This is a genomic window from Stutzerimonas sp. FeSN7, assembly GCF_030263795.1.
Classification (GTDB): Bacteria; Pseudomonadota; Gammaproteobacteria; order Pseudomonadales; family Pseudomonadaceae; genus Stutzerimonas; species Stutzerimonas stutzeri.
In genome coordinates this window covers 2818462-2872723 of the sequence record NZ_JARPMN010000001.1, presented here as the reverse complement: position 1 = coordinate 2872723, position 54262 = coordinate 2818462, and the positions used below count along the sequence as shown (strand labels likewise).

Genomic DNA, 54262 nt, shown 5'->3' with positions numbered 1-54262 from the left:
ACTGGATCTCCGTGGCGGGCGACGTCGAGGACGGCGGCCCCGGAACCGATTTCCATGCGGTGATGCAGGGCTACGTGTCGATCACCCCGTTGCAGCTGGATCGAACCTTCCGCGAGGCCTTCGACGGCCTCGAGAGCTGGCTGGAGAACGTGCTGTGAGACATCGCGGACAAGACAGCCTGCTCCACGGCTCGGGTATGACCTCGCAACGCACACGTGACCGCTTGATTCAGCGACTCTACGAAGAAGGCCTGTCCAACGCCCATGTGCTCGAGGTGATCCGCCGTACCCCTCGTCATCTGTTCGTCGACGAGGCACTGGCGCATCGCGCCTACGAGGACACGGCGCTGCCCATCGGCCACAACCAGACCATTTCGCAGCCGTTCATGGTTGCGCGCATGAGCGAGCTGCTGCTGGCCGACGGCCCGCTGGACAAGGTGCTAGAGATCGGGACCGGCTCGGGCTATCAGACCGCCGTGCTGGCGCAGCTGGTCGAGCGGGTGTTCTCCGTCGAGCGCATCCAGGCGCTGCAGGATCGTGCCAAGGAGCGCCTGGTCGAACTCAAGCTGCGCAATGTGGTCTTTCGCTGGGGCGATGGTTGGGAGGGCTGGCCTGCACTGGCGCCTTACAACGGCATCATCGTCACCGCGGCGGCAGCCGATGTGCCGCAGGCCTTGCTCGATCAGCTGGCGCCCGGTGGGCGCCTGGTGATTCCGGTGGGGGCCGGCGAGGTCCAGCAACTCATGCTGATCATTCGAGAGGAAAACGGCTTTTCCCGCCATCTTCTGGATACCGTACGTTTCGTGCCGCTGCTCAATGGACCCGTGATTTGATCATTCAGCGGAAGGAAGCATGAAAGACGCTTTTTTGTTGTACGCCAAAGGCATGGCGATGGGTGCTGCGGATGTGGTGCCCGGTGTCTCCGGCGGTACCGTGGCGTTCATCACCGGTATCTACGATGAGCTGCTGCGCTCCATCAGCGCAGTGCCCTACGCGGTCGGCCCGTTGCTGCGGGGGCGCTTCGCCGAGGCCTGGAAAACCGCCAACGCAAGCTTCCTGCTGGTGCTGTTCGCGGGCATTCTGACCAGCATCCTAAGCCTCGCCAGGCTGATCACCTATCTTCTGGAAGCGCATCCGATTCCCGTCTGGTCCTTCTTCTTCGGGCTGATCCTGGTTTCGGTCCATCTGGTGGGCAAGGAAATCCAGCGCCGCAACCTGTCGCGCCTGGTGAGCTTCTGCCTGGGCATCGGTTTCGCCTACTGGATCACCGTGGCTGCGCCGGTGCAATGGGGCAGCAGCAGCCTGAGCCTGTTCTTCGCCGGCGCCATCGCCATCTGCGCGATGATCCTGCCGGGCATTTCCGGCAGTTTCATCCTGGTGCTGCTGGGCTTGTACCCGGTGGTTCTGGGGGCGGTGAAGAGTTTCGATCTTGGCGTGATGGCGATCTTCGCCGCCGGGTGTCTGGTAGGCTTGCTCAGCTTCGCCAAGTTCCTCAGCTGGCTGCTCAAGCGCTGGCGGGACCTGACCCTGGCGTTTCTTACCGGCTTGATGCTCGGCTCGCTGAACAAGGTCTGGCCGTGGAAGGAAACGCTGACCTGGCGCACCAACTCCAGTGGCGAGAACGTTCCGGTCCTGCAGCAGAACCTGCTGCCCGGCGCCTATGGCGATCTGACCGACCAGGACCCGCAGCTGCTGCTGGCGGTGCTGCTGGCGGTGGCAGGTATCGTGCTGGTCCTGGGGCTTGAGTGGTTTGCCGGCCGGCGTCAGCCGATGACCGAAGGCGTCTGACGCACTTGTCTATGAAAGGGAGCGGGCATTGAGGCTCACAGCAGTACCGCGGTGGATGCGCGACCCCATGGTCCGTTCGATGCTCGGCGTTCTGGTGATAGCCGGAACGCTGGTCGGTTGTGCGTCATCGCCTCAGGGTGGCGGCGTACAGGTCGTCGACCGCAACCAGCGTGACAAGGTCACCAGCGGCCAGTACATCGTGCGGCGCGGCGATACACTCTGGTCCATCGCGTTCCGTTTCGGCTGGGACTGGCGCGAGCTGGCGCGGGTGAACGGCATTCAGCCGCCGCACGTCATCTACCCTGGGCAGAAGATCCGCTTCGACGGCGGCGCTTCGCGTGTCGCCTCCGCCGCGCCGCGACCGGCGCCTCAGCCAGCCCCAGCACCTGCGCCAACCAGCCCGGTGGTAGTGGCCACGCCGGTGCCGCGTCAGCCTGCCATTACCACACCCGCCAGCCCGCCGCCTGCCGCTCCGCCGGCAAGCACTCCGGTTACGCCGGTTGCCCGCTCGGCAAGCGGTTGGGCATGGCCGGCGAACGGCACGATAATCGGTCGTTTTTCCTCAAACGGTAGTTTGAATAAAGGAATTGATATCGCTGGGGAATTAGGACAGCCTGTTCTGGCTGCTTCTGATGGGACTGTTGTGTACGCCGGCAGTGGATTACGGGGTTACGGCGAACTTGTGATCATCAAGCACAGCGATACCTATGTAAGCGCCTACGGACACAACCGCAGGCTGCTGGTGCGGGAGGGCCAACAAGTCAAGGCTGGGCAAAGTATTGCCGAGATGGGATCGACGGGAACCGACCGGGTGAAGCTGCATTTCGAAATTCGTCGCCAGGGTAAACCCGTAGACCCGCTGCAATATCTGCCAAGACGTTGACCTGTCGCCTGCCTGTTCCAGCACTAGGTTAGGCTTGAGCGTAGCCAGGGACCCGCGTCGCTTGGGCCTGTTGTCGAACTCGGAACAGGACAAGAATAATGGCACTTAAAGACCAAGCGCTGGAGTTTGACGTCGACGATGCGGTTCTGCTCATGGAAACGCCCATCCACTTCGACCAGAAAGACAAAGTGACCAAGGCTGCCTCTGCAGGCAGACCCAAGGCCGCATCCAGCACCAGACAGCACAAGTTCATCGACTACAACCGGGCCCTGGATGCAACCCAGTTGTACCTCAACGAAATCGGTTTCTCCCCCCTCCTGACCCCCGAAGAGGAAGTGCACTTCGCGCGCCTTGCGCAGAAAGGCGATCCGGCGGGGCGCAAGCGCATGATCGAAAGCAACCTGCGACTGGTGGTGAAAATCGCCAGGCGCTATGTCAACCGCGGCCTGTCCCTGCTGGATCTGGTCGAGGAGGGCAACCTGGGGCTGATCCGCGCAGTGGAGAAATTCGACCCGGAACGTGGTTTCCGCTTCTCTACCTATGCGACCTGGTGGATCCGGCAAACCATCGAGCGGGCCATCATGAACCAGACCCGCACGATTCGCCTGCCTATCCATGTGGTGAAGGAGCTGAATGTCTATCTGCGGGCGGCTCGCGAGCTGACCCAGAAGCTCGATCACGAACCCAGCCCTGAGGAAATCGCCAACCTGCTCGAGAAGCCGGTCGGCGAAGTCAAGCGCATGCTGGGCCTGAATGAGCGGGTCACCTCGGTGGATGTCTCGCTTGGCCCGGATACCGACAAAACCCTGCTCGACACGCTGACGGACGACCGGCCCACTGATCCATGCGAGCTGTTGCTGGATGATGATCTGTCCAACAGCATCGACCAGTGGCTGTCAGACCTTTCGGAAAAGCAGCGCGAGGTGGTTATCCGCCGCTTCGGCCTGCGGGGCCACGAAGCTTCGACACTCGAGGAGGTGGGCCAGGAAATCGGTCTGACCCGTGAGCGGGTGCGCCAGATCCAGGTCGAAGCGCTGCGGCGTCTGCGCGAAATACTGGAGCGAAACGGCTTGTCGAGCGACGCGCTGTTCCAGTGACACCAACGGTACGCCGGGGCCTGGTTTCCGGGCCCCGGCGTTACCCTGTGCCTCCTCTGATCCCGCCGCTCTTATCCGGCTCCGTCCTCGAATGGCATCACTCCATAGGGTTAATCCATTCTCGGGGCGATTTCCTGAATCTCTCATTCGTGTGTAAGCATTTGCTTACACGCTCTGTAAGCAAAGCCCAAGAGTGCGTGCTGACAAACGACGATTCCGTTGTTGATAGTTTTTTAACTCATTGATTTGGATGAGTTTGTTTTCGTTGGTCGTGTATCGTCCGCGGCCCTGCGCGAGTGTGTCGCAGCTTGCTGCGCAAAAGGCTTCCATTAATATCGCTCCCGCGCTCAGGGATTAGCGCGGCCCTCAGGACGAGGGTCAGGACCATCGCAGGACGCGATGTCATCCAGGACGATGAGAAGGGATACAGGGAACAGGGAAGGAGGCGGGCGGGGTCAACCCCGCCCCTTTTTTTGGGTTCATCGCGCTTTCCCGGGGAAGGCGGCCTTGATTTTCAGGAAGAAGTACTCCGAGTCCCGGAATCCATAGGCCATGCGCTTGATTACCTTGATGCGGTTGTTAACACCCTCAAGGACGCTGGTATGCATGTGGAAGTGAGCACTGGCAAGGATGCCTCGCGCGTATTTGCGCAGGTTGCGAGCGAAGCGTTGCAGCGGCGCGAGGTCGCTCTCGCGAGCATGTCGCAGCCAGGTTCGCCAGCGTCGCCAACCCTCTCGTACGCTGGGGGCGTACCAAACATCCTTCAGCGCATCCTTGAGCACATAGACCGTAGCCAACGGCTGGTTGGCAGCAAGCAGCTCCTGTAACTGCACGGCCTGTCCGTCCTTCAGGTTGTCGCGGTTGCGCAGCAGCAGCCAACGACTCTGCTTGACCGCCTTTCGTGCCGGCTTGTCTTCGCGCAGAAGGTTGGCCTGGTCGACCCGGATTCGGTCGATCACATCCCGACCGTAGCGCGCGACGACGTGAAACAGGTCGTACACCACTTCGGCCTGCGGGCAATGCTTCTTCACCTCCAGGTCGAAAGCCGTGTTCATGTCCATGGCCACCGCCTCAATCTGCTGGCAGTGCTCGCCGAGCAATTCAAAGAACGGGCGGATCGCCTCACGGCTGTTGCCGTGGCCGACCCACAGCACCCGTGTTCGCTCGGCGTCCATGATGACCGTGGCATAGCGATGCCCCTTGTGCAGGGCGAACTCGTCCATCACCAGGCGGCGGACACCGCTTGAATAGAAGGTACCTACCTCGGCTTGCAGGCGGCGCTTGTCGAGCGTCTTGAGGGTGTGCCAGTGCAGGCCGGTGAGCTGGCTGACGTGGCTGATCGGCAGCAGCCGCAGCAAGCTTTCGAGCCAGACCTGTAACCGCCGGGTCAGGCGAGATGCAGGCTCCAGCCAGTCGATCCGCTCGGTCACCCGACCACAGTTCAGGCAATCGACTCGGCGCACGGGTAGTTGAAGCAAGACGCGCTGATCGAACAGATCACGATCGCGCACCAGACGAATTCGGCGCTCGTGAATCAACGGACTGAGCTGACCACAACGCCCGCACTTGGGCACTGAACCGGCTTGAGGCTCGAGCTCAATCAGAAGGGAGTTGTTGGCGGATGAACGGCAGGCAACGGCGTCATAGCCTGGCCAGAACGAGGCAAGATCAATAGGATGCACGGCGACAGCAGGGACAGGTGAAGGGTGTGTTTGGCGACTGCCAATTTACCTGCTTCCCTGACTGTCAACTCGCTCTTCCCCCAGAGTCCGCGAAGAACCTTTTTTTGCCCGCCGGAAACTCCAGCTGAACCCAGTGGCAGTGGCACGGCCTAAGGTGAACAGCCCATCAGCGGAGGAACCTATGAACGGCGAACAGCACAACGATCAGCCAACCAAAGAGCGGGACGACGTGGTTCGTCGGCCGGATGAAGCGGACGAGGATCAGCTCGATGAGGCGATCGAGGAAACCTTTCCCGCCAGCGATCCGATCTCGCCCTGATTTCCTACCTGGCCCGCGTCGCGGATTGGCTCTCGGCTTGCGCCGCGCGGGCCAGCAGCGCGGGCATGATGTGCCTGCGTAGCAGCGGCGCGATGTCCTCGCGCTCGCATGGCGCAAGCGCCAACCATCCCAGTTCTTCCAGTTCGGCCTGCACGGTGACGGCACGAGGCAGCCGCGCCATGAACACGTCTGCCTCGACCTGATGGCCCGGCTCGTTGGCGGCCGGCGCCTGGAAGTGCCCGAGCGGCTGGAAATCGGCTTCTGCGAGTTGTAGGTCGAGCTCTTCGTGCAGCTCGCGTCTCAACGTGTCCAGCGGACGCTCGCCTCTTTCCGCCTTGCCACCGGGCAGCATGAAAAAGCGGGTCCCTCGTTTGCGTACCACCAGCACCCGGCCTTGTTCATCGAACAGGCAGGCAACGGCGATTGTCAGGGTCGCGACGGGCATAGGCTCTATCCTTCGGTCATTGAGTAGCGCAATCAGCGTCTTGGTGCGTCGATAGCGGGCGAGACGCTCGGCCAGCGTATCCGGTAGCTGGTCCGCGACACCAAAGCCCAGACGCGTATAGAAAGGCAACAGTTCGGGCTTGCAGAACAGCCAGACCGGCCCCGCGCTGGCGGCCAGTGCCTCGCGCACCAGTCGTGCACCGATTCCGCGATTGCGTTCCGGCGGGGTTACCAGCAGCCCGGTCAGGAAATGCCCGTGGGCGACGGGCGTCAGGCATAGACCCGCCAGGATGCCGCCCCGCCTGGCGACCCAGCAGACCGCTTCGGCGCGCACCCGGTTACGGCTGTTATGCGCTCGATAGAATCTCACCAGCAGCGGTTGCAGGGCTTGTGGAAGCGGCGAAAAGTCGAGAGCGGGCATGGCCAACCGGGCTGTTTGCGGAGCCCGCTAGTCTAGCGTCTGGGCCGCCGGCGCCAAACTTTCTTCGCCGGTGTGTGCCGTTTGTCCGTTCGCTGCATCTTTTCCGTCGTCGAGGTGTTCTCACCCTTAGCACCTCCAACGACAGGAATAACAACATGTTGGACCTACTGATTGTGCTCGCCTTCGTCTTCTACGGGCTGTCTGCGGGGATGCGAGCGCGCAGCAAAGCCTCTCAGAGTCTGCACGAATACTTCCTTGCCGGACGAACTATCAAGGGTTGGCGGGCCGGCGTATCCATGTCCGCCACCCAATTTGCGGCCGACACGCCGCTGCTGGTCAGTGGACTCGTCGCCACTGCCGGGGTTTTTGCGTTATGGCGGTTGTGGATCTACGGCCTGGCCTTTCTCCTGCTCGCGTGGGTATTCGCGTCTGGCTGGCGGCGCGCCGGCGTGCTTACCGATGCCGAACTCACCCGGGTGCGTTACAGCGGCCCTTCCGTCGTGCCGCTACGGCTGTTCAAGGCGATCTATTACGGCACGGTGATCAACTGTGTCGTCCTGGCGATGGTGCTGGTCGCGGCGATCCGGATCGCCGAGGTGTTCCTGCCCTGGCACGACTGGTTGCCGGGCGGGCTGTACGAAATGATCAAGGGCGTGGTCGAAGCCAGCGGGATACGCCTGGGCGACAGCATCACCGGGCTCGATCAACTGACGACCAGCACCAACAACCTCATTTCGATCGTGCTGATTCTGGTCTTCACCGCCATGTACTCCATCACCGGCGGCTTGCGCGCGGTCGTTCAGACCGACGTCATGCAGTTCAGTGTGGCCATGCTGGGCACGCTGGCTTATGCCTGGTTCGTGGTCGATGCGGCCGGTGGACTCGGGGGGCTGACCGACCGGATCGTCGAGATCTATGGCAGCGAGCAGGCGGCCAAGATGCTTTCATTCTCGCCGCCCAGCAACGCGGGTGAGGCGCTGATGCCATTCCTGGTGATCGTCGGGCTGCAGTGGCTGTTTCAGATGAACTCGGACGGCACCGGCTACCTGGCGCAGCGCAGCATGGCCTGTCCGACCGATCGCGAAGCACGTATCGCCGGTTTGGTGTTCACCTGGCTGCAGATCTTCCTGCGCAGCCTGTTCTGGCTGGCGATCGCCATTGGCCTGCTGGTGCTCTATCCGTTCAGCCCCGAGGAGATGAATGGTGACGGCTTTACGGCCGCCCGCGAGGCGCTGTTCGTCACCGGCATCGACGAGCTGCTGCCGCCGGGCTTCCGCGGCCTGATGCTGGTAGGGCTGCTGGCAGCCCTGGCCTCGACGGTGGATACGCATCTGAACTGGGGCGCCTCGTACTGGAGCAACGACGTCTACGGTGGTGTGGTGGCGCCGAAGCTGCTCAAGCGCAAGCCGAAGGACAAGGAGCTGGTACTGGTGGCGCGACTGTCCAACGTGCTGATTCTGCTGATCGCCATGGTCATCATGGCCAATCTGGGCTCGATCCAGACCGCCTGGTTCATCTCGCTGCTGTTCGGGGCCGGCATGGGGTCGGTGCTGGTGCTGCGCTGGTTGTGGGAGCGGATCAACCTGTATTCCGAACTGACGGCCATGGTGGTGTCGCTGATCACGGCGCCGCTGCTGCTGTATTTCCTTGGGACTGACCCTGAGCGCGAGTGGATACGCCTGGGCATCATGTCATTGGTGACCTGCAGCGCGGCAATTCTGGTGAGCTTCGTCACCCCTGCGACCGATACGCAGACGCTGGATCGCTTCTACCGCAAGGTGCGCCCGTTCGGGTTCTGGGGGCGGACCGCGTCGCGTTGTGGCGTTACCCGCCGTGAATCGCTCAAGGCGCTGGGTGCTCGGTTGTTCGCCGTGGCGGTAACGGCTCTGTCGGTGTACACGCTGTTGATCGGTGTAGGTCGCCTGCTCTTCCCGCAGCCCGACGGCAGCCCGATGTTGGCCTGGATATGTGTGGTGATCGGCCTGGTCTTGATGCCGGTCTGGATGTATCTCGCTTTCAGCCGTTATTTCGATGATCAGCATGAAGAAGAGGCACCCGAACTTCAGGCCGAGCGGCCTGACATGGCAGGTTAAATAGCGGGGCGTTTCGTTACATATATAACGCCCCGTTTTTGAGTTGTGTCATTTTAATAGCACTTGGCGGTAGCGGGTACTGGCGAAACAATATCGTATGTATACATAAAATGATAAGAATCATCGTATTAACGCATTTTTCTCTAGTTTTTGATGAAAAGTAGGTCATTCGTCGATTCTTTGGGCAACCATTGGAATTAGCTGCTTGTCTCACCACTACGCAGTGCTTATTGCGTATTTCAAACAAGCATAAACAGAGGTGCCGTCATGAATCGACTTTTCAAAACTTCCTAAATGGTTGCCGCAATGCTCCCGGCTATTGCCGGTGCGGCGCCGATGGCCGGTGACAAGGAAATCACACTCGGTGGCGCAGGAAGCAGCGACAAGGACTTTGACGATACTGTGTTTTCCGTACAGGGAAGTTGGGGGCAGTATTTGAGCGAATCGTCCTTGTGGGGCGTCCGGCAGACTGTCAATGCGCGGGATACCGAGGGTGAGAGCGTCAAGTTCGATGGCTCGACTCGCGTGTTCTACGACTACCACTTCGGTAACGGCAAGGCGCGGCCTTTCATCGGTGCCAGCATCGGCGGTGTCTACGGTGATCGCGTCGATGAAACCTTCATGGCCGGCCCGGAGATCGGTTTCAAATACTGGGTTCAAGACAAGACGTTCATTACTGCAATGGCGGAATATCAATTCCTGTTCAAGAGCGGCAGTGATGCGCAGGACCGATATGATGACGGCGTATTCCTCTACAGCATCGGTATTGGCTTCAATTACTGATCGAAGCATGCGCGGCGCCTCGTTGGCGTCGCGCAACTTTTTTACTTCCTGTCGCGTATTTTTCTATCAGGCTTCCACCAGTTGCTGCAGGAAATTCCTGAGTGCAATGCCAGGTTCATCATCCTCGGATGCAATCATGCGAATTCCCCATTGGCGCAACACCTCCTCTTGAACCGGATTCGGCTTGTGCGAGAACACATATGAAATAGGGCGCACGCCCAGTGTTTCGTGTTCATTCCATATCTTCGACAGCTTGTGGAAAAGCAATCGGATATTGGTGTCCGACAGGCTGTAGCCGATAAACAGGACGGCCTTGCTCAACGTGTCGGCGCGTAATTTGATATCCAATGGCGTCTCGAATTGCAGCCGTTGGTAATAGCTGGTCTCGTCGAGCACGATCGAGGCGTCGTCATCGAAATCGCCATGAAACTTGACGATCTGCCGGACGCCATCACGCGCCTTGGTGAGGTCGCTGGCATTGGCGATCTTGATGTAGTCCACCGCGTAGGCATCATGGGCATATTCCAGCCAGCGGTCGTAGTTGGTGGTGTAGATCGCCGGAAAACGGCCATGAACGATGAGCCGGTGTATCTCGGAGTCGCGGATTTCGATGTTGCGGTGCCACTCGCGGTCCATCCAGCTGCGTAGTGGACCGATGCTGCCTTTCTTGATCCGGTAGTACTCAGCCAGGGCGAGGAAATTGCCGTAGGTGTTGAAGACCTCCGGGTCATAGTCCAGCTGCACGGCGATCTCGTCGATCAGCTCTTTCCAAGGCGGCAGGCCGATGTTGGCCGACACCCCGGAGCCAACGAAGAGGATCAGTCGATTGTTGCGGTAGGCGTCGCGCAGCTGGTCCATGATGCGTCAGGACTCCCGCAGAAAGGTGACGAAGGCATCCAGCGCGCGACGGCGCATGGACAGGCCGTTCTTCTGCGTGCCCAGCTGCGCGAACGTCTGGTTCTGGCCTTCGGGAATGAACACGTCGTCCCACTCGAAGCCGCCATGGCCGGCCGGCGACGGTGAGATGCGACCCGGCACCACGCCTTCGAAGAAATGTCGCTTGCGCCCATCGCAGTAGCCGATCAGGGTTCGCGCTTCGGCTGCAGGGTCGTCGAGCCTTCCGATCAGCTCGGAAAAGCGCTCGGCCTGCAGGCGGTCCCAGAATATCTGGGTCAGACCGCCGGGAAAGCCGTTGAGGCTGTTGATGAACAGCCCGGTATGCTCGACGAACACCGGCTTGCCGATCATCTTGAACGCCACCAGCAGCTTGTCGCTGACCAGCTGGTAAAGGTCCTCGGTACGCAGTTCTTCGATGCGGATCGGAAAGGGCTTCACCTCGATTCCACTGGGCTCGAGGATCTCGCGAACCTCGCGGATCTTCTGCTGATTGATGGACGCGAAGCGGATTTTCATCGAACGAGCCAGCTCCGGTTGCGCAGCGAATGGATGTCGCGTCGGTATAGCCATGCTTGTATGACGCAAGGGGAAGGGCTCGGTTCTCCTGCGTGGCGGATTTCGCCGCGCAGGCGCGACGCGATCATCGATGCGAACGGCGGTCGAAACGCAAGCCAGGATGATCAGGCGAGGCGCTGGCCGTCCTGTGCAAGGGCATGCCTTCGGTTGTTTGCGTCGGGCCGACCGCCTCGGCCACTGCGTTCAGTTCTGACCTGGGCGGGCAGGGCAGGCGGCCTGCACTTGGCGGATACGCTCGGCCGGCACGCGCAGCTGGCGTAGCAGGTACTCGGAAAAGTCCGGGCTGTAGGGTTGCCTGGCGATCGCCTGCTCCATACAGAACAGCCAGGCATCGCGTTCGGCTTCGCCGACCGGCCAGCGGGTGTGAAATTGCGGGATGCTGATGGCGCCATATTTCTCGGCGTAGCGTTTCGGCCCACCCAACCAGCCGCACAGAAAGCTGGCCAGTCGATCGGCGGCTTCGCTGACGTCCGCTGGGTACATCGCGCGGACGTTCGCGGCCTCGGGCGCTTCGTCCATCACCCGATAGAAATCGGCCACCAGCCGCTGCAGGCCGGCTTCGCCACCGGCTGCCTGGAACGAGGCGTCACCGACGCCGAAAACGGGACGTTGATCGGGATTCATAGTGCGCCTCTGGCTTGGAAACGGGGCGCGGGATGATGCGCGCTTGTGCCAGATCAAGACAAGTGCAAGCAGTGGCCACAACGCCGCGGCAGCTGGTCTAAGCTGAAGACCTACCCAACAGCGGAGACAGGAAATGCGCAGGCTTCTGGTTGCATACGATGGTTCGGACAACTCCAAGCGCGCCCTGCAGTATGTCGTCGATCTGGCCCGGGACACCGGGATGGCGCTGCAGGTCCACGTGGTCAATGTTCAACACGAGCCGATCATCTATGGCGAGTACGTCACCTCGGCCATGATCGACGAGCTCAACAACAGCCTGATGGCCAAATCCCGCAGCGTGCTCGACGAGGCGGCGGCGATGCTCCAGGCCGGTGGGCTGACCTGCGAGACCCACACCCAGCTGGGCAACGTGGCCGAACAGATCAACGATGCGGTCAAGCGGCTGGGCTGTGACACGGTCGTGATGGGCACTCGCGGCCTGGGCAGCTTCACCGGGCTGGTGCTGGGCTCGGTGGCGAGCCGGGTGATCCACGAGGTGTCGGTTCCGGTTCTGCTGGTCAAATAGAAGGAGGCATCCGGCCTGGCCGATCAGCCCTGCTTGCCCTTGAGCAGGTCGGCCAGGTTGGCGAAGGCCTTGAAGGTTTCCTTCGGGCCCAGGTCACTACCGGGCCGGGCTTCGGCCTGGTACTGGTTGTCGGTATAGCGGGAATGCTCGTTGTCGTGACAATAGAGGCACAGCAGCTCCCAGTTGGAGCCGTCTTCGGGATTGTTGTCGTGATTGTGGTCCTTGTGATGGACCGTCAGCTCGCTCAGGCGCTTGCCGGAAAACTCCCGAGCGCACCGCCCGCAGACCCAGGGATACATCTTCAGTGCCTTTTCCCGATAGCCCTGCTCGCGCTGGCTGTAGGGCGTGGTGGGTTTGTTGCTGCTCATGATGAGTACTCGCCGGCTGCTTGGGTTGGTCGGTGACATCCGGTCACGGCGTGGCCGCGAACCGAACGCCAACAGGGCCTAGTAAAGACGATGGGCCATCAGCCCGCCAAGCCGACATAGACGTTCTGCACGTCGTCATGGGCGTCGATGGCCTCGAGGAAGGCTTCGACCTCTTCCAGCTCGGCACCGGACAGACTGACCGGATTCTTGGGTCGATAGCCCAGCTGCGCCGATTGCACGGTGAAGCCGAATTCCGGCAAGGCCTTGCACACGGCATCGAGGTCGGTCGGCTCGGTAATGAACAGCGTGGCGCCATCGTCGGCAGCCTCGAAATCCTGAGCACCAGCCTCGATGGCGGCCATTTCCGGGTCGGCGTCGCCTGCAGGTGCGGCTTCGATCATGCCGACATGGTCGAAATCCCAGCTCACCGACCCGGAAGAGCCCAGCTGGCCCTTGCGAAACAGCACGCGGATCTCGGCAACGGTGCGGTTCACGTTGTCGGTCAGGCATTCGACGATCAGCGGCACCTGATGCGGAGCGAAGCCTTCGTAGAGGGTGCGCTCGTAGTTCACCACCTCGCCGGTCAGGCCGGCGCCTTTCTTGATGGCGCGCTCCAGGGTGTCCTTGGGCATAGAAGCCTTCTTGGCCTGCTCGACCACCAGACGCAGGCGTGGGTTCATGTCCGGGTCGGCACCGCTGCGGGCCGCGATCATGATTTCCTTCGACAGCTTGCCGAAGATCCTGCCCTTGGCGTTCGCCGCCGCTTCCTTATGCTTCGCTTTCCACTGTGCGCCCATGCTCGTACTCGTCTGATGTGAGGGAACCAGGCGCGAATTCTATAGCGTCACCGCGGGTTTCGTCGCCGGTGCTGGGCGAGGATGAGCTTGGACCGATCGACGGCCAAGCCGGACTGTGCCGGCCAATTCGCTGCTCACTGTATGGAGCGGTACAGCCATCGCGCCGCTCTAATGGATGTTTTCGTAACAGGGTGCGTCGTCATGTCGCCTCGGGACCTGCTGCTCGCACTGGTAGTCATCATCGTCTGGGGAATGAACTTCGTGGTCATCATGGTCGGCCTGCACGACGTGCCGCCCATGTTGCTCGGTGCCCTGCGATTCATGCTGGCGGCGGTACCGGCGGTATTCTTCATCAGACGGCCACAGGTGCCGCTGCGCTGGATGCTGGCCTACGGGCTGACCATCTCGCTGGGCCAGTTCGCCTTTCTCTTCACCGCCATGAAGCACGGCATGCCCGCAGGCCTGGCGTCGCTGGTGCTGCAGTCCCAGGCGTTCTTCACGCTGTTCTTCGCTGCGCTGTTTCTCGGCGAGCGCTTGCGCGCGGCCAACCTGCTGGGCCTGTTGATCGCGGCCTGCGGCCTCGCACTGATCGGCGCGCAGAGTGGGCTGGGCATGACCCTTGGCGGATTTCTCCTGACGATCTGTGCCGCCTCGATGTGGGCGCTGGGCAATATCGTCACGCGCAAGGTCGGCAAGGTGAATCTGGTCGGGCTGGTGGTGTGGGGCAGCCTGGTGCCGCCGTTGCCGTTTCTCGGGCTGTCGTTATGGCTGGAAGGCCCGGGCGTGATCGAAGCGGCGCTGCGTGGTATCGGCTGGCAGACGATTCTGGTCCTGGTGTACCTGGCCTTCGGCGCGACCATTCTCGGTTATGGCCTGTGGAGTCGGCTGCTGTCGCGCTATCCGGCCAGCCAGGTGGCGCCGTTTTCGCTCTTGGTGCCGGTGGTGGGGCTGACCTCGGCCAGTATCTTGCTGGGCGAGCGGTTGGCCCTGTTGCAGCTGGCCGGTGCGCTGCTGGTGATGATCGGGCTGGCAGTCAATGTCTGGGGAGGCTGGCTGTTCGGCCGGCTGCGCCTGGCGCGCGTCTGAAAACGCCCGGCATCAGCCGGGCGTTGTGGCGATCAGGCTCAATGGGTGGCGGCGTGGGTGCCGAGCAGTGTGGTGGAACCGCTCTTCTTGTCGCGCTTGGCCATACGTTTTTCCTGTGCCGTTTTCATCGGCTTCTTCTTGCTGTTCTTCTTTGCGTCCATTCCCTTGCTCATGGTGTTCACCTCTGATTGCTGGCTGGACATGTCCTGATGGGCGAAGGCCTGACTGTCGCTGCAGGAGCGATGCCTGTTTCCGGCCTGCCGTCTTCCGTGACTGCTGCAGTATGGCATTGCTGGGCCGCAATGCACGCGTTGCGTTGCTTAGGACTGTTCCCGTTTCGTTGCAAGGCGCGTCGCTGCGCCAAACGGCTCCCGCGCGGCCGCGTACGAAAGGGGAACAGACCCTAGGTATCAGTCGAACAGGCTTCGCTGGTCCCGCTGGCCGCGGAGCACGTCGTAACGCTGGCGAAAGATCGTCCGATAGTGCATGGCCAGAGGCTGCAGCTCGGCAAGTTGCAGCAGGCTGTCTCGCGCCTGGTTCGGATCGAGAAAGCAGCGCCACAGGTAGGCGACGCTTATGTCCGGGTGCGGGCGCTCCAGCAGTTGCAGCGTGTCGCCAGGGCGCACGTGGCCTGGCTCCAGGGTCCGATAAAGCCAGCCGGTGCGGCCACTCGCTGACAGCTCTCGCGCCAGACCGCGCATGCCGTGTCGGGTGTCCAGGCGCACGCAGGGCGAGCGCGGCTGACTCACCTCGATCAGCGCATCGCCCCAGCGCAGGCGATCACCGATGCACAGCTGCGCTTCGTTCAGCCCTTCGCTACCCAGATTCTCGCCGAAGGCGCCGAGCCCCAGCTGCGTGCGCAGCGGCGCAAAGCGCTGCGCCCAATAGAGGTAATGTTGCGTCGGGTAATGGCACAGGGCACGGTCCGGCCCGCCATGAAAACGCCGCTCGGCGACCCGGTCGCCCTGCAGGCCATCCCGGCCCAGCCAGAGCGGGCCGTCTGCCGGTTGCTTGTCCATCGCGGTCGCCTTGCGGCTGCCCGGCAGTGGGGTGAACGCATGGCACAGCAGTGGACCGCTAACGGTCCAGGACGCAGCCATTTTATCGCTCAAGGTTGGGCCAGACGTTCGAGTTCACGACGGACCATCGAGGCGTATTCCGGCGGGCTCAGGCGATACAGCTCGCCGGCGACCCAATCCAGCCAGCGAGCGCCCAGAATGGCGCGCTGTTCGATCAAACGTTGGGCTTCGGCACTGGCTCGTTCGGCGTTGCGGTGGTGGAAGTCGGCACGACTCACGGCTGGTCTCCGTCGCGATGTTCTGGCTGGCAGGTGGGGGGCGATGGTAAACCCGGAACGCTCGCGTTAGGCTCCGGGGCTGTTTGTCGCGCCATGAGAACGATGCATGTCCGAGCCCGTGAACTTCAAGCACAAGATTTCCCGTCAACGTCCTTACGGCAAGGCCGAGCCCGGCCTGCGTGCCAGCGAGGGCAATCTGGGCGCGGTCATCGACCAGTTGGAAAGCGATCGCGGGCGCATCATCAATTCCGCGGCGGTGCGCCGCCTGCAGCAGAAGACGCAGGTCTTCCCGCTGGAGCGCAATGCCGCAGTGCGCAGCCGCCTGACCCATTCGCTGGAGGTGCAGCAGACCGGCCGCTTCATCGTCCGTACGCTCTACAAGCAGCTTGGCAGCCGTGCCGCGGCGTTCGGCTTGGATGGGCTGGAGACGGCACTGGAGAGCCTGGTAGAGATGACCTGCCTGATGCATGACATCGGCAATCCGCCATTCGGCCATTTCGGTGAATACGCCATCGGCGAATGGTTCGAGCGCCACCTGGATGAACTGTTCGCCGCTGCCGTGCCGCCAGGGCAGGGCGACACCGGGCTACGCCAGCGCATGCTCGATGACCTCAACCACTTCGAGGGCAACGCTCAGGCGATTCGTCTGGTGGTCTCGCTGCAGCGCCTGAACCTGACCTACACCCAGACCGCCGGCCTGCTCAAATACGTCCGCCCGGCCTACATGCCGCGACCGGACAAAGGCACGCCGGGCGCCTATCTGCAGAAAAAGCCCGGCTTCTACCTCTCCGAAGAACCCTTCGTGCGGGCCTTGCAGGCGGCCCTCCAGATGCAGCCCTGCACGCGCCACCCGCTGGCCTACGTGATGGAGGCGGCGGACGACATTGCCTACTGCCTGGCTGACATCGAGGATTCGGTGGAGAAGGGCATCTTCAGCATCGAGCAGCTGGCACAGCTGCTGCTGGACAAGTTCGCCCTGCATGGCGACGTCGATGCGCCCGTGCCCGGTCCGGAGCGCAGTTTCCGCAGCATGGTCAGCTACGCCCTGGAGCGGGCCCAGAAGGAGCCGATCAACAAGGCCGGCGAGTTCTTCATCTGGCTGCGGGTGAACATGATCCATCCGCTGGTGCAGCACGCAGCCCGTCAGTTCATCGACAATATCGAAGCGGTGTACCACGGCACGCTGGACCGCGCCCTGCTCGAGGACGACAGCCTGCCCAACGCCATCGTGCAGACCTTCAAGGATGTGGCGATGGACCAGGTGTTCTGTCACCGCGAGGTGGAAACGCTGCAGCTGCAGGGCTATCGCATCCTCCAGGGACTGCTGGACTTCTATGCGCCGTTGCTGCGCGTGCCGGCGCCGGTGTTCGACGCGCTAACCCTGGGCGGCTGTCGCAGCGAGCCGCATCTGCAGATGCTGGCGCGGCGGCTGCCCAATCAGCTGGTCAAGGCCTATCACGAGGCGCTCAAGCCCCATGCCGAGACGTCGGACGATCGCCCGCTGTGGGAGTTCTACTACCGCAACCGCATGCTGCAGGACTTCATCAGCGGCATGACCGACCAGCTTGCCCAGGACGAATATCGCGCGCTGTCGGCGCTCTGAGCCCAGGTCAATCGATGAGGCTGAAGCCGGTCTCGGCAGCGCTCAGCGCTGCGCTTGGTACAGGCATTGCTATGGCTTGGTGCAGCAGTCGTCGTGCAAGCCCCGCAATGGCGCACGATGAAATCCCGGCAGTTCCCATAACCCGTTGAAAACAAAGGTTTCATGGTGCCTCGGCAATTTTACCGAGGTAGGCTCCGGCTGCAGGTGGCGGTAGTCGTCGCGGGCGCGGTGATGCATCTCGGTGCATTCGCACTCTGGCGATTACCGTTTTGGTGCGTATTCCCGCTGAGGCTGTAGTAACCCATGGAAAACCTCAACAGCGCCGTGGAAACCCTGGTCCATGGCTCCAATACCCTGTTCCTCCTGATGGGCGCGGTGATGGTGCTGGCCATGCATGCCGGCTTCGCCTTCCTCGAAGTCGGAACCGTGCGGCTGAAGAACCAGGTCAATGCCCTGTCGAAGATCATCACCGACTTCGCCGTATCGACCCTGGCGTACTTCTTCATCGGCTACTGGATCGCCTATGGCGTGACGTTCATGCAGCCGGCCGATCAGCTGGTGGCCGACCACGGCTATGCCCTGGTGAAGTTCTTCTTCCTGCTGACCTTTGCTGCGGCGATTCCGGCAATCATCTCCGGCGGCATCGCCGAGCGTGCGCGCTTCGGTCCGCAGCTGTGCGCGACGATGTTGATCGTGGCGTTCGTCTATCCGTTCTTCGAAGGGCTGATCTGGAACGGCAATTTCGGTTTCCAGGCCTGGCTGGAGCACCAGTTCGGTGCACCGTTCCATGACTTCGCCGGCTCCGTGGTGGTGCACGCCATGGGCGGATGGCTGGCGTTTGGTGCGGTCATCCTGCTCGGACGTCGCAACGGCCGCTACCGCGACGGCCGGCTGGTGGCCTTTGCCCCGTCGAATATCCCGTTCCTGGCGCTGGGCTCGTGGATTCTCATCGTCGGCTGGTTCGGCTTCAACGTCATGAGTGCGCAGTCCATCGAGGGCATCAGTGGCCTGGTGGCAGTGAACTCGCTGATGGCGATGGTGGGCGGCACCGCCGCGGCCTGGCTGGCCGGCCGCAACGACCCGGGCTTCCTGCACAACGGCCCGCTGGCCGGGCTGGTGGCGGTTTGCGCCGGCTCAGATCTGATGCATCCGGTCGGTGCGCTGGCCACCGGCGCGATTGCCGGGGCGCTGTTCGTCTGGGCGTTCACCGCCACGCAGAACCGCTGGAAAATCGACGACGTGCTGGGTGTATGGCCGCTGCACGGTCTGTGCGGGATCTGGGGCGGCATCGCCTGCGGCATCTTCGGCCAGGCAGCGTTGGGCGGGCTCGGCGGCGTCAGCCTGATCAGCCAGGTGATCGGCAGCGGTCTGGGCATGCTGGTGGCACTGGTTGGTGGCTTCGGCGTCTACGGCCTGCTCAAGCACTCCATGGGCATTCGCCTCAGCCAGGAGGAAGAATTCAACGGGGCGGACCTCTCGATCCATCGCATCGGCGCGCTCAGCCACGACTGAGGCGCTGCGCTGGCGCAAGCCGCGGCTCAATAACCGCGCTTGCGCTGCACCAGATGGCTGATCGGCCGGCCGTCGCGCAGGGCCTGCAGGTTCTGCGCGACGATCAACGCGGCGCTGCGCATGTCCGTCGCCGCGGCGCTATGCGGCAGGACCGTCACGCGCGGATGGCACCAGAACGGATGGTCCGTCGCCAGCGGCTCCTGGCGAAACACATCCAGCACCGCACGATCGAGTTGCCCGCTGTCCAGCGCCTGCAGCAGGTCGGCTTCCACCAGGTGCCGGCCACGGGCGAGGTTGACCAGGGCAGCGCCGCGGCGCATGGCGGCGAAGAACCGTCGGTCCAGCAGATCGGCGGTCTGTGCGGTGAGAGGCAGCAGGTTGATCACGATGTCACTGCGTGCCAGCAGCGGCCACAGCGCTTCCAGGCCGTGCTCCAGCGCCATGCCGGCGATGGCGCCACCGTGCAGATTCCAGCCGGTCACCCGGTAACCCGTTTCCAGCAGCCGCCGCGCGCAGGTCCGGCCCATCTGGCCCATGCCCAGCATGGCTACCTCGATCTCGTCGGCGCGCCGCTGCGGCAGAGGGTACCAGTGGCGATCGCGCTGCTGTTGCGCATAGTCGAAGAAGCGGCGATGCAGCGAAAGCGTTGCCCACAAGGCGGTTTCCGCCATGGCCGCGCTCATGGCCGGGTCGACCATGCGCGCCAGGGGCACGTCCGGCAGGCTGGGATCGTCCAGCAGACGATCGACGCCGGCCCAGAGCGACTGGATCAGGCGCAGCCCGGGCAGGCCTTGCAGGGAGCCTGGCGGCGGATTGGCAACCACGGCGGCGACGATGCGCCCGGCGTTCTGCGTCGGGGCGTGCAGGTGCCAGCGGGCATCGGGCATGGCGCGCTGCAGCTCGACGAGCCAGGCGTCGCGTTCTTCGCTGTCGAAGCTGCCGCAAAACAGTAGGTCCATGGAATGGCTCCAGATGGGCGAAGCGGAACTGTAGTCAGCCGCGGAGTCTCTGAATAGGCACGTCACGGACGGCGCTAGCGCCGTCCGGCCCATTGACCAAGCCCAAGGAGAATCTCATGGAACTGCCCAACAAAGACCTCGGCACCCTGTTCGAACAGCTCGGCCTGGAATCCGATCCTGCCAGCATCGATGCCTTTATCGCCAAGCACGGCCGGTTGCCGGAGGATGTCCGTCTGGCCGATGCCCCGTTCTGGAACGAGTCGCAGCGCGCGTTCCTGCGTGACGAATGGGTCGAGGACGCCGAATGGGCGCCCATCGTCGACGAGCTGAACGTGCGCCTGCACGAGCATTGATCGCCACGCAGGCTGCGGCAGCGACCGCAGCTTGCGCGGGCTGTGGCTCAATCCAGCAGATCGGCCGGCACATTGCCGCCGTTCTCGGCCAGCCGCTTCAGCACGGTCTTGTGCAGCCACAGATTCATCTGCGCCGAATCGCCCATTTTGTCCGCTGGGCAGCCGAGTTCGGTGGCAAGCTCCTTGCGCGCCGGCAGGCTGCTGTCCAGGCCCAGCAGCTTGAGCAGGTCGACGATGGAGGTGCGCCAGTTGAGCTTTTCCGGATGATTGTTGGCCATACCGTCCAGCTTCGCGGCTACGTCTACCTGATCCACGGCAGGCGTCGTGGGTGCGCCGGCACCACCGGTGGACGCTTCCGGCGGGGTAGTGGGGGCGGTGCTGTCCGGCTCGGCGTGCGCCCGGCCGATGCCGATCTTTTCCAGAATCGAACTGAACAAGCCCATGAGGATTCTCCTGTCTGCGTGGATACGTGAGCCTTGGCTCGCAGTTAGGACCGCCGGCGCTTCGATTAGTCGCGCCTCGTCGCTCGTGGCCGGCTACCAGCCGAAGCCGTCGGGCTGCGCACCACTCCTCGTGCTGGGCTTCACGTCCGCCTAGAATGCCGCTTTTGCCCGGGAAATCCGCCATGAGCAACCTCGACATCGACGCCCGCTATGCCTGCGCCAAGAGCCTTGCGCTGGAAGCTGCGCAGCTCGGCATGAGCTATTACCGTCAGCGCGAGACACTGGATGTGGAGCACAAGGGCAGCGATCGCCAGGACGTGGTCAGCATCGCCGACAAGCGCATCGAGGACTTCATTCGCGGGCGGCTCGCCGAACGTTTTCCCGAAGACGGCTTTCTCGGCGAGGAGAGCGGCTCGGCCGGTCTCAAGGCACGCTGCGTCTGGGTCATCGACCCCATCGACGGCACCGCCTGCTTCGTCAACGGCCTGCACAACTGGTGCGTCTCCATCGGCCTGCTGGTGGACGGCGAACCGCACGTCGGCGCGATCGCCGATCCGAATCACGACGAACTCTTCCATGGCTGCCTTGGCCGGGGCGCCTACGTCAACGAGACGCCGCTCAGAACCAGCACCGCGACCCACGTGTGCGAGGGGCTGACCGGCGCCGGAACCTTCCATCCACGCGGCAAGGAACATTTCATTCCGTTTCTGGAGAAACTGCTGGCCGAAGGCGGCATGTTCATCCGCAACGGCTCCGGCGCGCTGATGACCGCCTACGTCGCTGCGGGTCGCCTGATCGGTTACTACGAGACCGAGCTCAAGAGCTGGGACTGCCTGGCCGGGCTGGTGCTGGTGGCCGAAGCGGGTGGCCTGCGCAACGACTTCTTCCGTAACGACGGTCTGCTGCGAGGTAATCCGTATCTGGTGGCGGCGCCCGGGGTATACAGCCAGCTGGCCAAACTGATCGGCCCTGCGCTGGATGCCTGAACCGCGCGTTCGTCGATCGGCGCAGGCGCGGTCGGCAGCCTGTGCTATACCGTTGTGACGCACCGAGGGCCGGCTTATCCGCCTGGCCCGCTCTGAACAGGGGGGAATTCCGGCAGCCATCGGGCCGAGCCAACCTGCGTGATCGATGGCTGCCCGCACATAGCGAGGTAACGATCATGACCATGATGCAATGCACCTACCGCGATCACATCATCACCGCCGAGGTGATGGAATATCCTGGCACCTCCACTCCCTGGGCCGGCGGCTGCCGGATTACCGCCCCCGACGGACACGTCACCCGTCGCCTGCCGCTGCCACTCGAGCATGCGTTCATGGACGAACTGGACAAGGCCCAGCGGCTGTCCATCGCCCACGGCAAGTGGCTGGTGGACCAGCACCTCGACCACGGGCGCGAGCTGTTTCAGAAGGCCGCCTGACCGCTCTTGCTACTGCGCGCCGGACGCCTGCGTTCGGCGCGTTTTTGTTGTCCTGGATCAGGCCGATAGCACTTGGATAGGGCTCAGCGGCCCCTCCGCGCACGAGGCTGCGTGCCGGCATTTTCAGACCCATGCTGGCATTGGCTGCAATTGCGCAGTCTTCCTGAGTGCAACGCCATCACGTCGCATTGCCCAGGAAAGGTTCGGCGACATTTGGCGCATTGCTTAATGATCCAAACGGTGGCATAGCTATCACCAAGCCACCGGCAACGGTGGTGTTCATAAGCGGAAGTAAGGACGACTTATGCAAATCCAGGTTCATAGCGATAACCACATCGAAGGCAGTGCCCGTCTGGCTGATTGGGTCAGTGCCAGTGTGGCAGGCAAGCTGGACCGGTATGACGACGAGCTGACACGTGTCGTCGTGCACCTCAACGACGAAAACGGCGACAAGGCCGGCGCGCATGACAAGCGCTGCCAGATCGAGGCGCGGCCCAAGGGCCTGCAACCCATCTCCGTTACCCACAAGGCTGAATCGTTGGAGCTGGCCATCGACGGCGCGGTCGACAAGCTGAGCAATGCGCTCGCTCACCAGTTCGGCAAGCTGCGCAGCAAGCGCGCCGGCGCCCAGCCGCAGATGATCGACGGTGCCGTAGCCGGTCGTGACGCGCTACTGGAGGAAGATTTCCTCGCGGACGAACTGGTCCGCAATTCATAAGCCCCCGATGAAGGGCCTTCCCTGCGGAAGGCCCTTCGCGCATCAGTGCAGCAGTTCCGGCGGAATGCTTCCGCCATTCTCGGCCAGCTTCTTCATCACCGCGCGGTGCAGCCACATGTTCATCTGCGCCGTATCGGCCATCTGATCGGGCGGGCAGCCCAGCTCGGTGGCAAGCTCCCGGCGCGACTCCAGGCTGCTGTCGAGGCCCAGCAACTTCATCAGGTCGACGATCGAGGTGCGCCAGTTCAGCGTTTCGGGGTGAGCCGCCGCCTTCGCTTCCAGCTGCGCCACCACGTCCACGCCACGGGCGGCGGCAGTCGGCTGGTTCAGATCCCTGTCCGGCCCGAGTGTCGCGTTGGTCGTGGTCGACGGCCGCTCGCTCAGTGTTATTCCTTCGGCGCTGGAGTGGGTGGCGTCAGCCGGCGGCGTGTCGGCCTTGCGCTCCGCTTCGTTGGAGACATCGCCCAGGCCGAGCTTCGCCTTGATCGAATCGAAAAGTCCCATGTCCGTTCTCCGTGCTGTTGGTGTCTGCGTTCGACAACAACCCACGGCGTGCCATTCGTTCCACAGGTCGGTTCGCTCGGTTAGCTGTGTTCGAGCCAGGCGAGGGCTTCGGCTTCCTGATGCAGGTCGAAGGCCTTAATGGTCAGTCCCGGAATCAATGCGCCCTCGACTTCGCTGGCCTTGCGCAACCACTCCTTGCCGGCGATCACCGCACAGCGGTCGAAGCGGCGGATGAAGCGCAGCAGCTGGGGCAGGCGTGACAGCTCCACGCCGACGGCACCCAGGGTCGGCAGATCGAAGTCGCCGATGCGGTAGAGCATGCGGCCGTGGCTGATGCCTTCGGACTTGAACAGCAGGTCGTCCAGCGCGGCGCGCATGGCCTGGCTGTCCAGCTTGCCGGAGAAGTCGATATCGATGCGGTTTTCGCCTCTGCGCGATACCTGAAACATGACGAGTCCCTCTCGGTTCTGTGGGTGGCCGCGATCTCCTCAGACCATAGTCGCTGCGAGGGGATCGAGCCAAAAAAACAGGCGAAACGCGGGCGATTCCATTGACCTGGATCAGCATGCGAGGCGTTGATCCGTGCGTTAGCAAAAGTGCCTGCAGGCCGCGTGGTGCCTGGCTTTCAAGGCGGCGGACCAACGGTATCAAGTTGCTCGCTGGCCGGCCGAGAAACGGAATAACTGCGACGCCAGCGAGTGGCGGCGGCGCGTTCTTTCCTGCTTTTCTGCAGTTGGAATTCCTTCATGACCAGCACTTTGGCGAACGTCATCCAGTCCGTACTGCGCGGGCTGGGCCTACGTACCATCAACCTGCAATTTTTCTTTTCCTACAGCCTGATCTTCCTTTGCGCGGCGCTGACCGCCGGGGTGCTGTTCATGTCCAGCAAGGACGCCAGCCAGATCGACATGGCCGGCGCGCAGCGCATGCTCAGCCAGAAGATGATGAAAGAGGCGCTGCTCGCTGCGCAGGGCATCGGTAGCCCGGCGGATGTCGACAAGACCATTCAGCGCTTCGAGCAATCCCATCGGCTGCTGCTCAACGGCGACAGCGCTCAGGGTATCGTCCGCGTCGAGCTGGCCAGCGCACAGCCGCACCTGCAGCGCGTCGATCAGATCTGGCAGCGCTACCGTCCCGCCGTACAGGCGCTGGCCGCAGGGCAGAGCGCCGATCTGAAGACCCTGGCCGGCGACTCCAACGATATTCTCGCGGCCTCCAACGAAGTGGTGTCGCTGATCTCGGCGCAGGCCAATCGCAGTGCCTCCCAGCAGCTGTGGGTCGCGCTGGGTTCCACCCTGTGCATCCTGCTGCTGGTGGTGCTCGGACGGATCGCCGGCATGAACTGGCTGATGCTGCAGATCGACGAGCTGCGCGGGCGCCTGGAGAAGGTCAGCCAGGGCGATTTTTCCGCGCCGCTGCAGGTGCGTCATGCCGATGACGAGATGGGCAGGATCACCCTGGCCTACAACAGCCTGCTGGGTCAGGTTGGCGAGATGATCCGCGGCGTGCGCCAGGCGGCCGATGACGCTGACGGGCAATGCAAGCACATGGCGAACCTGGCCGGGGACAGCGCGCGCAATGTGGAAGGCCAGCAGGCGGAGATCGATCAGGTCGCTACTGCCATGAATGAAATGCTCGCCACCTCCCAGGAAGTTGCACGCAGCACTGTCGAGGCCGCCAATGCCGCTGACGTCGCCGAGCAGGAGACCAATGCCGGCAGCGCCGTGATGAACGAATCGGTCGGCGCCATCCGCACGCTCAGTGGCCATGTCGATGGCCTGGCGGACGTGATGCAGCAGCTGGTGCTCGACAGCCACGAGATCGGCAAGGTGCTCAACGTGATCAGCGGCATCGCCGAGCAGACCAACCTGCTGGCGCTCAACGCAGCCATCGAGGCAGCACGGGCCGGTGAGCAGGGCCGCGGTTTCGCGGTAGTTGCCGACGAGGTGCGCAGCCTCGCCAGTCGCACCCAGAGTTCGGCCAAGGAGGTCGGCGTGCTGGTCGAGCGTCTGCAGAGCCAGGCCTCGCGCGCCGGGCAGGCCATGGATGCCTCGCGCCAGAGCAGCACCATCACCCTGACGCAGATCGAGGCGGCGCAACATGCGCTGGGCCAGATCGTCGGTGCGGTGCAGACCATTCGTGGCATGACCAATCAGATCGCCACGGCTGCCGAGGAGCAGTCGCAGGTCGCCGAGGACATGAACAAGTCGCTGACGCGCATCGCTCAGGTGGCTGATCAGGCGGCGAGCGTCACGCACGATACCGCGGCATCTGGCAATACCATCATGCAGAGCATGAATGGGCTCAAGACGCTGACGGGGCGTTTCCGCCTACAGGCGTGACAGGAAGGTGAGGCGGGGAGGTGCGGCGGATAGCGCACCGCTCGGTGCGAGTGCCCCCGCGCATGGACGCGCGGGGACAGGGGTGGATCAGTCCTGGCGGCTGGTCACTTCCAGCAGGTGATAGCCGAACTGCGTCTTCACCGGGCCCTGCACGACATTCAGCGGCGCGCTGAACACCACGGTGTCGAATTCCTTGACCATCTGACCCGGACCGAACGAACCCAGATCGCCGCCCTGGCGGCTGGACGGGCACGTGGAGTTTTCCTTGGCGACCTGGGCGAAGTCGGCGCCGCCTTCGATGGCAGCTTTCAGCTCGTTGCACTTTGCTTCAGTGGAAACCAGGATGTGGCGGGCAGTGGCTCGGGCAATGGTGTGTACTCCTGTGGAAAAGCTGCGAGCCTACCGCAATTGCCCTGCGAGTCAAACGTCGCGGGTGATCGTACCCGCAGTGCACCGGCTCAAGGGTTCTCACCGAGTGCCCGCTGGATCCGTCGCCGGCGCTGCGTTGAACGACTCGAGACTTTGCAGACTCTGCGCGTAGCGCTCGGCGCGCAGCGGCATGAAACCGGTGAAGTGGATCCAGGTCGGCAGGCCTTGCAGGTAATGCATCACGAATGCTCGGGTGGTCGGCTTTTCCTGCAGGCTCCGCTCGCTCAGATAGATGAAAAGCGGGCGGGTCAACGGCTGGTAGTGCGCCTCGCTGACGGTTTTGAGCGTCGGGTAGACCGGGCCCTTGCCACTGTCGATGGCAAGCAGCTTCAGCTCGTCCCAGTGCCGGTGATAGGCGCCGATTCCGAAGAATCCGAGCGCATCCGGCTCGGCAGCGATGCCGGCGGCCAACTCCTCTTCGTTCTCGCTGGCGGTATAGTCCTGGCGGCTGCGATGCGCCTCGCCGACGATCTGCCTGGTGAAGACGTCGTAGGTGCCGGAGTCCTGACCTCGGCCGAACAGTTTCACCGGTCGGTCGGGCCAGCCGGCACGGATGTGACTCCAGTGCCTGACCTTGTCTTCGGCTGCGGGCGTCCAGAGTTTCTTCAGCTCTTCGACGGTGATGTCGCTCGCCCAATCATTGCTCGGGTGTACGACGACCGTGATCGCGTCCATGGCCAGGGGCACTTCGCGATAGCCGATGCCGTTCTGCGCGCAGAGTGCCTGCTCGCTGCTGTTCATCCTGCGCGAGGCGTCGTTGATGTCCGTCTTCCCTGCACAGAAGCGGCGAAAACCAGCGCTGGTCCCGGAAAACGCCACTTCGATCGGATGCCCAGGCTGCGCACGCTGGAAACGGCGTATCGCTTCGCGGGTGAGTGGGTAAACGGTGCTGGAGCCATCGATGAGCAGCCCTTCGGCGGTGGATTCGGCAGCGCTCACGGCTGGTGTGGATGCCAGCTGCAGGCCAAGCGAAAGACTAATCAGCAGTAGCGGGCCGGTTTTGACGTGCATGCTGTCGCTCCTTGGCCTGGCTCAGGGCTTGGCCTTCAGCCAATCGTGCTTTAGTGAATTCCAGAACACCTGCAGGCTGTGGAAGCGGGTGTCTACCGCATTGATGTAGTCATCCAGCCGATCGATTTCCCGATGCTGGGCCTGTTGTTCCTGGGCATCGATCTGCTTGAGCTGCGCTTCGAGCTCATTGAGCGATTCGCGCAGTTCGCGGATGCGATTCTCGGTCTGGCTACGACGTTCGCTTTGCATAGGTGCGGGCTCCCGACCAGGTCAGAGTTGGCTGCCGCCGATCAACAGCAGAGGCAGGCCGAAGAACACACCGCCGATGTAGGCCCCGACGTACAGCTTGCTGCGTTGCGCCAGATCGGCGAGATGCGTGGCGATGGCAGGCGGAACGCCGCGCAGGAACGGCAGTACGTAGATCAGGACGATTCCGAACAGGTTGAACAGCAGATGTACCAGTGCGATCTGCATCGCCAGTTCGGCGGTGGGCCCGGAGATGGCGGTGGCCGCCAGCAGCGCGGTCACGCAGGTTCCGATGTTGGTGCCGAGGGTGAACGGATAGACCTGTTTGAGCGAAAAGACACCGGTTCCTGCCAGTGGCACGATCAGCGCGGTGGTGGTCGATGAGGATTGCACCAGGATCGTGATGAGCGTTCCCGAGGCGATCCCCGAAACCGGGCCACGCCCGACGCTGGTGTGCATGATCTCTTTGGCGCGGCCGACCATGACCCTGCGCAGCACCTTGCCGATGGCCTGGACCACGAACAGGATCAGGCCGATCCCGATGACGATCAGCGCGACACCCGACCAGACCTGGCTTGGCAGCCAGGCCACGCTGGCGTTGAGCAGGTCGCTGGCAGGGGTGAGGAGAGTCTTCATGAAGTTCACGCTCTTCATGTCGACGCTTGTGCTGTCGCTGACCAGAAGGCCGGCCAGAACTTCGGACATCTGCGCCAGCGGATGGAACAGCAGTTCGAGCGGCAGGAGGATCGCCACCGCCGTGATATTGAATGCGTCATGCACGGTTGCGGCCGCGAAGGCCCGGTGAAATTCGACGCCGTTGCGCACATGGCCGAGGCTGACGATGGTGCTGGTGAGGGACGTGCCGATGTTGGCGCCCATGATCAACGGGATCGCGATCGGAATGGGCAGCCCGCCAGCAACCATCCCGACAATGATGGACGTTACGGTGCTGGAGCTCTGGATCAGTGCGGTCGCTGCAACGCCGATCATCAGGCCGACAAAGGGGTTGGTGGCGAACGCGAAGAGTTCCTTGGCGTTGTCGCCGACCGCCGCTTTGAAGCCATCTCCGATAGCGCCGACGGCTGCCAGCAGCAGATAGATCAGTGTGATGACCAACAGCCACGACAGCCATTGGCGCGTAGCGGGTGTGGAGTGGTCGGCTAGGGCGCCGGTATTCGTCGTCATCTGGCAACTCCCGCGAGCAGGTCGGTCGCTCGACGGTGTGCCATGGGTGTGAACGCTTGATGACCGAAGCGGCCTGTACGGTGAACGGTGCCCTTGGGATTGAACCGTTTCCTGCTCGATCGAGCGTATGCGACCGGTCAGTACCGGATCAGCACGAGCCTGCGTAAGGCAGGCCCGTGTTCTTGCGCTCAGGCCGCGTCGCTGCTGTGGGTGGACTCAGCAACCGGTCGCTCCGCCAGATAGCGTGCCAGGCGGGATTTTTCCGGCTCGCTGTAGGCCAGGCCGAGTTTGGTGCGTCGCCAGAGAATGTCGTCCGGCTGCATTGCCCACTCATCCCGGCAAAGGTACTCGACCTCCTGCGCATAGAGCTGTTGGCCAAGGTCTTCACCCAGGGCATCGAGGGAACGGGCGTCGCCGAGCATCCGCCAGACGCGATTGCCGTACAGCGTGGCCCATCGTTTGGCCAGGGGCAGTTCCAGCCCTTGCACATGGGCGACCAGTGCCTCGGCCAGTGCTTCGGGCGTGCCCATGTCTTCGCCGCCGGGCAGCGCGGCATCGGCCGTCCAGCTGTCGCCCATGCCGGGGAAAAATGGCTTGAGCTGAGCCATCGCCGATTCGGCGAGCTTGCGGTAGGTGGTCAGTTTGCCGCCGAACACCGAGAGCAGCGGCGCCTGCTTTTCCTCAGCAACCAGCGATAGGGTGTAGTCACGGGTGACGGCAGACGGGTTGTCAGATTCGTCATCGCACAAGGGGCGAACGCCTGCGAAGGTATGCACGATGTCCCTGGGTTCCAGCTGCTTGCGAAAGTGCGTATTGGCCACACCCAGCACGTAGGCGATCTCTTGCTCGGTGATGCTCACCTGGGCCGGATCGCCGTGATACTCGCGGTCGGTGGTGCCGATCATGGTGTAGCGGTCCAGATAGGGGATCGCGAAGACGATGCGGCGATCCTCGTTCTGCATGATGTACGCCTGCTCGCCCTCGTACAGCCGCGGCACGATGATATGGCTGCCCTGGATCAGGCGGATACCGTACGGCGATCGCTGTTGCAGGTTTTCGCCGATGAACTGTGCGACCCAGGGGCCGGCCGCGTTCACCAGGGCCTTGGCCTTTAGCGAGAAGCGGCTGCCGTCCTCGCGCTGCAGCTCCACGTGCCAGATGCCCCCAGCACGTTTGGCGCTCAGGCACAGCGTGCGGGTATGGATATGCGCCCCTTTTTCCCGCGCCGCCATGGCGTTGAGCACCACCAGGCGTGCGTCGTCGACCCAGCAGTCGGAGTATTCGAAACCGCGGGTGATCGCCGGCTTGAGCGGGCTCTGGCTGCCGAAGCGCAACCCCTGCGACGCCGGCAATTTCTTGCGCATGCCCAGATGGTCATAGAGGAACAGACCGGCGCGGATCATCCACGCCGGGCGCAGATGAGGGCGGTGCGGCAGCACGAAGCGCATCGGTTTGACGATATGCGGCGCCTTGGCCAGCAACACTTCACGCTCGGCCAGTGCCTCGCGAACCAGTCGGAATTCGTAGTGTTCCAGATAACGCAGCCCGCCATGAATGAGCTTGCTGCTCGCCGATGACGTATGACTGGCCAGGTCGTCGCGTTCGCAAAGGAACACCGACAGCCCACGGCCGGCGGCATCGGCCGCGATGCCGACACCATTGATACCGCCGCCGATCACGGCGATGTCATAAAGCTCGGAGACGGGCTGGGCAATATGGGGCACGGGTTCCTCCTCGAATACGAATACGATGTTCGTTTTTGAACATCCTATTCGTGAATGAACATTATTGAAAGTGCAAAATGTTCGAAATCGATAAAAGGAAGGGCGAGTTCTTGCTTCGCGGGCATGGTTGTTCCGTCTGGCTCGTGGTCGCGGTCGCTTCCAGAGGCTTGGCATCGCTCGAGGGAACGACTTGTCCGCGAACAGGTGCGGCAGAGCAGGGGGTGATGCAGAGGGCTTCCACGCTTAGGGCGTGGGCGCCGGCTGCTGACATTGGCAGGTCGCGCGCGCCCAGGCGCAGCATGCGGACAATAGGCGGGGCGGGTGAATCGTTGCCGGCCGCCGTTAGCGGCCTGGACGATGGCGACCGCGGCTCCTGGATTCTCCGTTCGTGGGAGCGGACCGGGCCGCGAAGAAGGGCTGACGCCGAACCTAGTCGGCGATCTCCAGATGCACCTTGTACTGTGCCAGCAGTTCGGCGAACACGTCGTCCGGCTGGGTATCGGTGAACAGGCAGTCGATCTGCTCCAGGGAGCCGAGCCGGGTCATGGCGCTGCGGCCGAACTTGCTGGAGTCCGCCGCGAGGAAGACCTTGCGTGCGTTATGGATGATCGCCTGGGAGACGCGGACTTCCTGGTAGTCGAAGTCGAGCAGGGTGCCGTCCTCGTCGATGCCGCTGATGCCGATCAAGGCGAAGTCGACCTTGAACTGGCTGATGAAGTCTGCGGTCGCCTGGCCCACCACGCCGCCGTCGCTGCGCACGTTGCCGCCTGCGATCAGCACATCGAAGTCTTCCTTGGTGCTGAGGATGCTCGCCACATGCAGGTCATTGGTGATGATCTTCAGATCGCGATGGTTGAGCAGGGCGCGTGCAATGGCTTCGGTGGTGGTGCCGATATTGATGAACAGCGAAGCCTGGTCGGGGATGCGTGCGGCCATGGCGGCGGCGATGCGCTGTTTTTCGTCACGCATCTGATGCGCGCGCTGGCTGTATGCAGTGTTCTGCACGCTGGAGTCGTAGGCCGCGCCGCCGTGGTAGCGCCGCAGCAGGCCGGCGTCGCCCAGCTGATTGATGTCGCGGCGGATGGTCTGCGGGGTGACGGCGAAGTGCCGGGCCAGTTCGTCGATGCTCACATAGCCGCGTTCGCGCACGAGTTCGAGAATGTTCTGCTGTCGGGGCGCCAGGCTCATGGGGCTTCCTTGTTCGCGGTGGTGGCGGAAGCATGCCCCAGTCTGACGTTCGATTAAAGCGCGCTTTGTTCGAATTCGCGCAATACCGCGCCTGCCTGCGACCCGGTCGCGGGCAGGCGCGGGGTGGGCCTCTCAGTCCTCGGCCCAGTTGCGGGTGCGCTCGACCGCCTTCTGCCAGCCGCGATAGAGCGCTTCGCGCTGTTCGCTTCCGCACGCCGGTTCGAACACGCGCTCGATGCTGCTCTTGCTGCGCAATTCGTCGAGGTCACTCCAGAAACCGGTCGCCAGCCCGGCCAGGTAGGCCGCACCAAGGGCGGTGGTTTCCTTCATCTGTGGGCGCTCGACCTGGGTGCCGAGCAGGTCGGCCTGGAACTGCATGAGGAAGTTGTTGGCCACGGCGCCGCCATCCACACGCAGGGCGCGCAGGCGCTCGCCGGCATCCTGCTGCATGGCGTCGAGCACGTCGCGGGTCTGGTAGGCGATAGATTCCAGCGCAGCACGGATCAGGTGATCGACCTTGACCCCGCGGGTCAGGCCGAACAGTGCGCCGCGGGCACGCGGGTCCCAGTAGGGCGCGCCAAGGCCGGTGAACGCCGGCACGAGGTAGATGCCGTTGCTGTCCGGCACCTTGGTGGCGAAGTACTCCGAATCCAGCGATTCGTTGAGCACCTTCAGTTCGTCACGCAGCCACTGCACGGTGGAGCCGCCATTGAAGATGGCGCCTTCCAGCGCGTAATTCACTTCGCCCCGCGGCCCGCAGGCGATGGTCGTCAGCAGACCATGTTCGGACTGCACTGCCTTGGTCCCGGTATTCATCAGCAGGAAGCAGCCGGTGCCGTAGGTGTTCTTGGCCTGCCCGGGTTCGACGCACATCTGGCCGAACAGCGCGGCCTGCTGATCGCCGGCAATGCCCGCGATGGGAATGCCGGTGCTCTGGCCGGAACCGATATAGGCGTGGCCGTAAACTTCCGAGGATGAGCGCACCTCCGGCAGCATCTCGCGGGGAATGTCCAGCGCTTCGAGCATCACCGGGTCCCAGTCCAGCTTGTGGATATCGAACAGCAGCGTGCGCGACGCGTTGGTGTAGTCGGTGACGTGGGCCTTGCCCTGGGTCATCTTCCAGATCAGCCAGCAGTCGACGGTGCCGAACAGCAGCTCGCCACGGCGAGCGCGTTCGCGGCTGCCTTCGACGTGATCGAGAATCCACTTGATCTTGGTGCCGGAGAAGTAGGGGTCGATCACCAGTCCGGTGGTCTTGCGGATGTGGTCTTCCATGCCGTCGCGCTTGAGCTGGTCGCAGATCGGCGTGCTCTGGCGGCTCTGCCAGACGATGGCGTTGTAGATCGGACGTCCGGTTATCTTGTCCCAGACGATGGCGGTCTCGCGCTGGTTGGTGATGCCGATGGCCGCCACCTGCTCGTTGGTGATGCCGGCCTGGGCCAGGGCTTCGACGAACACGCCGCTCTGGGTCGCCCAGATTTCCATCGGGTCATGCTCGACCCAGCTCGGTTGTGGGTAGATCTGCGCGAACTCGCGCTGGGCGATGGTCACCACGTTGGCGTTGCGGTCCAGCACGATGGCGCGGGAACTGGTGGTGCCCTGGTCGAGGGCGACGATGAATTGCTTGTTCTGGTTGCTCATGGCGACGTTTCCTTAGCGAACTTTGCTGACATCGGGCTGCGCGGAGCCCATTTCGGCAGTGGCCTTTTCCTTGGGTTTGGGTGCATCACAGGCGGCCGAGCCAACCCCTGGCAGGTGCCGGCAGATGAGTGCCTTGTAACCTGCAGCGCCGAGGCAGGCACCGAGAATCGGGGCGAAGATCGGAACCAGGAAATACGGGATGTCTCGCCCACCGGTGAAGGCCACGTCACCCCAACCGGCCAGGAAGGTCAACAGCTTAGGCCCGAAATCCCGCGCCGGATTCATCGCAAAGCCGGTCAGCGGTCCCATCGCACCACCGATCACGGCGATCAGCAGGCCGATCAGCAAAGGGGCGAGCGGGCCGCTGGGCAGGCCATTGCCGTCATCGGTGATGGCCATGATCATCGCCAGCAGAATGGCCGTAATCACCACTTCCACAAGGAACGCCTGACCGAACGACAACGAGGCGTGCGGATAGGTGGAGAAGATCGACGCGAGCTCGAGACTCTCGACGCTTCCGCGAACCATCTGCTGGGCCTGTTCGAAATCGAAAAACAGGCTGCTGTACAACCCGTAGACCAATGCCGCGGAACAGAAGGCGCCGGCCACCTGCGCCAGGATGTAGGCCGGCACCCGGTGCCGCTCGAAGGTGCCGAACAGCCATAGTGCGATGGTGACGGCCGGGTTCAGATGGGCACCGGAAACGCCAGCGGCAAGGTACACCGCCATCGAAACGCCGATACCCCAGATGATGCTGATTTCCCACAGCCCCAGGTCGGCGCCGCCGAGCTTGAGCGCTGCGACGCAGCCGGTACCGAAGAAGATGAGAAGGGCAGTGCCGAGAAATTCGGCGATGCATTGTCCCTTGAGGGTCGGGACGATGGGCGTACTCATGCGCGGAGCCTCGTTCGTTTGTTTTTGTTTTATTCCGAGCACTGCGTTGGTTCGGAATTGTTCGGAAACGAAAACTTAGAGGCAAAGAAAGCCGCTGTCAAAGTAAAAAATCGAACATTTTTCAGGCTGGTCACGGAACAAACGGGTGCTGCTGTGGTCAGCGCCGATTCGCTGGGGCGGTGATTCAGCGCCGCCGACGCCAGAGGCGCCAGCCTAGCCTCAAGTCGTCGGCCATCGGCACCAGCGCCAGAGTCAGCAGCAGAGCGGCCAGCGGTACGGTGGACAGAAAGCCGAAGTGCTTGAAGCCCAGTGCGCCGCTGAGACCGCCGATAAAGAAGCAGCTGACCAGCAACGCATTGATGCGCAGACGTTCGCGATTGGCCCGCACCGGCGGCAGTTCACCATCGCGATTGCGGTTGAAATAGATCAACCGCCCCAGTTCGATGCCGATGTCGGTCACCATTCCGGTGATGTGCGTGGTGCGCACCTCGGCGTTGGAAAGCTTGGTGATGATCGCGTTCTGCAGGCCCATGATGAAGCACAGCAGCACCACCGTCAGCGGCACGAAGAAGCCCGGAACCGACATCAGCTGCGCGCCGAGGATACCGAACAGCAGCAACAGCCCGGCTTCCAGCGCCAGCGGCAGGGCGTACTGGCTGTGCAGTCGGCGCCGTCGCGAAAAGTTGATCATCAGCGTCGAGCACATGGCGCCAAGGACGAACGAGAGCAGTGCGCCGAAGCCAGCCAGCGCCAGATCGGTGGCGCCGAGGGCGAGGTTGTCGGCCATCGCCGAGACGATGCCGGTCATGTGCGAGGTGTATTGCTGCACGGCCAGAAAGCCTCCGGCGTTCGCCGCGCCGGCGACGAAGGCCAGGCAGAGTCCGAGCTGGCGGTTGCTGCGGGTGGAGCGTCGGCGATCGGTCAGGCGACGGGCATAGTTGATCGGCATGCGGGGCTCGCGCTTGGCGGCAAAGCGGCGATTATAGCGACGCGCGCGGGCCTATCTCGCGTGTCGGCAAGCGAAACTCAGCGCCGCCGGCCTGCCTTGCGCCCGCCACCGCGCTTCGCCGCCCGTGGCTTGCGCTGGCGCGACAGCTCGCGGGTGATGGCATCGTTGAGCAGCTTGCGGGCCTCCTCGCCATCGTCGTGTTCGGGAAAATGCTCGGGGAGGCTGCGGGCCAGGTGCAGGTAGGTTTCCACCACGTGCAGCGTGCTTTCCAGACTGGCCAGGTCGGCGCCGAGCAGCAGGCGCGGCATGGGGATGGCGTGGCCTTCGGCGACGCGCTTGATCCAGCGCTGTGCATGCTGGCAGGCCGGACTGTCGAAACCGCCGCGGATCGGCGTGCAGGCGAACGTCCAGCGCAACCAGAGTGGGATTTTCGGATCGTCGATCAGCTCGATCCACTCGGCCAGTTCGTCCGGCAGCACCGAGACGAACGCTTCGCCGTAATTGATGTTGCGGTTGAAGGTCAGCCAGGACCGCAGCAGGCTCGGCTCGCCCATCAGCTCGGAGATGGCGGAAAGGTGATCGATGGATGGGCGCACCTGGAACTGGCTGAGGTCCACCGGCGCGTCCGGACTGTTGAACAGGCGGCGGATGGACTTGAGCGTCTGCGGGTCCAGCGCGGTGATTTCGCCGCTGTCGTGGTGGCCGAAACGGCCCGCGCGGCCACCGATCTGCTTGACCTCCTGCACCTTGAGCTGGCGATTCTGGATGCCGTCGAATTTCTCGTCGGTGTAGAAGCACAGTGTGTGCGCCGGCAGGTTGAGGCCCATGCCCACCGCGTCGGTGGCGACCATGATGTCCGCCTCGCCTTCGCGGAAGCGGCGGGCCTGCTCGCGGCGCACCTCCGGCGAAAGCGCGCCGTAGACCACCGATACGCTCTTGCCGGCGCTTTCGAGCATGCCCTTGAGTTCCAGCACCAGCTTGCGGCTGAACGCCACCAGCAGCGAGCCGGGCTCCAGGCGCTCCAGCGTGGTGGCGTGCTTGGCCACCTCCACTGGCGACAGGCGCTTGGTGCGCTGCACTTGCAGCTGGTCCTCGCAGAGTTCGCAGAGCGTGCGCAGCGACGGCTCGATCAGCGCCGGGCCGGTCATCATCAGCTTCGGCGTATGCGCGCTGACCAGCGCATCGACCCAGGCCCAGCCGCGTTGCGGGTCGGCCATCATCTGCACCTCGTCGACCACCACCACGTCCCAGTGCTGGTGCCGGAAGCGGGCAAACTCCTCCACGGTGCAGCAGAAGTGCGTGGCGCCTTCGCGAATGATTTCCTCCTCGCCGGTGACCAGCGAACAGGGCACGCCCATCGATTCGATGCGCTCCTGATTCTCCAGTGCCATCAGACGTAGCGGCGAGAGGTAGATGGCGTGCTCGGCGGCGGCCATCGCCTCGATGGAGCGGTGCGTCTTGCCGCTGTTGGTCGGGCCGAGCAGGGCGATCCAGCGTCGCGTCAGCCGGCGCGCCGGATAGAGCTTGTGGTAATGGACGAAGCGCGGGTTGTTTTCCAGCAGCACGGCGAAGGCCATGCGTTCCTCGTGCTCGCGGCGCGCGGCGCGAATTGCCTTGCGCATGCGTCCGGGTTCGAGCGCGATGAGTTCGGTGAGACGCTTGTGGCCGAGCTGCTGCAGGTCGAAGCCGTCGGCGAGTTCGAGCATGCGTTCGAAGCTGGCCTGCAGATCGGCCCGGTCCTGGCGTTGCCAGGTCTCGACTTCGGCAGCGCTGAGCAGGTGGTCCTGGTCGGCGGGAATGCGCCGCTGCAGTTCCAGCTCGAGCGGGCCATGGTGCAGCGTCACCAGATAGCGCAGGTCGTGGCGGATCTCGTTGACCGTGGCGACCGCGTGCTGCAGGAACTCGTCGAGTCGCGACAGCTCCGGCCGGATCCGCGCGAGGCAGCGCTGGCGGTCCTCTTCGTCCATCTCGGCGAAGGGCCGCTCGAGCAACTGCAGACGACCGCGTACGTACTGCTGGACGGCCGCCTGGAGATTGCCTGGGAAGTCGTCGCGCTGTGGGCTGTCGGCCAGGCGCAGTGCCCATTCCGGTTCCAGCAGGTGGGCGGGCGAACCCAGGGTGAACGTCTTCTGGCTGCCGTACACATCGATGCTGCAGGGGATCTCGCCGAGGTCGCGGCTGACGATCCGCTCGAGCAGTTCATCCGTAGCGGGCTCGGCCATCAGCTGGTCCACTGCCGGGCCGTGCAGCCCCAGCCAGAACGCTTTTGCCGCCCGGCCGAGCCCCGGCATCGGGTAGCCGATATAGGGCGCGAACCACTTTTCCTGGTGGTGCTTCTTCGCGACGAAATCCGGATAACGCGCCGTTGCCCACTCGATGAACCGCGCCAGGCGCTCGAGCCTGATGGATTTGAACTGCTTGCCTCCGGCCTTTGCCATGATCGACGCCTTTGCTGATCAGTGTTCTGTTACGACTCGTGCTACTACTAAGGAGTCGCCATACGCGTTATCAATCCGACGACCTGGCTAGTTCATTGTGCACCCTGCGAATGGTCGCGGCCTGTCGGCTGGCTTTCTAGCTGCAGTTTTAAAGTGCGCACCTCCTCCGTCAGGCTTTCCATTTGCAACAGTAGGCGGTGCAGCGTCTCTGCATCGGCTGACTGGTGCTCTGCGTGCCGGTCGGCAACGAACAGCGAACCGATATACGCTGCGAAGCTGCCGAAAAGACCTACGCCTGACACCATCAGCAGCACGGCAACGATGCGACCTTCGGTCGTGACTGGGTAGAAATCGCCGTAGCCGACCGTGGTGACGGTGACAAACGCCCACCACAATGCTTCTTCGGGAGTGTTGATCGAACTCTGCGGGTTGGGCGCCTCGACCAGCAGCATGGTCAGCGCGCCGAATGCCACCAGCACCATGGTCGCGGTGGCGGCAGAAGCGACGATGCCCTCGGCGCGATTGCGGAACAGGATTCGCCAGATCAGCCGCAGCGACTTGATCGCCCGTAGCACCCGCAGCACCTGGAAGGCGCGGAACAGCTTGGCCGCCTGCAATCCGCCGGCCGGCACACTGGCCAGCAGATCGATCCAGCCCCAGCGCATGAAGCGCAGCTTGTCTTCCGCCTGTTGCAGGCGCATCCAGAAATCGAGGAAGAAAAAGAAGCAGACGACGTTGTCCAGATAACCGAGCAACGTCGAAACATCGTCAGGCTGGTCGAATACCAGGTCGGCGCGCCAGTGCGCCGATCACATAGACAGACAGGACCAGAATCAGGATCTGAAAGGGGGTGACGGGGCGCTGCTTCATGGATTGACCGTGAGTCGTGAACTGCGAAAAGCGCGCAAGTCTAAAGCACCGGCTCGGTGTCGCGTGGATATCGGAGAAGAAGAGGTCGCGATGACGAAGAGCTCACACATTCGCCTCGGCTGTGCCGGCTGGAGCCTGCCGCGCGACGCCGGGCGAGTCTTCCCCGCGCAGGGGACTCATCTCGAGCGTTATGCACAGGTGCTTCACGCGACGGAAATCAATTCTTCCTTTTATCGCCCGCATCGCCCTGCGACCTACCGCAAGTGGGCTGCCAGCGTGCCGGAGGGGTTCAGCTTCTGCGTGAAGCTGCCGCGGCAGATCAGCCATGAAAAGCGCCTGCGAGATTGCACGCAGGAACTGGAGCGCTTTCTCAGCGAAGTTTCCGAGCTGGGCGCCGGGCTCGGCTGCCTGCTGCTGCAGTTGCCCCCATCGCTGCCCTATGAGCACACGCTGGCTGAGGCGTTCTTCGCGGAACTGCGCGAGCGCTACGGCGGCGACCTGGCGCTGGAACCACGACATGCCAGCTGGCTGGAGGCCGACGCCCAGCTCCGGCACTGGCGTATCGCCCGTGCCGCCGCGGACCCGTCGCCCCTCCCGGGTGGCGGTGAGCCGGGTGGCTGGCCGGGCCTGCGCTACTACCGCCTGCATGGATCCCCGCAGATCTATCACTCGGCGTATCCCAGCCAATGGCTGGAGCGCCTGGCCGAGCAATTGCGTGACTACAGCGATACACCCTGCTGGTGCATCTTCGACAACACTGCCAGCGGCGCCGCAGTGACCGACGCGTTGACGCTGCAGTCGCTGCTGCAGAGCTGACGATCAGCGCGGAATGATGCGCACGCGCCCAGCAGTGTTGTCGCGTCGGGCGGCTTTTTCATTCTCGGCTCGGCCGGGGATACTGCCGGAGTCCTGGCCGCGCTCCGGCGTCGCGGTACCGTTCAGCTCTCGCTCGTCGACGCTGATGGAGGTGGCGTCCGGGTAGCCGGTTGTCAGTGTCTCCGTGCTGGCGGTGACGGGCGTGGCATCGTCATTCCAGGTTGCGCTGCGTTCGTCGATGTCGATGGCGCCGTTGCGCTCCATGATCTGCTCGACGATCGGCACCCGCTCTTCGTTCTGAAGCGATACGGTCACGATGGTCGATCCGCGTCGGGCCGCCTCGGGATAACGTCCGGCATGAGCGGCGGCACCATCGCCGAAGATCTTGCGGAAGAAGTTGCCGATATGTTCGGCCGCCGTGGCGTCCGAGTCCGGCTCCTCGCCAACGACCTCTACGCGACTGCCATCGACGTTCGACGGGTTCATGGACATCGACAGCTGGATGTCGTCATGGGAGACACCCTCGGTCACGAGTTCGGCTTTGACTTGCTCCGCCTGGGCATAGCGGTCAAACGCGGCAATCAGTATCTGGGTCATGGCTTCACCTATCTTGTCGAGTGCACGAGTTGAGGTTGCTCTCCGTTGGCCTCTGGACCACGGGTGGCGCGGTGCATACCTACTGGCTGTTGGGCGCTGCGATTCGCACGATGGTTCCGTAGTTACTAAGGGCGATCGGAGCATCGGCCCTCGCAGACGGTGCGAAAGGGGGTTCTACTTCTTTGGTCTGATGTCGTCGTGATATCGATGGACGGATCTTGTACAGCTATTGGACCGGTGAAACACTCTGTATCACTTCGAAGCAGCCCGGCTTCGATGCCTCCCCCTCACGGTGCCCCATGTTCCGCTCAATGAACGTATCCACCCGAGCTGCTGCCAGCTTCTCGGTCATCGCGTTGATGTTGCTGTTTGTCGGATGTTTTTCGCTGTTTCAGGTCCAGGCGCTGCGGGAAACGGAGCAGGTCATCGAAACCAACTGGCTAGCCGGCGTTCGAGACACTGGCCGGCTTCGGGGAGATGTGCTGGAGCTGCGTCTGACAGTAGCGCGTTCCCTCATTCCGTCCGACGATGGCTCGGCATCCTCGGCAAGCAGTGAGATTGGTCGGCGCCGGTCGCACATCGAAGAGCAATTGGGAGCGTATCTGGGCTCACCGGTCATCGACGAGCATGAACGGCAGCTCGTGCGGAGCGTTCAGGGTGCGGTCGATCGCTACGGCCAGTCGCTCGATCGCTTGCTGGCGTCGCTGGAAAGTGGCGACGTGGCCGCTGCCGTCGCGTTGTTCAACGGCGACATGCGGCAGCAGGGTACGGATATCAATCAGGTACTCGCAGCGTTGACGGCTTACAACGACGAAGGAGCCAAGGCATCGAGTGTATCGGCTGGCTTGGTTTATACCCGCAGTCTGTGGGTCCTGCTCGGTGTAATGGGTTTCGCGATCCTGGCCACGTCGGGCTTGGCGATCGGCTTCACGCGCAGCATCACCAAGCCACTGGGACAAGCTGTGCAGGTGGCTGAAAGCATCGCCGGGGCTGACCTGAGCCAGCCAATCGAGTTGGAAGGCACCGACGAGCCTGCCCGCCTGCTGGCCGCCCTGGCCACGATGCAGGCGACGTTGCGCGCGACGCTTAAGCACATAGGCGATTCCTCGACCCAGCTGGCGACGGCAACGGAAGAGATGACCAGCGTTGCACACGAAGGCAAACGCGGCCTGCAGCGGCAGAATGAGCAGGTTGAGCTGGCGGCGACAGCTGTCAACGAGATGACGGCTGCCATTGAAGAGGTAGCGAGCAACGCGGCCTCGACATCTGACAGCGTGCGTGACTCGACGGCTGCTGCCGAGGCGGGCCGCCATCACGTCAACGATACGGTCAAGGCGATCGATAGCCTATCGGCGCGCATCAGTGACACCGGCGGGCATGTCGAGGGCCTTGCTGGACAGGCACGGGATATCAGCAAGGTGCTCGATGTGATACGCAACATCGCCGAGCAGACCAACCTGCTTGCCCTGAATGCCGCTATCGAAGCAGCACGTGCCGGAGACCAGGGGCGTGGCTTTGCCGTGGTCGCCGATGAGGTTCGGGCGCTCGCTCACCGTACCGGGCAATCGACTCAGGAAATCGAACTGATGATTGCGGCGATCCAGGCCGGTACCGATAGCGTGGTCAAGGCTACTGCCCTGAGCACGGAAGAGGCTGGCAGAACCTTGGGTGTGGCTCGTGAGGCAGGGGCCATGCTGGATAACATTGCCGCCTCGGTAGCGATCATCAACGAGCGCACCGTCATGATCGCGACAGCCGCCGAACAGCAGGCACAAGTCGCTCGGGAAGTGGACCGCAGCCTGATGGCCATACGGGACCTCTCCATTCAGTCGGCGGCTGGCGCCGATCAGACTGCGGCCGCCAGCGATGAACTGGCCAGACTGGCCACCGACCTCAACCATATGGCTCTGCGTTTCAGGACGTGACGCTCATACGGCGTCGCATCGCCTCTGCGTAGCTTGTCGCGCCGAGATTCGATCAGCGGCACAGGCGTCCATGACGAACGCCTGTGCCGCCGGCCAGCGGGTTACGCCGGCTTGTGGCGAATGGTCTTGAGCAAGTCGTCCGGCGTGATGTGCCCGACCACGCTGGCGGCGCTACCCGGCTGCGGCAGGTCGAGGATGTGGCCTTTCATCTTGCCGATCACGTGCATCTCGCAGGGTTTGCAGTCGAACTTCAGCGTCAGCACCTCGTCACCGTGCACCAGCTGCATCGGCGCGACCTTCGTGCGCACGCCGGTGACGCCCTTGGCCTGCTTCGGGCACAGATTGAAGGAGAAGCGCAGGCAGTGCTTGGTGATCATCACCGGCACTTCGCCGGTTTCCTCATGGGCCTCGTACGCCGCGTCGATCAGCTGCACACCGTAACGGTGATAGAAGGTTCGGGCCTTCTCGTTGTAGACGTTGTAGAGAAACGACAGGTGCGATTCTGGATAGACTGGCGGCGGCACGCTGACCGGCTTGCGCCCGCCGCGCGGGTGGATGGCTTCGCGCGCTTCGGTCAGTGCCTCGATGGCTTCGCGGCGCAGCGCCTTGAGTTGCGAGTTGGGGATGAAGAACGCCTGCGGCGCATCCACCTCGACCTCTTCGGCGTGGTAGATGGTGGTGCCCAGCTGGCTGAGCAGGTCGGCGATCTGGCCGGGCACCTGCTCGGGCTTCTTCGCTTCGCCGAAGGGGCCGGGCAGCGTGGCCGTGGCATAGGCGCCTTCCTCGCTGGTGACATGCAGCTCCAGCTCATCGGCGCGCAATTCGTGCTCCGGCGGGAGACGCTCGCTACGGCAGCGCTGGAGCTGCGCGAGCAGTTCCGGCCATTGGCGCAGGCTTGCGGCGTAATGCGTGCGCATGCGGGCGAACTCGTCGTCCGTCAGGTGGCGACGGTAGATCGCCAGGCGGTATTCGGCGAACGCCGCCAGCACATAGTCGCGCATGGCCTGGCTGACGCCGGTTCGCTGCTGCAGCCCGGGCTCGGCTGCGTGCATGGTGTCGAGCCGGGTCAGCAGGGCTGGGTCCTGCGCGGTGTCGCGCTCGAGCTGGATCATCCAGTCCCGCGCCAGCCGCTGTGCTTGCTCAGCCTGCGGCGGTACGCCGGCCTCCATCAGTGCCTTGGCCTGCTCAGCCAGGGCGGGCCAGGCACTGGTGCCTTGGTCGAGGCGTTCGGTGAAGGCCAGCCTGGCCAGTTCGTCGGCGGAAAAGTGCTTCTCGTACATGATCATCGATCCCAGGGTATCCAGTAGGTCGGTCAGCGCGGGTTCCTCGCCCAGAACGTAGCGCTCGCGCAGCCTGTGCAATCGGCTGCGCAGGCGCTGGAGGCTCTGCAACTGGCGATCGAGCTGCAGCAATTGCTGGTCGATCAGTCCAGGCAGGGAAACCGCGCGCTGGTTCAACAGGGCTCCGATGTCGGTCAGCGACAGGCCAAGGCCACGCAGTGCCTGGATGTGATGCAGGCGCTCGATGTCCTTGCGGTCGTAGAGCCGATAACCGGCATCGGAGCGTGCGGACGGTTTGAGCAGATCAAGGTTGTCGTAGTGATGCAGCGTCCGGACGGTCACGCCGGAGCGCCTGGCCAGTTCGCCTACCTTGAGCAACATTGATGTCTCCTTTTCGTTTCGCACGGCAGGGATCGTCGGGGCTGACGCTGCGTGAGGGTCAAGCGGCAGGAACGGATTTTTTTCGAAGGGGGGCGGGCTCGGCTATGAAACCGCGCATGGCAGCGAACGCAGGTCGATCGCGACGGGGCGCAGGTTGCTCATAACCCGCCCAGCAAATCGTGCGCATCGAGCAGGCGCCAGGCGATTTCCGGGCGCTGCGCCAGACCGCGGCGAACGGCGGCGGCAATGGCGGGGCGGGTCTTGCGGCAGAGGCCGGGCTGCTCGGCGAACTCGACGGCGATGCCACGCATGCTGCGCACTTCGTTGTGGCCAGGGGCGATCGTCATGCGAATGCCCAGCTGTTCGAACATGCGCTGCTGCAGCCGCTCCAGCTCCTCCAGGCTCTGCACGTTGGCCAGACGCTCGAGCAGGCGGTTTTCCTCGTGGCGGGTGAGCAGCAGGATGCGCACGTCGGCGCCCGGCGCTTCCAGCAGCTCGTCCCGCCGACAGGTGCAGGTGCCGGGTGGGCAGGATTGACGAATCGGCGGTTGGCTGTTCATGGCGCCTGATCATAGCCAAGGCCGCCAGCGGCGCCCAGCCGGTGGCCTTGTGCCGCTGCGGTGATGACAAGCGCGGCGGTGTCACGCACCATGGCGCCAGTTTTCGCGCCGGGTGCGCGTCGTTCCGTCAGGGAATTGCTGGAGAACTGTCATGCGTGTTCTGTCATCCGTCCTGCTGCTGGCGACCCTTTGCGTTGCCGGCGCCGCTGCGGCCGAGGAGGCCCGGCTGGTCGAGTCGATCAATGCCTACCGTGGCGAGGTGCAGCGCTGCGGCAGCAAGGCCAGCGAGGAGCTGCCGCCACTCACGGCCGATTCGCGGCTGAACTTGCCGGTCGGCGCCGCCGGTGACCTGCAGGATGCCTTGTCCCGCGCAGGCTACCCGATGGTCACGGTGCAGGCGATCACGCTGTCCGGTCCGCGGGATGCCCAGGCGGCGATGCAGGCGCTGCGCGAAAGCTTCTGCCGGGTGATCCTCGATCCTCAGTTCACCGATATCGGCGTCAGCCGCGAAGGTCGCGACTGGCGCATCGTGGTGGCGCGGCCGCTGCTCGATGGTCGCCTCGGCGACTGGCAGGCCGAAGGGCAGAAGCTGCTGGAACAGATCAATCGTGCCCGGGCCTCGGCGCGCCGTTGCGGTAGCCAGGATTTCGCCGCCGCGCGGCCGCTGGCCTGGAACGCGACGCTGGGCAGCACCGCCGAGGCTCACAGTCGGGCGATGGCCAATCGCAACTTCTTCAGTCACTTGAGCGAGGACGGCCGTACGCCGGGCGATCGCGCCGAACTCGCCGGCTACGCCGGTAGCCTGGTCGGTGAGAACATCGCCGCGGCGCTGCCGACCGCGCGCAAGGTGCTGGAAGGCTGGCTGGCCAGCCCGGGGCACTGCGCCAATCTGATGAACCCGGCGTACACCGAGCTGGGCGCGGCCTATGCGGTCGATCCGCAGAGCGACGCGGCCATCTACTGGACGGCCATGTTCGGCGCCCCTTGAACGGCAAGTCGAGCCCCTCGCTGCTTCCAATGAGCGATCGGGGCCGGTGTGCTGTCAGAGAAGCCTGTTGCCAAAGACAGGGTTGCCCTTGACCGATATTCCCACCCACCAGGATCTGCCGCCCGTGCTGGCCGGCCCGTTGCTGCGTCGAGCCGAGCCTGGCGGTCTGACCTTCTGGCTGATCGCGTCACGCGTGCTCGAGCTGTCGCTGATCCTTGAAAGCCCCCAGGCCGGCCAGCAGCGGCGCATTCGGCTCGAAGGCGAGGCCTGCCAGCGGCTGCGGCTTGGCCATCATGCGGTGCTGCACCTCATCCGTTTCACGCCCGATGCAGCGCTGCCCGGCGATTGCCTGATCGAGTACGACCTTTTGCTCCACGAGGGCGAGCAGCCGCGGGGCATCGCCGACTGGGCGCCACACCTGTTGCACGACGGCGCCACGCGGCCGAGCTTCGTCATCAAGTCGCGGCTCGACCGCGTGCTGCACGGCTCCTGTCGCAAACCGCACCATGCGGCCGCGGATGGGCTGCTGTGCGTGGACGAGCTGGTGCGCCGCGGCTTGACCGATCCGGACGCGCGCCCGGCAGTGCTGCTGATGACCGGCGACCAGGTCTACGCCGATGATGTCGCTGGGCCGATGCTGGTGGCCATCCACGCGCTGATGCGCCGGCTGGGCCTGTACGGCGAGCATCTCCAGGGCGCGGTGGTGGATGACAGCGATGAACTGCTGGCCCACCCGGCCACCTACTACCGGCGCGAGCAATTGCTGCCCGCGTTCAAGTCCAACGAGGCGTTGCGCGAACGCTTCTTCGGCGGTGTGGAAAAGCCGGTGTTCACCACCGCCAACGGACAGAACCACCTGATCACCCTGGCCGAGGTCATGGCCATGTACCTGCTGGTGTGGTCGCCCACGCCGTGGTCGCTGATCGAACCGGTGATGCCCGCGCTCGAGACGAAGCACGCCGAGCGCTATCGCCGCGAAGAACACTGTCTGCGGGGGTTCCGGCGCACTTTGCCGCAGGCTGCGCGGGCGCTGGCCCATGTGCCGTCGTTGATGATCTTCGACGACCACGACATCACCGACGACTGGAACCTGTCGGCTCGCTGGGAGGAGACCGCCTACGGCCACCCGCTGTCGCGGCGGATCATCGGCAATGCGCTCATCGCCTATCTGCTCTGCCAGGCCTGGGGCAATCAGCCCGAGCGTTTCGGCGCGCTGCTGGCGCAGGTGCAGCAGCTGCTGGAGGCTGCTCGGGATGGCTGGCTCGATTGCGCCGAACAGGACCGTTTCATCGAGACGCTGCTGCGTCTGGACGGCTGGGGCTACGAATTGCCAAGCGAACCGCCGCTGGTGGTGCTCGACACCCGCACCCGGCGCTGGCGCAGCGAGCGCAATCTGAGTCGCCCTTCCGGCCTGATGGATTGGGAGGCGCTGAGCGAACTGCAGCAGAACATCCTCGACAAGCCCTCGGTGCTGATCGTCTCGCCGGCGCCGATGTTCGGCGTCAAGCTGATCGAGGCGGTGCAGCGGGTGTTCAGCTGGGCCGGCCAGCCCTTGCTGGTGGATGCGGAAAACTGGATGGCCCACCGTGGTGCCGCGCACGTGATGATGAACATCTTCCGTCATTCGCGCACGCCGGGTAACTACGTGATCCTCTCCGGTGACGTGCATTACTCCTTCGTCTACGAAGTGCACATCCGCGCCCGCGACAGCGGGCCGAGGGTCTGGCAGATCACCAGCAGCGGGGTGAAGAACGAGTTTCCACGACGCCTGCTGGACTGGTTCGATCGCCTCAATCGCTGGCTGTATGCGCCCTGGTCGCCGCTGAACTGGCTGACCAAGCGGCGGCGCCTGGAAGTCGTGCCGCGTGTGCCGGACCGCAGCCAGGCGGGCGAGCGTCTGTGGAACGGCTCGGGCATCGGCCTGCTGGTGCTGGATGAGCAGGGCAGGCCGCGGGAAATCCTCCAGCTGAACGCCGATGGCTCGGCTCCGGTGGCCTTCCTCCACGAGCGCAGCCGGTCGGGCTGCGATCGGTAGAGAACGCGAAGCCTGCGTCAGGCGCCTCGCTCCATTTGCCTGACGGCCATTCGCTCGGTGCGCAGCTCGTCGAGGGCGTGGCGGGTGATCTGCACGGCTGCGCTGATCGACAGCAGCGCCATGATGCTGGCCACGATCAGGTCCGGCCAGCCCGCCCCAGTGCCGAACACACCCAGCGCCGCCAGCATCACGGCGATATTGCCCAGCGCATCGTTGCGGCTGCACAGCCAGACACTGCGCATGTTGCTGTCGCCTTCACGGTAGGCATAGAGCATGAGCGCCACGGCGACGTTGGCCAGCAGTGCGATGGTGCCGACGATGCCCATCGTCGTGGCCTGGGGCACGCTGGCATCGATGAAGTTGTCGATCGCGACTACCAGGATGAACAGGCCGAACAGACCCATGGTCAGTGCCTTGGCCAGCGACGCCCGGGCCCGCATGACCACGCCCATGCCCAGCACAAACAGGCTGACACCGTAGTTGGCCGCATCGCCGAAGAAGTCCAGCGAGTCGGCCAGCAGCGAGACCGAACCGGCCCGCACGCCGGCGCCTATCTCCACCGCGAACATCGCCAGGTTGATCAGCAGCGCGATCCAGAGAATCCGCCGATAGCGCCCGCGCACCGCTGCGCTGGCGCAACCACTGTTGCAGCAATTTCCTGCCATGTACGTCGCCTCGGAATGTCGATGGCATTACGCTAAACCCTGTAGCAACTACAGGGTCAAGCCATGTCTATCACCATCGGCAAACTCAGCCAGGCCACGGCTGTGAACGTGGAGACCATCCGCTACTACGAGCGCATCGGCCTGCTCGCGGCGCCGTTGCGGACGTCGTCCGGCTATCGCAGCTACACGGCTCAGGACGTGGCGCGGTTGCGGTTCATCAAGCGGGGGCGGGAGCTGGGCTTCTCCCTTGATGAAATTCGCACGCTGGTCGAACTGGCCGATCAGCCGGGGCACGCCTGTAGCGATGTCGATCGCCTGGTTCAGACCCACCTGGTCGAGGTGCGCCAGCGCATCGCCGACCTGCAGCGGCTCGAGGCGGAGTTGCAGCGCCTGGCCGGTTGCAATCAGTCGTCGGTGAAAGACTGCCGCATCATCGAAGCGCTTTCGGCAGCGGTACAGCAGGCCGGGCCCACTGTCGACGATCGCAGAACGACCAGCTAGTACGGCACTCCAACGCACTGAACCCACTGCCGAGGACGCTGCCATGATCGATCCAGACGACCCGCTCAAGGATGGACTGACCCCGCCCGATTACGACGAATACGGCGACGTGCCGGATTCCGGCGAGAACGCTGACGACAGCCAGCCGAGTGACGAGCCGAACGCGGGAGAAAGCCCGCTGGGATAACGCCTGCTGCCTGCATGCTCGGCCGACATGACTGGACAATTCTCCCCGCCCGGCCTAAAAAGCGCGCTGCGCCGGCCGCCCTGAGGCCGGTGCGGCATCCTTGGCTGAAGGCAGACCTACCGTGAAAAAGAAAAAGCCCGTCGACCCCATCCGGCAAGCCGAAAAGAACCGCGCCCACCGAATCGGCTGGCTGATCGCCCTGGCGGGCATCGCTGCCGGTTTCGCGCTGGTGATGATCAAGCCGCTGTAAACGCGAGGTCTTGGCGCCGCATCGGCGACTGCTTAGGTGAAGGTGGCGCCTCTCGCGTTCACGTACAGCGAATAGAGGGCGTGGCTGCTGGCCATGAACAGGCGGTTGCCCTGCACACCGCCGAAGCACAGGTTGGCGCAGCGTTCCGGCAAGTGAATATGGCCGATCGCCTCGCCCTGTGGATTGAAAACCCGTACGCCGTCCAGGCCTTCCGGGTTGGCTTCCGGCGAGCCGGAGCTGCCCCAGCCGCACCAGAGGTTGCCGGCCTCGTCGCACTTGATGCCGTCCAGTGCACCATGGCCGGTCGCCTCGATATGCTGGCTGCGCTCACCCAGCGTACCGTCGCCGTTCACCGCATAGGCCCACACCAGGCGGTTGGGCTTGGCGCGGCCCTCGACCACATAGAGCGTGCTCTCGTCGGGCGAGAAGCACAGACCGTTGGGGCCGGCGATGCCCTCGATAACCCGGGTCACCTCCAGCGTGCTGCCATCGATGCGGTAGACCGCGTCCGGCAGCTCGGTTTGAATCTTGTGCCCCTCGTAATAGTTGCCAGCCTGGAAGGGCGGATCGCTGAACCAGATGGACCCATCGCGCTTGACCACCACGTCGTTCGGCGAATTGAAGCGCTTGCCCTGATAGTTGTCGGCCAGCACGGTGATCGCACCGTTGTGCTCGGTACGGGTCACGCGCCGACCCAGTTCATGCGTCGTGGAGCCTTCGCAGACCACCAGCCGGCCCTCGCGGTCGCGGGTCAGGCCATTGGAGAAGTTCGCCTGCTCGCGAAATACGCCCAGCGACTGGCTGATCTCGTCCCAACGCATGATGCGGTTGTTGGGAATGTCGCTGAGCAGCAGGTAGCGCCCGTCGCCAACCCATACCGGACCTTCGGCCCAGCGCAGGCCGTCGGCAATCTTCTCGACGCTGGCGTTGAACAGGCGCAATTGCAGAAAGCTTTCATCCAGTACTTCCAGGGATGGATCGGGGTAACGCCTGCTGAGTGGCTCAGCTGATTGAGCGAGCCGCGGCAGCGCCATGCCGGTAGCCAGCAACGCGGTGGAGCAGGCAACGGATTGCTTTAGAAAGCGGCGGCGGGAACCGGGTGATGAGTGTTGTTCTTGTTCGTCCATTTTGAGGGACCCTTGTTCGAAATCGGAGGGGGGGCCGCGAACGAATCATAGTAGAGGTATGACGACTTTCAACATTTCAAAAAACATAGGCGAAGCCGTAAGAGTTTTGTTTAGATAAATTAGGGTGTTGCAAGAGTGTGGCGTTTTCTAGTTGTACTACAACGTGAGTTTCAGTAGTCCGGTACGGGCCGTACGCCGCTCCTGCGGCCAGCGTGCGTGCCTGTTCGTAGCGGAGCAGGGAAGGCCTGCAACTATCGTATGATAAGCATTCGCATATACGAAGCGTTTCGCCTGCCTCTATAATCCGCCACCTTTTTTCCGAGGCGGCCAGGCATGGGCGTTTCCGACTCCTTCCAGCGGTACCTGATCGATCCTTTCGTACAGCAGTTCACCAGCCTGTTCGACCTGAACGGTCGCCTGGGCCTGCTGTTTCTCGGCGTGTCTTATGCCGTCGCCTATCTGCTATTTCGCTACCGACGACAGCATGGGCTGACGCAGGCGATGTCGTTCTGGGCCTTTCTCGGAGGCTGGCGCGTGCACTGGCATCCTTCGGCGCGTCTGGACTACCGCTACTAGTTCGTGCGAGGCGTGCTGAAGGTCGCGCTGGTGGTGCCGATCGTGGCGCTCGTCGATCCATACATCCTGCGTTCGGGCGACTACATCGCCTTTTTCGAGAACCTCTGGGGTGCGCGGCCGCAAGTCGGGCAGAACCTTTCGCTGACGCTGCTCTACGGGTTCGGCGTGTTCATCATCAGTGACTTCGCCGGCTACTGGGTGCACCGGGCGTTCCACTGCGGCTGGCTGTGGGAGTTTCACAAGGTGCACCATTCGGCACCGGTGATGGTTCCGCTGACGGCCAGCCGGGTGCACTTTCTAGAGAAGATCGTCGGCCGGTTGGTGGATCTGGTGCTGCTTGGCGCCTACGCCGGAATCTTCTGGTACGCCTGCGGCGGTGAGATCAGCCGCTACACGCTGTTCGGGGTGACCTATCTGGTCTTCATCTTCAACGCGCTGGCTTCAAATCTGCGACATAGCCACGTCTGGCTGTCGTTCGGGCCACGTCTGGAGCACATTCTCAGTAGCCCGGCGCAGCACCAGATCCACCACAGCGATGCGCCACGGCATTTCCACAAGAACTTCGGGACCAATCTGTCCATCTGGGACTGGATGTTCGGCACCCTCTACGTCACCAGCGCCAGCCCCGAGACGCTGCGCTTCGGTACCGCGGAGCAAGACTCGCACCGCTACCTGACGCTCTACAGCCTGATCCTGATGCCATTCGTGGATACGGCCCGCAAGCTCATGCCCGCCAGTCCGCCGCGCCGGGTCGACTCCTGATGTGGCGGCGGGGCTGAACGAACGGCTCTTTCGCTCGTACAATCGCGCTTTCTTCCATCCAACGGCCAGGCCCGTCTACTCAAGAGGAATCGCCATGCCGACCTACGACTATCGCTGTGAAGCCAACGGCCAGGTTTATGAAGTGCGCCATGCCATGGCGCTGCGCCCCAAGACCTGGGGTGAGCTGCGTGTGGCCGGCGCGCTGGCTGAAGATGCCACCATTGCGGATGATGCGCCGGTGACCCGGCTGCTGACCGCCGCCGGAGTGGTGAGCAGCCGGGTGCTGAAGAACCCTGAAGCCCCGGCCTGCGCGCGTGGCGGTTGCGCCGGCAATTGCCGCTAGCCATGGCCCCTCGGGGCTTCGCCGCCTGATTCACCTCCTACACGGCTTTGGCGATCTGCTCACGCAGCCATTGATGCGCGGGATCGCGGTGCGAACGCTCGTGCCAGAGCATGGCCATCTCGTAACCTGGCACTTCCAGCGGCGCCTCGACCACCTGTAGCGTGCTGCTGCCGCGCACCAGCCGTTCGGGAAGCATGGCCACCAGATCGGTGCTCTCCAGCACCGATCGCAAGAACAGAAAATGCGGCACCGACAATACGACCCGCCGCTGCATGTCTCGCTGCGCGAGGGCCTCGTCGGTTGCCCCCTGAAACCCACCGCCGTCCGGCGAGACAATAACCTGCTCGAGCGTGCAGAACCGTTCGAGCGTCGGCCGCCGCTTCAGCTGGGGGTGGCCGACGCGACCGGCGAGTACGTAGCGCTCGGTGAACAGCGTACGCCGGCGAAGACCGGGCGGCGAACCCTCTGCGGTATGAAAGGCGAGGTCGATATCGCCCTGTTCCGCCTGACGAGCGATGCGTGCCGGCACCATTTCGACCACTGCCAGGCGAGTGCCGGGCGCCGTACTGCGTAGCCGGCTCAGCACCGGCAACACGATGGCCGATTCACCGTAATCGGTCGCAGCGACCCGCCAGACATCCTGCGCCGCGGCCGGGTCGAACGGGCTGGCCGGCGCAACCGCGCGTTCCAGCGCCTGCAAGGCCTGGTGCAGCGGCTCGCGCAACTCCTCGGCACGTGCCGTCGGGCGCATGCCGCGGGGACCGGGTAGCAGCAGGGGGTCGCCGAATATCTCGCGCAGTTTGGCCAGATGGACGCTCACCGAAGGCTGGGAGAAGTTCAGCCGCTCGGCAGCGCGGGTAACGTTGTGCTCGGCCAGTAGCACATCCAGGGTCACCAACAGGTTCAGGTCCAGACGTCTGAGATTATTCATGCACATACCAGGAATCTTGGTTATTCATTTCCAATATACCTGGTGCGCTCGGCATCCTGCGCGTGTCCTGAACCGGAGACCTGCCATGAATGTTCTGATCGTCTATGCCCATCCCGAACCGCGTTCCCTGAACGGCACCCTGAAGGATTTCACTGTCCAGCGGCTGCGCACCGCTGGCCACGCCGTGCAGCTGTCCGATCTGTATGCCATGGGCTGGAAAGCCCCCATCGACGCCCGAGACAGCCTGGATTACGACCCGGAGAGCCGCTTCGATCCCTCGCAGGATTCGCGCCGTGCGTTCGCCAGCAGCCGGCAGAGCCCGGACATCGCCGCCGAGCAGGACAAACTGCGCTGGGCCGATGCGCTGATCCTGCAGTTCCCGCTCTGGTGGTTCTCGATGCCGGCCATCCTCAAGGGCTGGGTCGATCGGGTTTATGCCTACGGCTTCGCCTACGGTGTAGGCGAGCACTCGGATGCGCGCTGGGGTGATCGTTACGGCGAAGGCACGATGGTCGGCAAGCGGGCCATGCTTATCGTTACCACCGGAGGTTGGGCATCGCACTACGGTCCGCGCGGTATCAACGGGCCGATTGACGATCTGCTGTTTCCGATCCAGCACGGCATCCTGCATTACCCCGGCTTCGATGTACTGCCGCCGTTCGTGGTGTACCGTACCAGCCGCATCGATGAGGCGCGCTTTGCCGAAATCCGCGAACAACTGGGTGAGCGCCTCGATAACCTGTGGCGCACTGAGCCGATTGCGTACCGCAAGCAGAACGGTGGGGATTACGAGATTCCGGCGCTGACGCTGCGGCCCGAAGTGGCGCCGGGCGCTGAGGGGCTCTGCATTCACGTGATCGGCTCCGATGGTTGAGGGTGGTCGAACCCTGTTCCATCGGAGCGCGGAACTGCGCGCAGAGCACACGGTTGTGCCCCGCGGGCGTCGCCGGCGGGGCCTACCGGTCAGATCAGGTTCTTCTGCGCCGCTGCTTCAAGGTTGCTCTTGGCCAGTTCACCGAGGATCTCCTCGCCCGAACCGTTGAAGGGCAGAGCGAAGACGAGGAACAGGTGCATCCAGGTTGTCAGGGTCTCCTGCTTTTGTACCTGGCCGACTTTCCTGCCTTCGCCGTCGCGGAATGTCATGTCCATGATCAGCGTGTTGTCGAAGGTGCCCGGGATCAGAAAGAACGTCGCGCCGGTGATCACCGCCAGACCGAGATTGCCGGTTTCCTGGTTGCGCAAGGTTACGGTCACGTAGACATCCGAGGCTTCTTGTTCGGTGCTCACTCGGGAGAAGCGACCACTGTCGACGAACTCCTTTCTGATCAGCTCTTCAAGCCGGGCGATGTTGGGATTGCTCGCCTTCGGTGTGCCGTTAAACGAATACTCGGTTTGTACTTTGATGTAGGCGCTCGGTTTCTTCTGTACCGATTCGAGCGGCCATTGACTCACTTCTGGCAGCGACTTGTGGGAGTAGGTCATGCATCCCGTGAGGGTCAGGCACGCCAGGGCGGCAACGATGGTCATCAGTTTTTTCATGTTTGGCATCCCTGTCAGTGAGCGAGCTGCTGCGTGCCGTCTTTAAGCAACTGCTCAACCAGCTGAGTCAGTTGCTGCGAGCCGGACGCATTGAAGTAATCGGCATCCCATAGTCCCGTGTTCTGATTCAGCACCAGGACCTTCTCTACATGTGCCACTTGCTTACCGGCGGCATCGTCGATGGTCAGCTCGCCGCGAAGATCGTACTTGTCGACGTAGATGGGGCCGTTCACCCAGATCCACATGGTCAGCGTCAGCAGCGCACCCGGGAAATATCCCGGGTGCGGTGTGCGCTTGCCCTTGAGGGAGGTGAAGTTGAAGCGCAGCTCAACGTCTCGCTCGTCCAGCTTGGCGGGGAAGCTGATCATGTGTTCGAAGTACTCGCCACGATCGATATGTTGCGCAATCTGGGTGGTCAGCACATTGCTGATGTTGCGGCGTTGGGTCTCGTTCAGCTGCGGGTCGCTAACCTCGACGTCCTTGAGCAAAGCGCCAACCGGGACGGATTGCGCCATCGCCTGGGAGGGCAGCCCAATGGGGCCAGTGGGGGTGAACGAGACGCAACCGGTCAGCGCCAGGCTCAACAGGCCGGCGACCAGATATTTGACGGGGGTCATGGTACTTCCTTGATGTTCTACGGGTTGGCAG

Annotated in this window: 57 protein-coding genes and 4 pseudogenes (1 of these 61 cut by a window edge); 27 read left to right on the top strand and 34 right to left on the bottom strand. The window is 63.4% G+C overall.

Annotated features, from left to right (window positions below; translation table 11 throughout):
• From surE to rpoS, 5 genes are all read left to right on the top strand, one after another.
• On the top strand, window positions 1-158 hold the 3' portion of the coding sequence (gene surE, locus P5703_RS13460; RefSeq protein ID WP_011912731.1) for a 5'/3'-nucleotidase SurE. Its footprint begins 592 nt before the window's first position; 158 of the gene's 750 nt are visible here — the last part of the coding sequence; its start codon lies off the left edge, out of view; its stop codon occupies window positions 156-158.
• A 38-nt stretch (window positions 159-196) separates the two neighbouring features.
• Window positions 197-832 carry a protein-L-isoaspartate(D-aspartate) O-methyltransferase gene (locus P5703_RS13455; RefSeq protein WP_014596311.1) on the top strand — a complete coding sequence of 212 codons (636 nt, stop codon included), beginning with the start codon at window positions 197-199 and terminating at the stop codon, window positions 830-832.
• Window positions 833-851: 19 nt separating this feature from the next.
• Complete coding sequence (locus P5703_RS13450) at window positions 852-1787, top strand: polyprenyl-phosphate transporter (RefSeq protein WP_285587404.1); 936 nt, start codon at window positions 852-854, stop codon at window positions 1785-1787.
• A 67-nt stretch (window positions 1788-1854) separates the two neighbouring features.
• The gene (locus P5703_RS13445) at window positions 1855-2670 is read left to right on the top strand and encodes a peptidoglycan DD-metalloendopeptidase family protein (protein WP_013982356.1); all 816 of its coding nucleotides are present in this window, start codon (window positions 1855-1857) and stop codon (window positions 2668-2670) included.
• Between the two features lie 98 nt (window positions 2671-2768).
• Window positions 2769-3767, top strand: coding sequence for an RNA polymerase sigma factor RpoS (gene rpoS, locus P5703_RS13440; RefSeq protein ID WP_013982357.1), 999 nt, complete (start codon window positions 2769-2771; stop codon window positions 3765-3767).
• Between the two features lie 479 nt (window positions 3768-4246).
• Here rpoS and P5703_RS13435 read toward each other — a convergent pair whose 3' ends face one another.
• Entirely contained in the window at window positions 4247-5449 is a 1203-nt protein-coding gene (locus tag P5703_RS13435; RefSeq protein WP_003282047.1) for an ISL3 family transposase, read from the bottom strand.
• 181 nt (window positions 5450-5630) lie between these two features.
• On the opposite strand from P5703_RS13435, the gene P5703_RS13430 reads away from it, so the two are divergent.
• Window positions 5631-5768, top strand: a complete 138-nt coding sequence (locus tag P5703_RS13430) for a hypothetical protein (protein WP_013982358.1) — start codon at window positions 5631-5633, stop codon at window positions 5766-5768.
• A gap of 4 nt (window positions 5769-5772) precedes the next feature.
• Here P5703_RS13430 and P5703_RS13425 read toward each other — a convergent pair whose 3' ends face one another.
• A complete protein-coding gene (locus tag P5703_RS13425) occupies window positions 5773-6633 on the bottom strand; it encodes a GNAT family N-acetyltransferase (protein WP_279641979.1) in 861 nt (286 codons plus the stop codon).
• 155 nt (window positions 6634-6788) lie between these two features.
• Between P5703_RS13425 and P5703_RS13420 the strand changes: the two genes are divergently transcribed.
• Entirely contained in the window at window positions 6789-8726 is a 1938-nt protein-coding gene (locus P5703_RS13420) for a sodium:solute symporter family protein (RefSeq protein ID WP_017245780.1), read from the top strand.
• Between the two features lie 306 nt (window positions 8727-9032).
• The gene (locus P5703_RS13415) at window positions 9033-9509 is read left to right on the top strand and encodes a hypothetical protein (RefSeq protein ID WP_011912739.1); all 477 of its coding nucleotides are present in this window, start codon (window positions 9033-9035) and stop codon (window positions 9507-9509) included.
• 66 nt (window positions 9510-9575) lie between these two features.
• Here P5703_RS13415 and P5703_RS13410 read toward each other — a convergent pair whose 3' ends face one another.
• The 3 genes from P5703_RS13410 to P5703_RS13400 form a co-directional block, all read right to left on the bottom strand.
• Window positions 9576-10367 (bottom strand): SIR2 family protein, encoded by a 792-nt coding sequence (locus P5703_RS13410; RefSeq protein WP_011912740.1) that lies wholly within the window; start codon window positions 10365-10367, stop codon window positions 9576-9578.
• A 6-nt stretch (window positions 10368-10373) separates the two neighbouring features.
• Window positions 10374-10922, bottom strand: coding sequence for a non-canonical purine NTP pyrophosphatase (locus P5703_RS13405; RefSeq protein ID WP_013982362.1), 549 nt, complete (start codon window positions 10920-10922; stop codon window positions 10374-10376).
• A 243-nt stretch (window positions 10923-11165) separates the two neighbouring features.
• Entirely contained in the window at window positions 11166-11606 is a 441-nt protein-coding gene (locus P5703_RS13400; RefSeq protein ID WP_013982363.1) for a group II truncated hemoglobin, read from the bottom strand.
• A gap of 133 nt (window positions 11607-11739) precedes the next feature.
• On the opposite strand from P5703_RS13400, the gene P5703_RS13395 reads away from it, so the two are divergent.
• Window positions 11740-12171, top strand: coding sequence for a universal stress protein (locus tag P5703_RS13395; RefSeq protein ID WP_014596319.1), 432 nt, complete (start codon window positions 11740-11742; stop codon window positions 12169-12171).
• Window positions 12172-12194: 23 nt separating this feature from the next.
• Here the strand turns inward: P5703_RS13395 and P5703_RS13390 are convergent, their stop codons facing one another.
• The gene (locus P5703_RS13390) at window positions 12195-12539 is read right to left on the bottom strand and encodes a YajD family HNH nuclease (protein WP_011912744.1); all 345 of its coding nucleotides are present in this window, start codon (window positions 12537-12539) and stop codon (window positions 12195-12197) included.
• A 98-nt stretch (window positions 12540-12637) separates the two neighbouring features.
• Window positions 12638-13336: a YebC/PmpR family DNA-binding transcriptional regulator gene (locus tag P5703_RS13385; RefSeq protein ID WP_011912745.1), complete on the bottom strand. Its 699-nt coding sequence runs from the start codon at window positions 13334-13336 to the stop codon at window positions 12638-12640.
• Between the two features lie 201 nt (window positions 13337-13537).
• Here P5703_RS13385 and P5703_RS13380 point away from each other — a divergent pair, with 201 nt between their 5' ends.
• Window positions 13538-14422, top strand: a complete 885-nt coding sequence (locus P5703_RS13380; protein WP_019407112.1) for an O-acetylserine/cysteine exporter — start codon at window positions 13538-13540, stop codon at window positions 14420-14422.
• 38 nt (window positions 14423-14460) lie between these two features.
• Here P5703_RS13380 and P5703_RS13375 read toward each other — a convergent pair whose 3' ends face one another.
• From P5703_RS13375 to P5703_RS13365, 3 genes are all read right to left on the bottom strand, one after another.
• Window positions 14461-14595: a hypothetical protein gene (locus tag P5703_RS13375; RefSeq protein ID WP_013982366.1), complete on the bottom strand. Its 135-nt coding sequence runs from the start codon at window positions 14593-14595 to the stop codon at window positions 14461-14463.
• 237 nt (window positions 14596-14832) lie between these two features.
• A complete protein-coding gene (locus tag P5703_RS13370) occupies window positions 14833-15522 on the bottom strand; it encodes an MOSC domain-containing protein (protein ID WP_285587396.1) in 690 nt (229 codons plus the stop codon).
• Between the two features lie 8 nt (window positions 15523-15530).
• Window positions 15531-15719, bottom strand: coding sequence for a hypothetical protein (locus P5703_RS13365; protein WP_013982368.1), 189 nt, complete (start codon window positions 15717-15719; stop codon window positions 15531-15533).
• Between the two features lie 106 nt (window positions 15720-15825).
• On the opposite strand from P5703_RS13365, the gene dgt reads away from it, so the two are divergent.
• Both dgt and P5703_RS13355 read left to right on the top strand, forming a co-directional pair.
• A complete protein-coding gene (dgt, locus tag P5703_RS13360; RefSeq protein WP_285587392.1) occupies window positions 15826-17322 on the top strand; it encodes a dGTPase in 1497 nt (498 codons plus the stop codon).
• 303 nt (window positions 17323-17625) lie between these two features.
• Window positions 17626-18834 (top strand): ammonium transporter, encoded by a 1209-nt coding sequence (locus tag P5703_RS13355; RefSeq protein ID WP_285587389.1) that lies wholly within the window; start codon window positions 17626-17628, stop codon window positions 18832-18834.
• 26 nt (window positions 18835-18860) lie between these two features.
• Here the strand turns inward: P5703_RS13355 and P5703_RS13350 are convergent, their stop codons facing one another.
• Window positions 18861-19793: a 2-hydroxyacid dehydrogenase gene (locus tag P5703_RS13350; RefSeq protein WP_285587386.1), complete on the bottom strand. Its 933-nt coding sequence runs from the start codon at window positions 19791-19793 to the stop codon at window positions 18861-18863.
• A 116-nt stretch (window positions 19794-19909) separates the two neighbouring features.
• On the opposite strand from P5703_RS13350, the gene P5703_RS13345 reads away from it, so the two are divergent.
• Window positions 19910-20146 carry a DUF2789 domain-containing protein gene (locus tag P5703_RS13345; protein WP_011912753.1) on the top strand — a complete coding sequence of 79 codons (237 nt, stop codon included), beginning with the start codon at window positions 19910-19912 and terminating at the stop codon, window positions 20144-20146.
• Window positions 20147-20193: 47 nt separating this feature from the next.
• On the opposite strand, the gene P5703_RS13340 is transcribed toward P5703_RS13345, so the two are convergent.
• Window positions 20194-20589, bottom strand: a complete 396-nt coding sequence (locus tag P5703_RS13340) for a DUF3597 domain-containing protein (protein WP_279641976.1) — start codon at window positions 20587-20589, stop codon at window positions 20194-20196.
• Window positions 20590-20771: 182 nt separating this feature from the next.
• Here P5703_RS13340 and P5703_RS13335 point away from each other — a divergent pair, with 182 nt between their 5' ends.
• From P5703_RS13335 to P5703_RS13325, 3 genes are all read left to right on the top strand, one after another.
• Entirely contained in the window at window positions 20772-21575 is an 804-nt protein-coding gene (locus P5703_RS13335) for an inositol monophosphatase family protein (RefSeq protein ID WP_279641975.1), read from the top strand.
• Between the two features lie 176 nt (window positions 21576-21751).
• Window positions 21752-22012: a hypothetical protein gene (locus tag P5703_RS13330; protein ID WP_013982374.1), complete on the top strand. Its 261-nt coding sequence runs from the start codon at window positions 21752-21754 to the stop codon at window positions 22010-22012.
• 304 nt (window positions 22013-22316) lie between these two features.
• A complete protein-coding gene (locus tag P5703_RS13325; protein WP_011912757.1) occupies window positions 22317-22730 on the top strand; it encodes an HPF/RaiA family ribosome-associated protein in 414 nt (137 codons plus the stop codon).
• Window positions 22731-22772: 42 nt separating this feature from the next.
• Here P5703_RS13325 and P5703_RS13320 read toward each other — a convergent pair whose 3' ends face one another.
• Entirely contained in the window at window positions 22773-23234 is a 462-nt protein-coding gene (locus tag P5703_RS13320; protein WP_125459719.1) for a DUF3597 domain-containing protein, read from the bottom strand.
• A gap of 80 nt (window positions 23235-23314) precedes the next feature.
• On the bottom strand, window positions 23315-23683 hold the full coding sequence (locus tag P5703_RS13315; protein WP_011912758.1) for a SpoIIAA family protein: 369 nt from the start codon (window positions 23681-23683) through the stop codon (window positions 23315-23317).
• A gap of 297 nt (window positions 23684-23980) precedes the next feature.
• Here P5703_RS13315 and P5703_RS13310 point away from each other — a divergent pair, with 297 nt between their 5' ends.
• On the top strand, window positions 23981-25576 hold the full coding sequence (locus P5703_RS13310; RefSeq protein WP_041755435.1) for a methyl-accepting chemotaxis protein: 1596 nt from the start codon (window positions 23981-23983) through the stop codon (window positions 25574-25576).
• Window positions 25577-25663: 87 nt separating this feature from the next.
• Here P5703_RS13310 and P5703_RS13305 read toward each other — a convergent pair whose 3' ends face one another.
• From P5703_RS13305 to P5703_RS13255, 11 genes and pseudogenes are all read right to left on the bottom strand, one after another.
• Window positions 25664-25945: a peptidylprolyl isomerase gene (locus tag P5703_RS13305; protein ID WP_011912760.1), complete on the bottom strand. Its 282-nt coding sequence runs from the start codon at window positions 25943-25945 to the stop codon at window positions 25664-25666.
• 99 nt (window positions 25946-26044) lie between these two features.
• Window positions 26045-27016 carry a PstS family phosphate ABC transporter substrate-binding protein gene (locus P5703_RS13300; protein WP_279642456.1) on the bottom strand — a complete coding sequence of 324 codons (972 nt, stop codon included), beginning with the start codon at window positions 27014-27016 and terminating at the stop codon, window positions 26045-26047.
• A 21-nt stretch (window positions 27017-27037) separates the two neighbouring features.
• Entirely contained in the window at window positions 27038-27265 is a 228-nt protein-coding gene (locus tag P5703_RS13295) for a hypothetical protein (protein WP_014596333.1), read from the bottom strand.
• Window positions 27266-27286: 21 nt separating this feature from the next.
• A complete protein-coding gene (locus tag P5703_RS13290) occupies window positions 27287-28447 on the bottom strand; it encodes a Na/Pi symporter (RefSeq protein WP_045633328.1) in 1161 nt (386 codons plus the stop codon).
• 188 nt (window positions 28448-28635) lie between these two features.
• Window positions 28636-30171 (bottom strand): glycerol-3-phosphate dehydrogenase, encoded by a 1536-nt coding sequence (glpD, locus tag P5703_RS13285; RefSeq protein ID WP_234493193.1) that lies wholly within the window; start codon window positions 30169-30171, stop codon window positions 28636-28638.
• 429 nt (window positions 30172-30600) lie between these two features.
• Window positions 30601-31359, bottom strand: coding sequence for a DeoR family transcriptional regulator (locus P5703_RS13280; protein WP_017245763.1), 759 nt, complete (start codon window positions 31357-31359; stop codon window positions 30601-30603).
• Between the two features lie 132 nt (window positions 31360-31491).
• Complete coding sequence (glpK, locus tag P5703_RS13275; protein WP_011912765.1) at window positions 31492-33000, bottom strand: glycerol kinase GlpK; 1509 nt, start codon at window positions 32998-33000, stop codon at window positions 31492-31494.
• A gap of 12 nt (window positions 33001-33012) precedes the next feature.
• Window positions 33013-33894, bottom strand: a complete 882-nt coding sequence (locus P5703_RS13270) for an MIP/aquaporin family protein (protein ID WP_285587367.1) — start codon at window positions 33892-33894, stop codon at window positions 33013-33015.
• A gap of 184 nt (window positions 33895-34078) precedes the next feature.
• Window positions 34079-34843, bottom strand: a complete 765-nt coding sequence (locus tag P5703_RS13265; RefSeq protein WP_011912767.1) for a YoaK family protein — start codon at window positions 34841-34843, stop codon at window positions 34079-34081.
• A gap of 77 nt (window positions 34844-34920) precedes the next feature.
• Complete coding sequence (locus P5703_RS13260; RefSeq protein WP_011912768.1) at window positions 34921-37281, bottom strand: SUV3 family DEAD/DEAH box RNA helicase; 2361 nt, start codon at window positions 37279-37281, stop codon at window positions 34921-34923.
• A gap of 92 nt (window positions 37282-37373) precedes the next feature.
• Window positions 37374-38151, bottom strand: a pseudogene (locus tag P5703_RS13255) (ion transporter).
• Between the two features lie 90 nt (window positions 38152-38241).
• On the opposite strand from P5703_RS13255, the gene P5703_RS13250 reads away from it, so the two are divergent.
• Window positions 38242-38967 carry a DUF72 domain-containing protein gene (locus tag P5703_RS13250; protein ID WP_285587359.1) on the top strand — a complete coding sequence of 242 codons (726 nt, stop codon included), beginning with the start codon at window positions 38242-38244 and terminating at the stop codon, window positions 38965-38967.
• A gap of 3 nt (window positions 38968-38970) precedes the next feature.
• Here the strand turns inward: P5703_RS13250 and P5703_RS13245 are convergent, their stop codons facing one another.
• The gene (locus P5703_RS13245; protein ID WP_017245757.1) at window positions 38971-39564 is read right to left on the bottom strand and encodes a hypothetical protein; all 594 of its coding nucleotides are present in this window, start codon (window positions 39562-39564) and stop codon (window positions 38971-38973) included.
• Between the two features lie 311 nt (window positions 39565-39875).
• On the opposite strand from P5703_RS13245, the gene P5703_RS13240 reads away from it, so the two are divergent.
• On the top strand, window positions 39876-41489 hold the full coding sequence (locus P5703_RS13240; RefSeq protein WP_234493196.1) for a methyl-accepting chemotaxis protein: 1614 nt from the start codon (window positions 39876-39878) through the stop codon (window positions 41487-41489).
• A gap of 101 nt (window positions 41490-41590) precedes the next feature.
• Here P5703_RS13240 and P5703_RS23955 read toward each other — a convergent pair.
• From P5703_RS23955 to P5703_RS13230, 3 genes and pseudogenes are all read right to left on the bottom strand, one after another.
• Window positions 41591-42310, bottom strand: a pseudogene (locus P5703_RS23955) (DUF3656 domain-containing protein); the annotation flags it as partial.
• A 543-nt stretch (window positions 42311-42853) separates the two neighbouring features.
• Window positions 42854-43150: pseudogene (locus P5703_RS23950) on the bottom strand (MerR family transcriptional regulator); the annotation flags it as partial.
• Between the two features lie 158 nt (window positions 43151-43308).
• A complete protein-coding gene (locus P5703_RS13230) occupies window positions 43309-43710 on the bottom strand; it encodes a hypothetical protein (protein WP_045158440.1) in 402 nt (133 codons plus the stop codon).
• A gap of 151 nt (window positions 43711-43861) precedes the next feature.
• On the opposite strand from P5703_RS13230, the gene P5703_RS13225 reads away from it, so the two are divergent.
• Both P5703_RS13225 and P5703_RS13220 read left to right on the top strand, forming a co-directional pair.
• Window positions 43862-44698, top strand: coding sequence for a CAP domain-containing protein (locus P5703_RS13225; protein WP_011912779.1), 837 nt, complete (start codon window positions 43862-43864; stop codon window positions 44696-44698).
• 124 nt (window positions 44699-44822) lie between these two features.
• A complete protein-coding gene (locus tag P5703_RS13220) occupies window positions 44823-46733 on the top strand; it encodes a metallophosphoesterase family protein (RefSeq protein WP_045633335.1) in 1911 nt (636 codons plus the stop codon).
• A 17-nt stretch (window positions 46734-46750) separates the two neighbouring features.
• On the opposite strand, the gene P5703_RS13215 is transcribed toward P5703_RS13220, so the two are convergent.
• Window positions 46751-47398, bottom strand: a complete 648-nt coding sequence (locus P5703_RS13215; RefSeq protein ID WP_011912781.1) for a cation efflux transmembrane domain-containing protein — start codon at window positions 47396-47398, stop codon at window positions 46751-46753.
• Between the two features lie 63 nt (window positions 47399-47461).
• On the opposite strand from P5703_RS13215, the gene P5703_RS13210 reads away from it, so the two are divergent.
• The 3 genes from P5703_RS13210 to P5703_RS13200 all read left to right on the top strand — a co-directional run bounded on the left by P5703_RS13210 (window position 47462) and on the right by P5703_RS13200 (window position 48336).
• Window positions 47462-47899 carry a MerR family transcriptional regulator gene (locus tag P5703_RS13210; RefSeq protein WP_019407087.1) on the top strand — a complete coding sequence of 146 codons (438 nt, stop codon included), beginning with the start codon at window positions 47462-47464 and terminating at the stop codon, window positions 47897-47899.
• A 43-nt stretch (window positions 47900-47942) separates the two neighbouring features.
• Entirely contained in the window at window positions 47943-48086 is a 144-nt protein-coding gene (locus tag P5703_RS13205) for a hypothetical protein (RefSeq protein WP_013982396.1), read from the top strand.
• 121 nt (window positions 48087-48207) lie between these two features.
• Window positions 48208-48336 (top strand): hypothetical protein, encoded by a 129-nt coding sequence (locus P5703_RS13200; RefSeq protein WP_013982397.1) that lies wholly within the window; start codon window positions 48208-48210, stop codon window positions 48334-48336.
• Window positions 48337-48368: 32 nt separating this feature from the next.
• Here the strand turns inward: P5703_RS13200 and P5703_RS13195 are convergent, their stop codons facing one another.
• Window positions 48369-49463, bottom strand: a complete 1095-nt coding sequence (locus P5703_RS13195) for an SMP-30/gluconolactonase/LRE family protein (protein ID WP_037005066.1) — start codon at window positions 49461-49463, stop codon at window positions 48369-48371.
• Between the two features lie 333 nt (window positions 49464-49796).
• Between P5703_RS13195 and P5703_RS13190 the strand changes: the two are divergent.
• Together P5703_RS13190 and P5703_RS13185 are read left to right on the top strand one after the other, a co-directional pair.
• Window positions 49797-50801, top strand: a pseudogene (locus tag P5703_RS13190) (sterol desaturase family protein).
• 94 nt (window positions 50802-50895) lie between these two features.
• Window positions 50896-51144, top strand: coding sequence for an FmdB family zinc ribbon protein (locus tag P5703_RS13185; protein WP_013982399.1), 249 nt, complete (start codon window positions 50896-50898; stop codon window positions 51142-51144).
• Window positions 51145-51181: 37 nt separating this feature from the next.
• Here P5703_RS13185 and P5703_RS13180 read toward each other — a convergent pair whose 3' ends face one another.
• Window positions 51182-52075 (bottom strand): LysR family transcriptional regulator, encoded by an 894-nt coding sequence (locus P5703_RS13180; protein WP_020699849.1) that lies wholly within the window; start codon window positions 52073-52075, stop codon window positions 51182-51184.
• Window positions 52076-52160: 85 nt separating this feature from the next.
• Here P5703_RS13180 and P5703_RS13175 point away from each other — a divergent pair, with 85 nt between their 5' ends.
• The gene (locus P5703_RS13175) at window positions 52161-52949 is read left to right on the top strand and encodes an NAD(P)H-dependent oxidoreductase (protein WP_279642007.1); all 789 of its coding nucleotides are present in this window, start codon (window positions 52161-52163) and stop codon (window positions 52947-52949) included.
• Window positions 52950-53038: 89 nt separating this feature from the next.
• On the opposite strand, the gene P5703_RS13170 is transcribed toward P5703_RS13175, so the two are convergent.
• Window positions 53039-53614, bottom strand: a complete 576-nt coding sequence (locus P5703_RS13170; protein WP_013982402.1) for a hypothetical protein — start codon at window positions 53612-53614, stop codon at window positions 53039-53041.
• Between the two features lie 14 nt (window positions 53615-53628).
• On the bottom strand, window positions 53629-54231 hold the full coding sequence (locus P5703_RS13165) for a hypothetical protein (RefSeq protein ID WP_108241662.1): 603 nt from the start codon (window positions 54229-54231) through the stop codon (window positions 53629-53631).
• Window positions 54232-54262: the final 31 nt, after the last annotated feature.

Bases quoted from the DNA above. Each gene is read 5' to 3' on its own strand.
- P5703_RS13455 (WP_014596311.1), top strand. From the start codon at position 197: ATGACCTCGCAACGCACACGTGACCGCTTGATTCAGCGACTCTACGAA.
- P5703_RS13450 (WP_285587404.1), top strand. From the start codon at position 852: ATGAAAGACGCTTTTTTGTTGTACGCCAAAGGCATGGCGATGGGTGCT.
- P5703_RS13445 (WP_013982356.1), top strand. From the start codon at position 1,855: ATGGTCCGTTCGATGCTCGGCGTTCTGGTGATAGCCGGAACGCTGGTC.
- rpoS (WP_013982357.1), top strand. From the start codon at position 2,769: ATGGCACTTAAAGACCAAGCGCTGGAGTTTGACGTCGACGATGCGGTT.
- P5703_RS13430 (WP_013982358.1), top strand. From the start codon at position 5,631: ATGAACGGCGAACAGCACAACGATCAGCCAACCAAAGAGCGGGACGAC.
- P5703_RS13425 (WP_279641979.1), bottom strand. From the start codon at position 6,633: ATGCCCGCTCTCGACTTTTCGCCGCTTCCACAAGCCCTGCAACCGCTG.
- P5703_RS13420 (WP_017245780.1), top strand. From the start codon at position 6,789: ATGTTGGACCTACTGATTGTGCTCGCCTTCGTCTTCTACGGGCTGTCT.
- P5703_RS13415 (WP_011912739.1), top strand. From the start codon at position 9,033: ATGCTCCCGGCTATTGCCGGTGCGGCGCCGATGGCCGGTGACAAGGAA.
- P5703_RS13410 (WP_011912740.1), bottom strand. From the start codon at position 10,367: ATGGACCAGCTGCGCGACGCCTACCGCAACAATCGACTGATCCTCTTC.
- P5703_RS13405 (WP_013982362.1), bottom strand. From the start codon at position 10,922: ATGAAAATCCGCTTCGCGTCCATCAATCAGCAGAAGATCCGCGAGGTT.
- P5703_RS13400 (WP_013982363.1), bottom strand. From the start codon at position 11,606: ATGAATCCCGATCAACGTCCCGTTTTCGGCGTCGGTGACGCCTCGTTC.
- P5703_RS13395 (WP_014596319.1), top strand. From the start codon at position 11,740: ATGCGCAGGCTTCTGGTTGCATACGATGGTTCGGACAACTCCAAGCGC.
- P5703_RS13390 (WP_011912744.1), bottom strand. From the start codon at position 12,539: ATGAGCAGCAACAAACCCACCACGCCCTACAGCCAGCGCGAGCAGGGC.
- P5703_RS13385 (WP_011912745.1), bottom strand. From the start codon at position 13,336: ATGGGCGCACAGTGGAAAGCGAAGCATAAGGAAGCGGCGGCGAACGCC.
- P5703_RS13380 (WP_019407112.1), top strand. From the start codon at position 13,538: ATGTCGCCTCGGGACCTGCTGCTCGCACTGGTAGTCATCATCGTCTGG.
- P5703_RS13375 (WP_013982366.1), bottom strand. From the start codon at position 14,595: ATGAGCAAGGGAATGGACGCAAAGAAGAACAGCAAGAAGAAGCCGATG.
- P5703_RS13370 (WP_285587396.1), bottom strand. From the start codon at position 15,522: ATGGCTGCGTCCTGGACCGTTAGCGGTCCACTGCTGTGCCATGCGTTC.
- dgt (WP_285587392.1), top strand. From the start codon at position 15,826: ATGTCCGAGCCCGTGAACTTCAAGCACAAGATTTCCCGTCAACGTCCT.
- P5703_RS13355 (WP_285587389.1), top strand. From the start codon at position 17,626: ATGGAAAACCTCAACAGCGCCGTGGAAACCCTGGTCCATGGCTCCAAT.
- P5703_RS13350 (WP_285587386.1), bottom strand. From the start codon at position 19,793: ATGGACCTACTGTTTTGCGGCAGCTTCGACAGCGAAGAACGCGACGCC.
- P5703_RS13345 (WP_011912753.1), top strand. From the start codon at position 19,910: ATGGAACTGCCCAACAAAGACCTCGGCACCCTGTTCGAACAGCTCGGC.
- P5703_RS13340 (WP_279641976.1), bottom strand. From the start codon at position 20,589: ATGGGCTTGTTCAGTTCGATTCTGGAAAAGATCGGCATCGGCCGGGCG.
- P5703_RS13335 (WP_279641975.1), top strand. From the start codon at position 20,772: ATGAGCAACCTCGACATCGACGCCCGCTATGCCTGCGCCAAGAGCCTT.
- P5703_RS13330 (WP_013982374.1), top strand. From the start codon at position 21,752: ATGACCATGATGCAATGCACCTACCGCGATCACATCATCACCGCCGAG.
- P5703_RS13325 (WP_011912757.1), top strand. From the start codon at position 22,317: ATGCAAATCCAGGTTCATAGCGATAACCACATCGAAGGCAGTGCCCGT.
- P5703_RS13320 (WP_125459719.1), bottom strand. From the start codon at position 23,234: ATGGGACTTTTCGATTCGATCAAGGCGAAGCTCGGCCTGGGCGATGTC.
- P5703_RS13315 (WP_011912758.1), bottom strand. From the start codon at position 23,683: ATGTTTCAGGTATCGCGCAGAGGCGAAAACCGCATCGATATCGACTTC.
- P5703_RS13310 (WP_041755435.1), top strand. From the start codon at position 23,981: ATGACCAGCACTTTGGCGAACGTCATCCAGTCCGTACTGCGCGGGCTG.
- P5703_RS13300 (WP_279642456.1), bottom strand. From the start codon at position 27,016: ATGCACGTCAAAACCGGCCCGCTACTGCTGATTAGTCTTTCGCTTGGC.
- P5703_RS13295 (WP_014596333.1), bottom strand. From the start codon at position 27,265: ATGCAAAGCGAACGTCGTAGCCAGACCGAGAATCGCATCCGCGAACTG.
- P5703_RS13290 (WP_045633328.1), bottom strand. From the start codon at position 28,447: ATGACGACGAATACCGGCGCCCTAGCCGACCACTCCACACCCGCTACG.
- P5703_RS13280 (WP_017245763.1), bottom strand. From the start codon at position 31,359: ATGAGCCTGGCGCCCCGACAGCAGAACATTCTCGAACTCGTGCGCGAA.
- glpK (WP_011912765.1), bottom strand. From the start codon at position 33,000: ATGAGCAACCAGAACAAGCAATTCATCGTCGCCCTCGACCAGGGCACC.
- P5703_RS13270 (WP_285587367.1), bottom strand. From the start codon at position 33,894: ATGAGTACGCCCATCGTCCCGACCCTCAAGGGACAATGCATCGCCGAA.
- P5703_RS13265 (WP_011912767.1), bottom strand. From the start codon at position 34,843: ATGCCGATCAACTATGCCCGTCGCCTGACCGATCGCCGACGCTCCACC.
- P5703_RS13260 (WP_011912768.1), bottom strand. From the start codon at position 37,281: ATGGCAAAGGCCGGAGGCAAGCAGTTCAAATCCATCAGGCTCGAGCGC.
- P5703_RS13250 (WP_285587359.1), top strand. From the start codon at position 38,242: ATGACGAAGAGCTCACACATTCGCCTCGGCTGTGCCGGCTGGAGCCTG.
- P5703_RS13245 (WP_017245757.1), bottom strand. From the start codon at position 39,564: ATGACCCAGATACTGATTGCCGCGTTTGACCGCTATGCCCAGGCGGAG.
- P5703_RS13240 (WP_234493196.1), top strand. From the start codon at position 39,876: ATGAACGTATCCACCCGAGCTGCTGCCAGCTTCTCGGTCATCGCGTTG.
- P5703_RS13230 (WP_045158440.1), bottom strand. From the start codon at position 43,710: ATGAACAGCCAACCGCCGATTCGTCAATCCTGCCCACCCGGCACCTGC.
- P5703_RS13225 (WP_011912779.1), top strand. From the start codon at position 43,862: ATGCGTGTTCTGTCATCCGTCCTGCTGCTGGCGACCCTTTGCGTTGCC.
- P5703_RS13215 (WP_011912781.1), bottom strand. From the start codon at position 47,398: ATGGCAGGAAATTGCTGCAACAGTGGTTGCGCCAGCGCAGCGGTGCGC.
- P5703_RS13210 (WP_019407087.1), top strand. From the start codon at position 47,462: ATGTCTATCACCATCGGCAAACTCAGCCAGGCCACGGCTGTGAACGTG.
- P5703_RS13205 (WP_013982396.1), top strand. From the start codon at position 47,943: ATGATCGATCCAGACGACCCGCTCAAGGATGGACTGACCCCGCCCGAT.
- P5703_RS13195 (WP_037005066.1), bottom strand. From the start codon at position 49,463: ATGGACGAACAAGAACAACACTCATCACCCGGTTCCCGCCGCCGCTTT.
- P5703_RS13185 (WP_013982399.1), top strand. From the start codon at position 50,896: ATGCCGACCTACGACTATCGCTGTGAAGCCAACGGCCAGGTTTATGAA.
- P5703_RS13180 (WP_020699849.1), bottom strand. From the start codon at position 52,075: ATGAATAATCTCAGACGTCTGGACCTGAACCTGTTGGTGACCCTGGAT.
- P5703_RS13175 (WP_279642007.1), top strand. From the start codon at position 52,161: ATGAATGTTCTGATCGTCTATGCCCATCCCGAACCGCGTTCCCTGAAC.
- P5703_RS13170 (WP_013982402.1), bottom strand. From the start codon at position 53,614: ATGAAAAAACTGATGACCATCGTTGCCGCCCTGGCGTGCCTGACCCTC.
- P5703_RS13165 (WP_108241662.1), bottom strand. From the start codon at position 54,231: ATGACCCCCGTCAAATATCTGGTCGCCGGCCTGTTGAGCCTGGCGCTG.